The organism is Rubripirellula obstinata (assembly GCF_001642955.1).
GTDB lineage: Bacteria > Planctomycetota > Planctomycetia > Pirellulales > Pirellulaceae > Rubripirellula > Rubripirellula obstinata.
Genome location: NZ_LWSK01000037.1, coordinates 1 through 50,742 on the forward strand (window position 1 = coordinate 1; position 50,742 = coordinate 50,742).

The 50,742-nt window shown below is 54.4% G+C and carries 25 protein-coding genes and 1 tRNA gene; 13 read left to right on the forward strand and 13 right to left on the reverse strand.

Annotated features, from left to right (window positions below; genetic code table 11):
* Nucleotides 1–477: 477 nt before the first annotated feature.
* Both RC85_RS11255 and RC85_RS11260 read right to left on the reverse strand, forming a co-directional pair.
* Complete coding sequence (locus tag RC85_RS11255) at nt 478–1,884, reverse strand: DUF1552 domain-containing protein (RefSeq protein ID WP_084422571.1); 1,407 nt, start codon at nt 1,882–1,884, stop codon at nt 478–480.
* Entirely contained in the window at nt 1,881–4,448 is a 2,568-nt protein-coding gene (locus RC85_RS11260) for a DUF1592 domain-containing protein (protein ID WP_068262538.1), read from the reverse strand. The genes RC85_RS11255 and RC85_RS11260 overlap by 4 nt, the downstream gene beginning before the upstream one ends.
* Before the next feature lie 337 nt (nt 4,449–4,785).
* Here RC85_RS11260 and RC85_RS11265 point away from each other — a divergent pair, with 337 nt between their 5' ends.
* Nucleotides 4,786–10,575 (forward strand): DUF1559 family PulG-like putative transporter, encoded by a 5,790-nt coding sequence (locus RC85_RS11265; protein ID WP_162273197.1) that lies wholly within the window; start codon nt 4,786–4,788, stop codon nt 10,573–10,575.
* Between the two features lie 428 nt (nt 10,576–11,003).
* On the forward strand, nt 11,004–11,993 hold the full coding sequence (locus RC85_RS11270; RefSeq protein ID WP_149752676.1) for a transposase: 990 nt from the start codon (nt 11,004–11,006) through the stop codon (nt 11,991–11,993).
* Between the two features lie 306 nt (nt 11,994–12,299).
* Here RC85_RS11270 and RC85_RS11275 read toward each other — a convergent pair whose 3' ends face one another.
* The 3 genes from RC85_RS11275 to lpdA all read right to left on the reverse strand — a co-directional run bounded on the left by RC85_RS11275 (nt 12,300) and on the right by lpdA (nt 17,772).
* Nucleotides 12,300–12,743 carry a hypothetical protein gene (locus tag RC85_RS11275; RefSeq protein ID WP_238383120.1) on the reverse strand — a complete coding sequence of 148 codons (444 nt, stop codon included), beginning with the start codon at nt 12,741–12,743 and terminating at the stop codon, nt 12,300–12,302.
* 626 nt (nt 12,744–13,369) lie between these two features.
* Nucleotides 13,370–15,769 (reverse strand): TolC family protein, encoded by a 2,400-nt coding sequence (locus RC85_RS11285; protein ID WP_068262553.1) that lies wholly within the window; start codon nt 15,767–15,769, stop codon nt 13,370–13,372.
* 611 nt (nt 15,770–16,380) lie between these two features.
* Nucleotides 16,381–17,772 carry a dihydrolipoyl dehydrogenase gene (gene lpdA / locus RC85_RS11290; protein ID WP_068262557.1) on the reverse strand — a complete coding sequence of 464 codons (1,392 nt, stop codon included), beginning with the start codon at nt 17,770–17,772 and terminating at the stop codon, nt 16,381–16,383.
* Between the two features lie 432 nt (nt 17,773–18,204).
* On the opposite strand from lpdA, the gene RC85_RS11300 reads away from it, so the two are divergent.
* The 3 genes from RC85_RS11300 (at nt 18,205) to RC85_RS11310 (ending at nt 20,646) form a co-directional block, all read left to right on the forward strand.
* Nucleotides 18,205–19,155, forward strand: coding sequence for a putative bifunctional lysylphosphatidylglycerol flippase/synthetase (locus tag RC85_RS11300; RefSeq protein ID WP_235033223.1), 951 nt, complete (start codon nt 18,205–18,207; stop codon nt 19,153–19,155).
* A gap of 223 nt (nt 19,156–19,378) precedes the next feature.
* Nucleotides 19,379–19,972 carry a peroxiredoxin gene (locus tag RC85_RS11305; RefSeq protein ID WP_068262610.1) on the forward strand — a complete coding sequence of 198 codons (594 nt, stop codon included), beginning with the start codon at nt 19,379–19,381 and terminating at the stop codon, nt 19,970–19,972.
* Nucleotides 19,973–19,974: 2 nt separating this feature from the next.
* Entirely contained in the window at nt 19,975–20,646 is a 672-nt protein-coding gene (locus tag RC85_RS11310) for a hypothetical protein (protein ID WP_068262566.1), read from the forward strand.
* A 386-nt stretch (nt 20,647–21,032) separates the two neighbouring features.
* On the opposite strand, the gene RC85_RS11315 is transcribed toward RC85_RS11310, so the two are convergent.
* The 3 genes from RC85_RS11315 to RC85_RS11325 form a co-directional block, all read right to left on the reverse strand.
* A complete protein-coding gene (locus RC85_RS11315) occupies nt 21,033–22,214 on the reverse strand; it encodes a polyprenyl synthetase family protein (RefSeq protein ID WP_338060579.1) in 1,182 nt (393 codons plus the stop codon).
* Between the two features lie 128 nt (nt 22,215–22,342).
* Nucleotides 22,343–22,831, reverse strand: coding sequence for a cyclic pyranopterin monophosphate synthase MoaC (gene moaC / locus RC85_RS11320; RefSeq protein ID WP_084422574.1), 489 nt, complete (start codon nt 22,829–22,831; stop codon nt 22,343–22,345).
* A gap of 286 nt (nt 22,832–23,117) precedes the next feature.
* A complete protein-coding gene (locus tag RC85_RS11325; protein ID WP_068262572.1) occupies nt 23,118–23,690 on the reverse strand; it encodes a helix-turn-helix domain-containing protein in 573 nt (190 codons plus the stop codon).
* 1,393 nt (nt 23,691–25,083) lie between these two features.
* Between RC85_RS11325 and floA the strand changes: the two genes are divergently transcribed.
* The 3 genes from floA to RC85_RS11345 all read left to right on the forward strand — a co-directional run bounded on the left by floA (nt 25,084) and on the right by RC85_RS11345 (nt 28,034).
* Entirely contained in the window at nt 25,084–26,112 is a 1,029-nt protein-coding gene (gene floA, locus RC85_RS11335; RefSeq protein WP_420821391.1) for a flotillin-like protein FloA, read from the forward strand.
* Nucleotides 26,113–26,324: 212 nt separating this feature from the next.
* Nucleotides 26,325–26,786, forward strand: coding sequence for a hypothetical protein (locus tag RC85_RS11340; RefSeq protein WP_068262578.1), 462 nt, complete (start codon nt 26,325–26,327; stop codon nt 26,784–26,786).
* Entirely contained in the window at nt 26,787–28,034 is a 1,248-nt protein-coding gene (locus RC85_RS11345) for a sensor histidine kinase (protein ID WP_068262581.1), read from the forward strand.
* Nucleotides 28,035–28,135: 101 nt separating this feature from the next.
* Here the strand turns inward: RC85_RS11345 and RC85_RS11350 are convergent, their stop codons facing one another.
* Complete coding sequence (locus tag RC85_RS11350) at nt 28,136–29,413, reverse strand: glutamate-5-semialdehyde dehydrogenase (protein WP_068262584.1); 1,278 nt, start codon at nt 29,411–29,413, stop codon at nt 28,136–28,138.
* A gap of 154 nt (nt 29,414–29,567) precedes the next feature.
* Here RC85_RS11350 and RC85_RS11355 point away from each other — a divergent pair.
* Together RC85_RS11355 and RC85_RS11365 are read left to right on the forward strand one after the other, a co-directional pair.
* A tRNA-Leu gene (locus tag RC85_RS11355) sits at nt 29,568–29,653 on the forward strand.
* Between the two features lie 260 nt (nt 29,654–29,913).
* Complete coding sequence (locus RC85_RS11365) at nt 29,914–34,758, forward strand: Ig-like domain-containing protein (RefSeq protein ID WP_068262590.1); 4,845 nt, start codon at nt 29,914–29,916, stop codon at nt 34,756–34,758.
* Here the strand turns inward: RC85_RS11365 and RC85_RS11370 are convergent.
* The 4 genes from RC85_RS11370 to arfB form a co-directional block, all read right to left on the reverse strand.
* Entirely contained in the window at nt 34,755–35,390 is a 636-nt protein-coding gene (locus RC85_RS11370) for a response regulator transcription factor (protein WP_068262593.1), read from the reverse strand. The genes RC85_RS11365 and RC85_RS11370 overlap by 4 nt on opposite strands.
* A 74-nt stretch (nt 35,391–35,464) precedes the next feature.
* Nucleotides 35,465–36,871 carry a sensor histidine kinase gene (locus tag RC85_RS11375; protein ID WP_235033224.1) on the reverse strand — a complete coding sequence of 469 codons (1,407 nt, stop codon included), beginning with the start codon at nt 36,869–36,871 and terminating at the stop codon, nt 35,465–35,467.
* Nucleotides 36,872–36,882: 11 nt separating this feature from the next.
* Nucleotides 36,883–37,617 (reverse strand): UvrB/UvrC motif-containing protein, encoded by a 735-nt coding sequence (locus tag RC85_RS11380; protein WP_068262596.1) that lies wholly within the window; start codon nt 37,615–37,617, stop codon nt 36,883–36,885.
* A 122-nt stretch (nt 37,618–37,739) separates the two neighbouring features.
* Nucleotides 37,740–38,168 carry an alternative ribosome rescue aminoacyl-tRNA hydrolase ArfB gene (arfB, locus tag RC85_RS11385; RefSeq protein ID WP_068262597.1) on the reverse strand — a complete coding sequence of 143 codons (429 nt, stop codon included), beginning with the start codon at nt 38,166–38,168 and terminating at the stop codon, nt 37,740–37,742.
* An 872-nt stretch (nt 38,169–39,040) separates the two neighbouring features.
* On the opposite strand from arfB, the gene pilM reads away from it, so the two are divergent.
* From pilM to RC85_RS11400, 3 genes are all read left to right on the forward strand, one after another.
* The gene (gene pilM, locus RC85_RS11390; RefSeq protein WP_149752762.1) at nt 39,041–41,272 is read left to right on the forward strand and encodes a pilus assembly protein PilM; all 2,232 of its coding nucleotides are present in this window, start codon (nt 39,041–39,043) and stop codon (nt 41,270–41,272) included.
* Nucleotides 41,273–41,438: 166 nt separating this feature from the next.
* The gene (locus RC85_RS11395; protein ID WP_084422575.1) at nt 41,439–48,350 is read left to right on the forward strand and encodes a hypothetical protein; all 6,912 of its coding nucleotides are present in this window, start codon (nt 41,439–41,441) and stop codon (nt 48,348–48,350) included.
* A 27-nt stretch (nt 48,351–48,377) separates the two neighbouring features.
* Nucleotides 48,378–50,405: a serine/threonine-protein kinase gene (locus tag RC85_RS11400; RefSeq protein ID WP_068262604.1), complete on the forward strand. Its 2,028-nt coding sequence runs from the start codon at nt 48,378–48,380 to the stop codon at nt 50,403–50,405.
* Nucleotides 50,406–50,742: the final 337 nt, after the last annotated feature.

A 50,742-nucleotide genomic window follows, 5' to 3' on the forward strand; every position in this document is an offset into this window, starting at 1 on the left:
CGCTCTTCCGATCTGCTCGCTACGGCCTACTTTCTGGTTCCCAGACGCACCCAGGCCTGATGAAAATCATTGCAACGCAGCAAATTGGGCAAGCTGCACCATGGCAGGCAACACAAACTGGAATGCTGTGAAGCATCGCGGCAACGGCACATATCCCTGATCGCAAGTATGTAGGCCGTAGCGAGCCATAGCGAGTTACGGCAATGTGCGCAACGCCGTAACTCGCTTTGGCTCGCTACGGCCTACTTTCAAGGGTCGTGACAAGTTGACAACGACACATTTTCATCAGCCCAGGCGATGCCCACGCGGTTAAACAATTTAGAAAACCTTCACGGCGTGGGGCTACTCGTCTGCGCGTGAAAAAAAGTAACTTCAAAAGTTATGCGTTGGGTTTGCATGACAGCAAGCGATTGGCTCGCGTCGCAACTGCCGCTATCTTAAAAAGGACTTGCCCCGGCAGGATCGTGCCTTTGAAAACTACCCCAGTTCCGACAACCGTCCGGTACTGTCGCCGATCGACTCTGCTGGCGTTCCCATGGCATCAAGCATGGATAGGAACAAGTTCGCCATCGGGCGTTCGGACTTGGGTGTGATCAGGCGTCCGGTTTCAATCTGGCCACCCGCACCGCCTGCTAAAACAATCGGCAAGTCGCCGTGGTCATGCCGATTTCCGTCACTAATACCGCTGCCATACATGACCATGGATTGATCCAGCAAACTGCTGCCGCTGGAATCTTCGGTCGCATCAAGCCTTTCCAGGAAATAGGCAAACTGCTCGACCAAATACTGATCAATTTTTTGGATTCGAGCCATCGTTTCCTTGCGGTTTTGGTGATGGCTCATTTCGTGGTGGCCATCCTTGATGCCGATTTCGGTGTAACGACGCTGACCGCCACCTGTGTCCAGCATCAGTGTCGCGACACGAGTCGTGTCCGTTTGAAATCCGACCAGCATCAAGTCGTACATTAACCGAACGTGTTCCCGAAACGCTTCGACGCGTCCGAAGGGCACATCCAAATCAGGCAACGCCTGACTGTCTTGTTGTTCGGCGTATTGAATTCGCATTTCGATCTCACGCACGCTGGTAAAGTACTCGTCGAGTTTGCGTTTATCGACCTGTCCAACCTTCTTCATAATCCGCGAAGCGTCCGCTGCGACCACGTCCAGAATGCTCTGCCTGATCAGATCGCGATCGCGACGCTTGGCATCGTCGCCGGTACCGAACATTCGCTCAAACGCCATACGAGGCGTCACTTCCTTGGGCATCGGTTGCGATTCGTTTCGCCAAGAAATGTTTGACGAATAAGCACAACTGTAGCCTGAATCGCAGCTACCAGCATTGCGACTTTGCTCCAGCCCCAATTCGATCGAAGGCAATTTGGTTTTACCAATAAGTTGCATAGCCGCTATCTGGTCTACCGAAACGCCAAGCCGAATGTTGCCACTTGTTTTTACTGGGCGAGCCGCGGTCAAGAACGAAGAAGCACCTCGTGCATGGTCACCGCCACCGTCTTCGCCTCGACGCCCGTTTTCGTGCGCTAGTTTTCCGATCACATTGATCTTGGACTTCACCGATGAAAGCGGCGACAAGGTCTTGGACAATTCCCAATCTTTGGTCGATGCCTGGTCGCCAGCGGTTGTTGGTTTCCAATCCGGCATGATCGCGCCGTTCGGAAAGAAGATCATTGCCATCCGCTGAGGCGACTTAACGTCATCAGCCGACGCGAATGCAGACTTTGCTAAAGGAGTCATCGATTCCAACAGCGGCAAGCCCATCGCCAGACCTGCTCCGCGAAGCAAAGTTCCACGCAACATGTTTCGGCGGCTGATCGCGTTTGGCTTGGTCGACGAAAAGTTGATCAAAGCACTTGGATCGGTCTTCATAGTCCACTCGCTTTCGCTGTTGGGATTTTTCGGTCGATAGATTCTGGTCCAACCCATTCATAAGTCTGAAACGGCTGGCTTTTGACCACCTCAATCATCATATCCTGCATACGGTATCCGCGTTTGCGAGTATTCGCGGCGATTTCGTCAATCACACATCGGTCGCCAGGCAACAGGCCGCGACCGAGTGCAAAGGTCAGCAATCGCGATATCACTGTTTGGGCAAAGGCATCCTGCTCGGTTTCGCCCAGCACTTCGACCAATTCGCGTCCACCGTCAAAACTCCGCCCACCGGGTAATTCTCCACTGGAATCAACCTCGCGTGTTCCATCGAACTCTCGGAAGCGTCCGACAGCGTCAAATTGTTCGAGCCCAAAACCAAGTTGGTCCATCACTCGATGACACGCCGCACACGCCGGATCGGCACGGTGTGCTTCCAACTGTTCACGAAGCGAAGCATGCTCGCTGGCCGATTCTGAATCTTCCAATTCAGGGATCCCTGGCGGCGGCTCTGGCGGCGGCGTTCCAAACACATTTTCCAGGATCCACTTTCCGCGTTTTACCGGCGAAGTACGGCCTGGGTTACTGGTCAGTGTCAGCACGCTGGCATGGGAGAGCACACCCCGTCGAGGCGAATCGGCTAGAGAAACTCTAGCAAATCGTTGATCTGTTTTCTTGCCAGCGTCGCCCTTTAAGTCGATGCCGTAATGACTTGCAAGCAGCGGATTGATAAACGAATAATCGGCGGTTAGCAATTCAACGACAGGTCTGTTTTTAGAGACGATGTTTGAAAACACTAGCTGCGTTTCCCGCGACATCGCGTCGGCCAATTCCCGATTGAAACCTGGGAACTTATCAGTGTCGGCTTCATGCACCTCCAAGTTTTTTAGCCCCAACCATTGTGCGGCAAATTGGCTGGCCAGCGAATCGCTTTTGGGATCCTGAAGCATTCGCTTGACTTCCCGTTCCAAACGATCGCCGGCTAATTGCCCTTGGTCCGCCGCCGTGAACAGTGGTGGATCCGGCATACTGCTGTACAGAAAATAGGACAGCCGAGACGCCAACTGATGCTGAGTCAGTTCGATTGTCCCAGGGGAATCGTCACCGTTGATCTTTTGTGCGTCAAGCGTTTCAATCGTGCTGGGCAGAGGCGTTTCGATGCGAAACAAGAAGTTTGGCGAAACCAAAATTGCGGTCACAGCAATCTGAATCCCGCGATGATACGACTCGCCTCGTTCGGTTGCATCGACAACCAAAGCGACGTACGGATCGACTTCGCCGTTTTCGATCGGGCGGCGAAAGGCTTTTACTAAGAGAGGCTTTAAGCTCTTTCGGGCTGATTCTGCGACGTTCTTCCATTGCCCGTCTTTTTCATCGGCTTCGTATCGAATGATTTCAGATTGGGTCGGCGGAAACACGTCCGGCAAATACTCAACCGGTCCGCTGAGGATCAGTTTTCGGATCATCAATGGAAATTTATTCGGGTCGATTGATTGCTGAGGCTTTCTGGGCGACCGAGTTTGTTTAATGGCCTTGGACTTCATCGACTTCGTGACCCTGACACGGTCCGGATGAACGTGTTGCCCAACTTCGATCAGGTTGTCGTGTTCACCAACAAGCCGTGCGAAGACAACATGGTCTCCTGGATCAAGATGGATTTTCGTTTTGAACGACTTGCCCTTCGCACGTCCACCGAAGTGTCCGATTTTTTCTCTTGCCAGTATTTTCCCGTCGCCGTCGTAAAGCTCAACAAGCTGGTCGGAAGTTTTTGAATTGGATCCCCCGACGAACGCCAATTCATACTCCCCGGCAATCGGGACATGAAACGTGGTCCACACTTTGGTCTCCGGTGTAACGCAGTGACCTCGGAATAGGCCAGCAGCGACGTCACCATGAATCAACAATTGGTCAGCGGTGCGTTGATGGTCAACACTGGGAAGTTGTTCAGCATCAACAATCACAGCGGCCGCGATTGTTTCAGCGGCGGAGAGATACTTTTCCATCAACATCGGCGACATCGAAAGAACGTCGCTGTTGTTATCGAATCCTTCCCCGACTTCGTCCGATGGAAAGCGGTCGGCCGGTCGAATCACTTCGTCGAATCGGTCCAAGCCGAACAGGTCGCGAACCGTTCGGTTGTACTCGGCGCGGTTGAGTCGCCGTGCGGTGACCTTGCCGGGCCTGACCCGCAGATCGCATGAAACGGAGTACAGCGATTGATCCAGCGCCGCGACCAACCGTTTGCGTTCATCTTCGGTTGGCAAATCAGAATCTTCGGGTGGCATCGCGCCAAAACGTACCATTTCCAAAACACGCTGCATTGATCCTGATTCGTCCGAGAACGCCGCGAACGAGTGAAACGATGACAGGTCGAGTTCGGCTTCGCTGTAGTCTTCGTTGTGACAGTCGATGCAATACTTTTGCAGCAGCGGCCAACCATCACGTTGCCACCGTGTTTCGGTAAGTCGTTGCGAGTCTGCGGCAGTACTTGGTGATTCACCAATCGCAGCATTCTGTGCAATTGCGATCAGCAACAAGACCGGTGCGATTCGGGGACCGAACACAGGCGATGGGCCAAGGGAAGGGAGAGGGCAGGACTTTGGTCGCCAAGCGGGTACTTCACCGCTGCTTTGTTTAAGGCGACCAAAATGGAGGTAGGAACCATATTGTAGCCCCATTTGGACCGACGGTGAATGCGAGAAACCCCGTTTCGCCCAATTGTTGAATCCCCTCGGATGCCCCAGCAGAGCCATTTAGATGCGGCTTAGCGTTTGCGGCAGTGGTGGGCTGTGAAATCGGGCAGTTGTTTCGGGACAATTCTCAGTCAACGCTGTCTGTCCATCTGGCCATCATTTACAATATCAGGTGATAAATTCGCGATTTGGCTAGGCGGGGTAGATGATGAACATCAGAAGCGACAAAAAAGAGGGCAGCAAAACAACCCGTGGCGCGACCACCAAGGCAGTCACGGGAAAGAACCTGCGTCGCCGATCGCCTCGTGTGGAGCATCTGGAACAACGACAACTGCTTGCAGCGACGACGCCCGATTGGTTCTCGCTAGACGGATCTGTCGAAGCCTATGATGTCGGTGCCGTGTTCACTCATGGTTCGATCGCGTCGGCACCCGAAAGTCAGATTTCGACGGACGTGCTCGGCCAGCCACGTTTGGACCTGTTGCCGAAAATTGTGTTGACGGATCTTGAATCAGGGCCCTCGACGTTTCGTATCGGAGACCAAGTCGATGAGCCCAATGCGTACGTCCACGATGGCACGCTACGCCGGAGTCTGGTTCCAGCACAGATCGAGATCGACCCGAATCTTTCCTATGAACTACGCGCAGAAACTCTTGACATTCCCTCGGTTCGTGCGCTTCGTATTCAAGCCGTAGTCAGCGATGCCGACGGCTTACCGATCCAGCCAATCCATGTTCGCCGTTTTTCGGGCGCGACCGACACGACTCTGTTGATGGACGTGTCACCCGGCGACACATCCATCGTGGTCGCGGACGCCAGCGGTTGGAGTCAAGCAGACGGATCCTCGGTCACCACTCGCGCGCTTGCATGGTTCGGTTATCAAGACGCTGCAGGTACGACGCATGCCGATTACACCTACACGCGATACACGCTCGGCGACGCCGAAAACGCGGCCTGGCCAATCGGCGGAATTTCGCCCGACACATCCAGCGGCGGCTATCGAATTACGCTGAACCAGCCTTGGTCTGGGGAAAGCGTTCCCGCCGGCACGGCGATTCGAAACGCGGTTAGCGAACAACGTGACTTCACGCTAGTTCATCAAACAGTTCGCGAAGATAAATCGTATGTGCGACGGCCCTTGTTGCAAGAATCCCAAATCGTTCAAACTCGCGCACTCGTTGGTGGACAAGCTTGGGATGCTGAATCTGAAATGCAATCGGCGATGCCGCCTGGGACGCATTCGATCGTCTTGGCGGCGTCGAACCCGCTGGTCAACATTACGTTTGGTTTCCTGAATCGTTCAACATCGCCGATCACGATTGACGGTCAACGACGCGTCGTTGCAACGAATTCACTGCAGTCGATCTCGTCGGATGCCGCGCGAGTGATTGACCCAAACGACACCAACTACTTTGGCGTCACAGCATCGGTTCGGACGACGGACGATCAACCATCGCCGGCAGAAACTCATTCGATCGGCTATCAAGCGGTTGATCGCGACGGGCATCTGATTGAAAGCACGCACGTCACGCGATACGCGACCGCCGTCGATACGACGCTGGCGCAATCCTTGACCGCGGGCGACACGCAAATTGTCTTGACCGACGGCAGCGGATGGAGCAATCAAGCCAGTCCAGCAACGCGAACGCTAGCCTGGTACGGGTATGAAAACGCGTTAGGCGAAACCTATCCCGATTACAGCTACACGCGAAACATTGCCGGCGATCCGATCAACGGACTTTGGCCGGTCGGCGGTGTGACGGGAAACGTCATTACGCTAAGTCAACCTTGGTCGGGACAAACCCTTCCCGCTGGCACCGCGGTGCGAAACACAGAAACTGGCGATTCGTTGCAGCGAGTCGTGTTGTCCGGTGCCGCGCTTACCGCGACACCGACTCGGTATGTCTCGTCAGCGGTCAGCGGTTTCTGGCAAAACGGCATCGCCGATGCTGCATCCTTTCCGCCTGGTACCGGTGCCGTTCGTATTGCCGCGATCGCTAACGAGAGAAATTTTACTCAGGATGACATCGTCGTTCTGGAAGGGTTCAGTATCGCCAATTCACCGAGCGATCTGCAAATTGTCCAACCGGTAAATCGGCAGCACACGTTGATGCTGGACGTGCTGGCTAACGATTCGTCGCACGTTACCCTGACTGGCTTAGACGATCCGCAATTCGGTACCGCGGTGATCGAATCGGGCAAAATTCGATACACCTCCGCTGCCAACTTCATCGGTGTCGATCGCTTCAGCTACACGGTCGCTGACACCGAAACCGGTGAGACATCGACCGAGATAGTTTCCGTTGCGATCACGGGTGGCAACCATGACCAAGATGCTGTTCTTGCTCAAGGATTGATTGACAACGAATCGGTCACCGCGATTCGTCGCGATCCAGTTGCCCATGACGAAAACTTTTTACCGATTCCTTACAGGGTCGCGCAAAACAGCGTACTGACCGTCGATGGATTGTCACATACCGGCTTGCTAAACAACGACAGTGTCACTGGCTTGCCAGTCGAAGATGGTTCGGTCGTTGGCTTGGCGACGCCACCCAACCACGGTTCACTTCAGCTCAACCCCGACGGCACCTTCACCTACATTCCCGATTTCGGTTACGTCGGCAGTGATCAATTTCGTTACACCATTTTTGACGGATTGCGAACAGACACGGCGGTCGCGATAGTGGAAACATTGGCGGACGCGCGTGCGGTCGTCAGTGCCAATTTAGAAACTCTGATGTTGCAGTTTCGCAACTTTCACTCTGCTTTCACCGAATTGCCAGCCGACCGTGTCGCCGCAGCCGATCCGACTCAAGCAGGCGTTCCTCGATTGAGTTGGCGAGTCCACTTGTTGCCGTTCCTTGGCTATCACGAACTGTACAGTCAGTTTCATTTGGATGAACCCTGGGATTCAGCGCACAATCTACCGTTGGCATCGGCGATGCCGGAAATCTTTGGTGATGGATTGAGTGTTGGCGAAACGACGACGCGAATTCAAGCGTTGACTTCGTCGCCATTTCGTACAATTGACAATCCGATTGGCCCCGTGGGTTTGCGCAACGACGGAATTGCGACTAAGTTCCGTGACGTATTGGACGGGCTCAGCAACTCTATTTTGCTGGTGCAAACTTCCGCCGACCGAGCCGTTCCTTGGACCGCTCCGCAGGACGCCGTGTTTGACTATTCCGATCCGCTTTCGACGCTCGGAACATTAGATCCCCAAGGAATCTTGGTCGGAATGTTTGACGGCACGGTCGCCGATTTGCCGGCGGATCTGTCGGAGGAAGCGTTTGTTGCGTTATCAACACGTGCCGACAAAGACAACGAGTCGATCAACTTTGATGCCATCTTGCGGGTACAAGATGCCGATGCATGGGATCAAAACGGTGCGCGGCAAGATGAAAATCTGACTCAGATCGGCCTTGGGCTTCAAAACTGGCATTCAGCGTACAACAGCCTTCCTCCCAATCCCGGAACTCCGCGACAAGCCGACGGACAATTCCGCTTTAGTTGGCGTGTTTATCTGCTGCCGTTCATTGAGCATCAATCGCTGCACGAGCAGTTTGACTTTTACCAACCCTGGGATAGCCCGCACAACCTTTCGTTGCTGGACAAGATGCCGGACATTTTCCGCAGCACTGGTGACTCGCCAGACTCGTTCATTACTCGCGTTCAAATGGTCATGGGCCCGGGCGCTGCTTATGACGTTGACGACACGGGCCTTGTCGTTGCATCAAGATTCAGCGACTTTGCCGACGGTCTTGAGAACACGCTAATGGTCGTTGAAACGGGGCCTGAACGAGCGGCTTTGTGGACCCGTCCCGATGAATTCGATTTTGACCCGGCGGACCCGGTTGCAAGTTTAGGCAGTCTGCCCGATGGATTCTTTCGTGCGATCAAGGCCGATGGGCAAGTGGTCAGATTGCCGGCCGACATCGAACCCGAACAATTCGCTGCCATGCTGACTCGCGATGCGACCGAGCACTACGCGACCGACGCGGTTCCACTTCAGGAATATGTGCCGCTGGACAGTCTTACTCGAAAACATCGCGACCTGAACGGGGCTGAGTTCAGTTCGGAACAAGCAAACAAATTTAAGGTCGTAGGGTTGGGCTTTCACAATTATCGAAGTGCCTTTCGACAATTGCCGATCATGGACGACCCCGCGTTTTATGATGCCGACGGAAAACCTTTCCTCAGTTGGCGTGTTCACCTGCTGCCGTTTATCGGGTTCCCACTTTTGTATCAGCAGTTCGATCTCCAGGAACCTTGGGACAGCCCAAACAACCTGCCGTTGATGCAGTCCATGCCTGATGTGTTCCGCGATTCGGATTCTGCGTGGGACAGCACAACGACTCGAATTCAATTGTTCGTCGATGGTGGAACACCCGAAAACGGATTTCGCGATGGCGCGTTGTTCAGATCGACTCGCACACGCATCGACTTTCGCGATGTTCTTGATGGGCTCTCGAACACAGTGCTCGCTGTCCAGGCCGGGAAAGATGTTGCCGTCCCTTGGACGAAACCTGCTGACATCACCTTCGATCCGCAAGATCCGTATTCGGGTCTCGGCGATATCGGCGACAGATTGCCTGTCCTGTTCGCAGACGGTGGTACTAGCTGGTTACCGATCATTCCTGATCAGCAACTCGCGAACCTGATTCGTCCAAATGATAGGAATGGATTGGCCGCCGAACAACTTGTTCTGAAAGCAAACGAAACGGTCCTGCTCGAATCGAGTGGCGCGATCACGTTCAGCGCCGAGTTTTACGATCGAGAACGAAGTTGGTCAACGTTCCCTACTTTTGAAACTCGCACGGTGGACGTTGTTGCCGCCGACCCATCGTTGGTCGAAGTCTTCCCAAAGCAACTCACCTTCACAGTCAACGATTTAGAAATCCCGCGTCACATCACGGTCCGAGCGATCGATGACGGATCCGTTGATGGCCCGCGCAACACGACCATCACAATCGATGGACAAGTAATTGAGGTCACCATCGTTGACGATGAAAACGGAACCGCAGGCCAAGAGTACGGTGACGCGCCGCTTCCCTACCCAGGATCAGCAAACCACTTGCCGACCGGGCCAAGATTGGGGCTTGTCCGTGACGTCGAATCCGGTACCCAACGCAGTGAAGACGCGGATGGTGACGGAGCGGACGAGGATGGAGTGTTGTTTGGTATCGTCAGCCCGGCAAACAGTGTCGCGGCCGTCAATATCAACGTGCAAAATTCTGCGGATGCTTTTATCGATGCCTGGGTCGATTTCAATGCAGACGGTGACTGGGACGATTTGGGCGAGCAGATCATGGCCAGCACACCGGTGACACGCGGATTGCAAACGCTGAACTACGACGTCCCCTCCGATGCAGGTGTTGGTCAGACGTTCGCACGAATTCGCATCAGCAGCAGCGGTGGACTAAGTCCGTCGGATTCAGCCCAAGACGGCGAAGTGGAAGATTACGCGATCGCGATCGGATCTGACCCTGCGGGCATCGGCAGTACCAACATCAACGCGGGTCAGCCATCGCGTTCGGAATTGTCTTCCGTTGAAGTCCAATTCGATTCACTGGTTCCGGTTTCAGCAGACGATTTCATATTGCGAAACACCGACACCGACGAAATCGTGACTGGCATCTTAGTCGCCGTCGATGGATCGAGCGGTCGGACAGTGGCAACGCTAACCTTCACCGGCGGTAATTCCGTGATCTCCGGTCCCGAACCGTCGATGCCGCCAACACTTGCCGATGGGCATTACACGCTCCGCTATTTGCCAAGCGAAACACCAGGCAACACGCAACCCATTGACAGCTTTTACCGCAAGTTTGGTGACACCGACGCTGACGGATCCGTTGGCTTATCCGATTTCGCCAGCTTCCGAACCGCATTTGGCTCGTCCATCGACGAAGACGAATTCGACGCCAGCCTGGACAGCAACCGCGACGGCCAAGTTTCGCTAAGCGACTTCGCCGCCTTCAGAAGCTCGTTCGGTCAATAGCGATCGCAGTGATCGCTTGGTTACGAAGTTGCCCTCTGGACCAGAAAAGGTGTCAGGTACCAAAAAGTGAGAATAGGTAATTCGGGGATCTCCCAAACAGCCAAAACGGTACCTGACACCTTTGTCTTGTCTGGAACTAAGTAGCATGGCCCCCGGGCCGTGTTTTCCATCCGCACGGCCCAGGGGGCCATGCTACATACAGATGCGAACGTTATTGCTTTTCCGTCGTCAGCGTTCTGGAAGGCCACGTGAAAAAAGTAGCATGGGCCCCCGGCCCGTGATGCGATCCCTTGATGATCAACTGGGACGCTTCACGCGGGGTCGACGCTTCACGCGGGGTCAGACTCGGGTTTCGGGGTTGACGGCAACAACGGAGATGGAAATACTGCGGTTGCTTGGGTTCCACATCCCTTTTCCTGGCTTTGCTGATGCCTCGTTTTCCACGATTGCAGTACGAGAATGCGATTTACCACATCGTTGCCCGAGGTGATGGACGACGAAAGTTGTTTCACGACCAGGGACACTATGATCGATTCACCAAGGGGCTTGTCGATGAAGTGGATCGAAGCGGTTGGGTCGTTGTCGCCTTTTGTTGGATGCCAAACCATATTCATGCATTGATCAAGACTCCCCAACCGAATCTCTGTCGGGGCATGCAGCACTGGCTCTCCGGCTACGCCAATTGGTACGCCAAGCGGAACCGCCGAACGGGCCACTTGTTCCAAGGTCGGTACAAGGCTTTTCCCGTGGAGGACGAGGGGTACTACTGGAACCTGAGTCGATACATTCACCTGAATCCCTGCAACGGTGGCAAACCGCTGGCGGAATCGCCCGAGGAGTATCGCAACAGCAGTTATCGGGGTTACGCGAGAAAAAGTTGTCAAGTCGATTGGATTGCCTACGACGACCACCATCGCTATTGGAGCGGACTCAATGGAGGCAAAGATCCCTCGACCGCGTATCGCAAGTACGTGAAAGAGGGGCTGCTGAATCCGCCCGATCCAAGCGTCGATCGGTTGAAGAATTGGGTTTATGGCGGCGAAGACTTTCTCAAGCGGATGCTGCATTTGGCTTCGAGCGAAGAGGACTCGAAGCACAGTCGCCGAGTGCGACGGTCATCCGTGGTCACGCCCGATGCAGTCTTGAACGCGACGGCGCAGGAGTATGGAGTCTCACCGGAGGAATACTGCGGTTTCCGCAGCGGAGCGGGCGGACGCGACGTGGCGGCCTACCTTTGTCGACGATACACCTCGGCCACGCTGGCGGAGCTATCGGTCCGATTCGGACTGGGCCACCCAGACAGTTCATCTGACATGGTTAAGCGAGCCAAGAAGCTGATCGAATCAAATTCAGCGATCAAGAATCGGGTGAAGCGAATTGAAAAGCGATTGTCCTTGAAACCCGAAACCCGAGTCTGACCCCGTGCGAAGCACCCTCCCATTTGATGGCGCTAGAAATAACCACGGATGGCTTTCGCGGGACCACGGATGAGGCGCGTAGGGGCATGCCCATCCGTGGTCCCGCGAAAGCCATCCGTGGTTAAACAGTGCCTAATCCGCGTCGGCCATGGCCGCCAACTGCACCGTCGTCCTGCCATGCTCTTTTTCTAGGTACGAGACAAAACAAATGGGTCAAACCTCTTTGTTTTATAGAGCGGTCCGCGACTACTGCCACGAGCAAACGATCATGTGCATCATCGAACTAAACAGTTACGAAGTCGCCGGTTACCGAGGAATGAATGTTGGAGCCACCGAGGTTGCGAATTGACGGACTGGCGGTAACGCGACGCCTCTCTTGCCGGCTTCGAATCGTAAGGCTCGTTCAAAGTACAAAAATGGCAGCGATGGGTTTCGCCGGATGGCGTATCGCTCGATCCCGACAACCAGCTTGATGTCCAATTTGCCTTCGCGGACTTGTTTGACCACAAACTTCAAATACGCACGCTGATCCAACGCCGTCGCTCGCAGCCGATTGACCAACTGTTCTTCCAGGGTCGCAAGCGGATCGCGGCTGGCCGAGAGTGTTCGCCCTGGAGTGATCTGTGCAGATGCGGATTGCGTGGACACTAGGACCGCAAGCACCCCAGCAAAAGCGATTGCAGACGATCGAATGCAGAGGTTGACGATCGCCCTTCCGGCCATGGTTTCATGTTTGGGTAAATAGCTCATTCCAAAGAAGTAACAATTCACGTAGCGCCTTGGCAAGATGATTTTTCGCAATATCCAAAAATCCAGGGTGCAGGCACGCGAGTCGGCAAACATTTATTTAGGCCGTAGTGAGTGGAGCGAGTGACGGCGTTTTGCAGCCCTGCCGTAACTCGCTCCACTCGCTACGGCCTACGAACCTTGACAGGAAAAGCCCGGTGACCGAGCACACCTTTTTTTGTCGTTAATTTTTTTGTCTAAATTGATCCCCGATTCCGCGAAACGAGGAGTTGCTGCGTGTGGGGTTTTTAACCTGAAAATCTATCCCGATCCGGATGGAGATTTAGACAAAAAAATTGAAGACAAAAAAATTTGTAGAGTTTGATTTGATCGCGCGGTTTGGTGGTGGTGGTGGTTGTGGGAGCCAAGGGGCATTGAGAGAAATTTCGAATCATTTCTCTTTCGTTTTGGTTGACGAGGATTCGAAACGGCAAAAAGCTCGAGCCGTCTTTGACGATGGCTCGAGCTGTTCGCGGGGCAAGGGTGTTTTTCCGACGCGCGTGTGTCGGACTACCGCTTGCCAAGCCTCCGCCCAGGAGAATTGGTGTGCTGGGGGCAGTGAGCCTGTCCCAGCATTGGTTTTGAAAAGCCTAGTTCGCTTGGATCGCTCTCCGGCGAACAGGAGCGGGAGCACCGCTGACCGTTGGCTCGTTTTCGTAGATAATCGGCATCACTTCACCTGTGTTGCCAAAGTCATCCATCGAATCGGGAAGACTGTCCAGTGATGGTATCGCTGGCGATTGCATCGGAGCGGTTGGTGGCACCGATTCGATGTCTCGCATTTGCGGTGCCGGTGATTGAAGTTCCATCGTCGAATCACCCATTTCGCTAAGCGGCATGTCGGCAGGAATATCAACCGGACCGCGGAACGTTTGAATTCCTGATCCCATTGGATCCATCGCTGGTGTTGGCAATGCAATGTCGGACGGTGGCATCATTTGGCCGGCGGATAGCGACGTGTCGCTGATGTAGTTTGCGGCCGAGTTTGCGTCGGCGACGGGACCGCGACGAACCACGCCGGGACGAGTCACGCCGTATTGCTTTTTCTTTCCAGCACTACGTTCGCGGGCTCGTTCCAGTGCGTCCCAGTATGCCTTCTTGTTCCAGGTGCCTTCGCGGAGCGTGATGTTGCTGTTCGCCAACATCGTGCCCTTCAAGTAATCAACGTAGTTAAGCGACTTGTTGTATTCCGATAGTGCCCGGTAGTAGTTGATTTGTGCATCGGCACGACGTTGTTGGCTTTGCAGCACGACGTTGACTGGACTGCGACCGCCCTTGAATTCGGCAAGACGTGCTTCGACTTCGACTTCGGAAGCCTGCCAAGCCTGTGCGTTGGTTTGAACGGATTGGTAGTGAATTTCCACTTTGTTGTACGCATCGGAGAGTTGGCTGACCAACAGTCGTTCGGTTTCTTGCAGGAAGCCTTCGATTTGGCGAAGACGTAGTTGCGATCCACGGATGCGAGCACGTTCGCGGCGGCTGCCGATTGCGTTGGGTGTGATTTCCAATCGGATTTCGCCTTCTTGGTAATCGCCACCGGTCAGTTCACCCAATGCACTGCTGCCGATACCGGGTGCAGGCACATCGCTGCCACCGGGAGGGCCCAAGGTGTCGCCGACGCCGACCCAACGGTACAGCAGCGACAGGTTTACGTCGGGCAGGATTTGGTTCTTGGCCGAGATCAGTTCCAGTTCGCGTTGCTTGACCGTTGTTTTGATACGGCGAAGTTCGGGGCTGAGGTACAACATTTGCGAAACAATTTCGTCCCAATCGAATTGCAAACGGGCGAGCGTGGGTTCTTCGATCGGTCGAATCAGTCGTCCGTCGGTGGCAGAAAGGCCCATCATTTCGCGAAGGTCACGTTCGTGGCCGTAAACGCCGCGTGTGTCACCACCTAAGTTTGATCCAGCGAGTGCTCGCTCTAGCTGACCACGAAAAGTGTAGTATTGTCCGTCGGCTTGAGCGACTTCTTGCGTTGTGCCGGTACCGTTGTCCAGGTTCAATCGAGCGAAGTTGGCGGTTGCGATCGCACTGTTACGACCGATGATCGTGGTCGAAACATTGCGGTAAGCGACATACAGATCCCAGTATTTGTTTTCAACATCACGGACCAGGTTTCGTACTTGAATTTCAAAGTCGGTGATCGCCAAGTCTTCGTTCAGGCTGGCGAGAACGACGGGAATACGATTGACCAGCGTTCCGCGATTTCGCATCAGCGGGTGTTGAACCTGTGCTTCGATGACTGCGGTGTAATCGCTGGCGTTGACTCGCAATCCGCCGACGTCAGTGGTTGGCGAGTTGTTACGCCCGTAGATGATTTGTTCTCGCAATGTCACAACGCCGCCGGTTGCAATTCGTTTGCTAAGGGCCGCTTGTTGAGTGACGTTGTCGGCTTCGTTGATCGATCGGGTGACGGCACTGTTGGGTGCGTTGGCGGGACGATCGGTGTTGGTGTAGTTCAGGAACGTGCTGGCTTGTGCATCGAATTCGGAAAGCGCGTCTTCGACGCCGCCGATTTGGTTGGCACGTAAAACGCCACGCGGTAGCACTCGGTTTCCGTTTCCATCGACGGTCAGCGGAACTGATTGGGTCGTCGATTGGTTGATTGCGATGTCGTAGATGCTGCCGACTTGTTCCACCGAAGCACTGGTGAATTGAGCGGCGACGTTTTGACGTGTTTCAGCGTTGCCGCTGGTGGTGACAAAAAACTTCGCGTTTTGCAATGCGATCGAAACGCATTCTTCGACCGACAAATCCCAGAATTGATACTCGTGATTACCGATTGTCAGCGGTTCGTATGCCTCGGTGGTTTCGGGCAACGATTCGACATCGACGTCAGGATATTCGATTTGAGTCGCGGTATTCAGATAGTACTGAAGATCGGGCGATTCGTTCAAAAAGAACGGCTGCGTCGGCGTGCAACCGGTCGCCATAAAGACGGCCAGTGCAAGCTGAAGGATAGCAATTTTTTTAGTAAACGAGCGATTCATGCTCTAGGCTTCCGGGGTCGTGCCGCCGTGAAACACATCCATCAATGAACGCACCATGCGATCATGATCGGTGTGAAACCGTACGGGTCGAGTGTGGAAGCCCCCCAACGAATTTTCCCGTTTGTTTTGTCAGAGCCCACCGCTCGTGTCGGAGCCTGTGAGCTCAAACGCGACAAATCAAACGAGGAAACCTCGCCCACAGGACTTATCGGACACTCACATGTCAAACTTTGACGATTCGGCAAGAAATTCCGAAAAGATGAATCGTAGCACGGTGGTCTCTATCGTGAATTGCTGAGCGCATCCTACGGTTTGTAACCCGCATAGGCTGTGAATAAATGAGTAATCCCAAAACCTGTACTTCAACTTTTCTTAAACCTCAACTCTCACGGCGAAAGTTTAGGTTGAAGTTCAAGTTTACGTTTGAGAATGAAAAAACTTCACGGCCTAGCACCGTTGGAGTCCAGGCTTCAGCCGCTTGAGCACTTAATAGACCGCCGAGATCATAAGCTTCCAAAGCCTTGACTCCAGCAAACACCGCCATGCTTCCGCAAACCGTAAGGTGCGCTCGAATTGCTCGGACAACGGCAGGGACCGCCGTGCCACTGTCACTAGGCCGTGTGAATCGCTCGATTGTCTACGTCCATCGCAGCTTCGTGGATCGCTTCGGAAAGAGTCGGGTGGGCGTGGCAGGTGCGAGCGATGTCTTCGCTGCTGGCACCAAATTCCATCGCGGCGGCGGCTTCGGCGATTAGATCACCCGCTCGGACGCCGATGATGTGAACGCCTAGAACTCGATCGTTTGACGCATCGGCCAAAATCTTGACCTTGCCTTCGGTTTCACCCAACGTGCGAGCTCGACCGTTCGCACCAAACGGGCAGACACCCTTCACGTATTCGATCCCCACTTCTTTCAGCTCTTCTTCGGTTTTGCCCACCGACGCGATTTCGGGGTGAGTGTAAACGACCGCCGGAATGACGTCGTAGTTGATGTGGCTATGGATTCCAGACATTCGTTCCACGCAAACGATCGCTTCTTCCATTGCCTTGTGAGCCAACATCGCTCCGCCGATGCAATCGCCGATCGCGTAAACGCTTTCGACCGACGTTTCAAATTCTTCACCGACCGAGATGAACCCTCGTGCGTCGGTTTCCAGTCCGATCGATTCCAGGCCAAGGTCCGATGTTGCCGGTGTTCGGCCTGTCGCCAGCAGCACACGATCGCACTCGATCGGGTCGCCGTCCTTAATCGCGACGATGCATTGATCACCTTTTCGCTTTGCCGATTCAACAAAGGTGCTGGTGCGAAAATCGATGCCCTGTTTTTTGAAGGTCCGGTGAGCCATGTTCGCAAGTTCACCGTCGATTCCGGGAAGAATCCGATCCATCGCTTCCAGGGTGATGACTTCGCTACCCAGCCGATTCCAAACGCTGCCCAATTCCAAACCGATGTAACCGCCGCCGATGACGACCAAACGTTTTGGAATATCGGGGAAACCCAATGCGGTGGTTGAATTGCCGATTCGCTCGCCGTCTTCTTCGACGCTGCGTAATTTTGCGGGGACGCTGCCCGAACAGATCAAAACCTGATCGGCTTCGATTTGAACATTATCTTTCCCTTCCACTGAAACGGTTCCGACGTCGCGAAATTTGCCGCGGCCTCGATATCCGGTGACGCCTTTCTTTTTGAACAGCATGTCGATGCCGCCGGTCAGCGTGTCAACGATCTGCGATTTCCGCTTCATCATCGCCTGCAGGTCTAATTTGACGTCGCTAACGTTGATCCCGTGCGATGACATCCCATGTTTGGCTTCGTGATACAGATGGCTTGATTCCAAAAGTGCCTTGCTGGGAATGCAACCGACTCGCAAGCAGGTTCCGCCGAATTGGTCGTTTTCGTCGATGCAGGCGACATCGATGCCAAGCTGGGCTGCTCGGATCGCAGCAACGTAACCGGCGGGACCGCCGCCCAGGACAACGAGTTCGTGACGCTTAGTGTTCATTCGGATGGATTGCGGTTTTGAGGCGTAAATGGTCAATCGGTGTAGTGTGGCTTATGATCTGACCAACGAAAAGGCATCTGGGCATCGAAAAGGTCCGGCCGTTTGGATTGAACCCCTTGGATTGAATCTTGTTGACGAAGATACTCGTTCCAATGCCAGACGATGGTGTTGGAAAGCTTTTCCTTTGACTTGCGGGCGGCTTTGCAAACGTGCGGGGGGATGCCCAACGCCGTGAAGAGTTTTGGTCCCGGAAAACACGTATTCGTTCGTTTAACCGCGTGGGCATCGCTCTGCGAGTTTGGCTCTGCGAGTTTGGTTCCGCGAGTTTGGTTCCGCGTGAACGCGCGGGGCGATGCCCACGCGGTTAAACAGTTTAGAAACTCTTCACAGCGTGGGGCGATGCCCAACGCGGTTTACTGCCGAGAAACTTTTTTGATTCATTCCCTTCGCAAATTTGCTGGCCCTGTCTTTGCCGCCATATTGTTCTGTTTTGCAGTTCATTTGTTGCTTCAGGAAGCTCGCAGTATTTCCTGGGATGAATTCAAGACAGCTCTGTTGGGTGTTCCGCCGGTTTATCTGGCTTTTGCAGCGTTCTTGATCGCACTGAATTACGGATTGCTGATCAGTTACGACTTGTTGGCCCTGCGTTATATCTGCCGTTCGTTGCCGCTGCGGCGGGTGGCGCTGGTTTCTTTTTTGGGTTACAGCCTTGGAAACAACTTGGGCACACTGATCGCCGCCACGCCGATTCGATTTCGGTTCTACACGCGGTGGGGGCTGTCGGCGAGCCAGATTGTGGTGCTGATTGCGGTGCTGGGTCTGACGTTCTGGAGCGGGCTTTGGTTTTTGGGGGGGCTGGTCTTGGTGGCGGTGCCGATTGAATTGCCTGAACAGGTTTCGTTGCCGTTTGGCACGCGGACGCTGGGGTTCATTCTGCTGTCGCTGGCGGTGGGGTATTTGATCGTTTGCTTTGCTTGGCGGAAGCCCTGGCCGATCGGCAAACTGCATCTGCGTCCTCCCGAACCCGGATTGATGGCGGTTCAGGCTTCGGTGGCCGCGGTCGATCTGCTGATTTCGGCAACGGCGTTGTACTTGGTGTTGCCGGCCGGTGCCGAAGTGCCCTTTGCGATGGTTTTGTCAGCTTATTTGGTCGGAATCGCAATCTCGTTGATCACGCAAGTTCCCGGCGGACTGGGCGTGCTGGAGGTGATTCTGCTGAAACTGTTGAAGGATTCCGTTGGCGATGGCGTGTTGGCTTCGCTGCTGATTTTCCGAACGCTGTATTACCTGCTGCCGTTGCTGTTCGGCATGGCGACGCTGTTGGCCCACGAAATTTACAGCGGGACGGTCCAGGCCCGGGAAGCTTCAGAAGAATCGCTTTAGCGCGGCGGTCGCGGTGATGGATCCCGGCGATGGATCCCGCGGTGGATCCCGCGATGGATGTTGACTGGTCGCGGCCCGCGGATGACTCGATGGGAGACCACGGAGCAACATTGTCCCCGGCTTGCCCGAATGTTGCCAGCATTCGATAGTGTTACAAATCTTGATGCGAAAAATGCGTCAATTTCTCCTGCCCGATTCCAACCCACGAAGTACGAAGATTGCCATGAGTGTTCTGGTCACCCAGCAAGCCCCCGATTTTACAGCTCAAGCCGTCATGCCCGATGGCCAATTCAAAGAGGTCTCGCTCAGCGATTACCGCGACCAATACGTGTTGCTGTTTTTCTGGCCCTTGGACTTCACGTTCGTTTGCCCGACTGAAATCATCGCGTTCAGCGACCGCACCGAAGAGTTTGCAAAGCTAGGCGTTCAAGTCCTTGGCGTTTCAGTCGACAGCCATTTCAGTCACTTGGCCTGGACGCAAACCGATCGCAACAAAGGCGGCATCGGTAAGACGGCTTATCCGTTGGTTTCCGATCTGAATAAACAAATTTCGCGTGACTACGACGTCTTGCTTGACGGTGGCGTTGCCCTGCGTGGATTGTTTTTGATCGACAAGACCGGCATGGTTCGCCATCAAGTCGTCAACGATCTGCCGCTGGGCCGAAGTGTCGATGAAGCACTTCGCATGGTCCAAGCTCTGCAGCACTTTGAACAACACGGCGAAGTTTGCCCGGCGAATTGGCAAGAAGGCAGCCGCACGATCAATCCCGATGTTGATAAGAGCAAAGAGTTCTTCGACGCCGAATATGCGGGCTAGTTATGTGGAACGTAAGCAAAGCCGAAACCGGTCTGGCGACTTGGACCGTCGGCTCGCAATCCATTGAAGTGGATGCGCGAGGTGGCGGTCACGGGATTAAGTTGACCGTGCAACAAGCGGCTATCGTTTCGTTTTGCCCGATCGATGAAGACAAGTTGCCCGAAGCTTGCGAGCAGTACGTGCGTGGTAGCGGATGGCACGTCAACTATTCGCAAGGCGATTCGTCCTACGCGTTGCGATTGTCGTTTGAACCGATCGAAACCACTGACGAGCGATCGGTGATGGAAGTATGCGTTTCGATACAAACCGATTTGCTGGACCTGCATCCTAAATTGGATATCGAAGTCGATTGCGATGACATCGATTCAGTCGTTCCGCATTGTGATTTTGGCGACGATGCCGTGCGCGGCAGCGGCGTGGCACCGATCTCGATCGCAAAACGTTCATCCAGTTCGGCGAGCATTTTGCTGGGGCCACACGATCACCCGTTTACAACCAATCATTCCACTGACATGACATTACGTCTGCGGTTGTTCGGCGACTTTTTGGAAAAAGGCGTGATCCGCAAGGCTCGACCGTGGATCGTTTTCGATTGCGGCAAAACAGCGGACGAAGAGACGGTGCAGCGGACCTGGAAAGAGTTAAGCGATAGTCCGCTGCCGCTGACGCCGTAAGGACATTTGGTCCGGGAAAACACGTGTTAGTTCGTTTAGCCGCGCGGGCATTGCCTGGCCTGACGAAAATCATTGCAACGCAGCAAATTGGGCAAGCTGAACCATGGCAGACAACACAAACTGCAACGCTGGGAAGCATTGTGGCAACGGCACATTTCCCTGATCGCCAGTATGTAGGCCGTAGCGAGCCAAAGCGAGTTACGGCAATGTGCGCAACGCCGTAACTCGCTTTGGCTCGCTACGGCCTACTTTCAAGGGCGTGACAAGTTGACAGCGACACATTTTCATCAGGCAAGGCGTTGCCCGGGCGGTTAAACAGGTTAGAAACCCTCTACGGCGTTGGGTTGAGGTTCCCTGGGAATCCTGCGAGTACTGCTGGCCGTCTTTCAGAACCGGCGATCGACTGCGAAGTCGGCAAGCGTTAGCAGCGACTCTTTTGCTTGGGTTGGTTCCAATTCGTCCAAAGCCGAAATCGCTTCGCGGCGGAATTGTTGAGCCATCGATTCGGTGTAATCTTTTGCGTCGCTGGCTTCTAGCAGCGGACGAATTGCAGGTAACCGTTCTTCGGACGGACCTCGCAAGATCGCGACGATTCGCTCTCGGTTTCTCAACGAAGATGTTTCCAGCAACCGGATCAATGGCAGGGTCATTTTCCCCTGTTCGATATCGGTGCCCAAAGTCTTGCCGACTGTGTCATCATCGCCCCAAAGATCCAGATAGTCGTCCGCGATTTGGAAAGCGATCCCGATCGCATTGCCGAATCGCCCCAAGGCGTCCACTTGCGATTCAGTTCCGCCGGAATGCAACGCACCCAGTTCGCAAGAAACACGGCACAGTTCGGCTGTTTTGCCTCGCAGAATATCGAAGTAGGTTGCTTCGTCGATGTCCAGCGTGTCACGCTGTAACACCTGACGCATTTCGCCTTCGCAGACCAAACGAGCCGCTTCGCCAATCCATTGGCATGCTTCGTTCGATGCCATCGATGCCGCCAAACGAAAACTCTGGGCGAACAAATAATCACCCAGCAAGATGCTGGTGTGGTTGCTCCACTTTGCATTGACGGTCGGTACGTGGCGACGGGTTTCTGCTTCGTCCAACACGTCGTCGTGGATCAACGTCGCAGTGTGAACCATCTCGATGATGGTACCAAGGATCGTGTGCTGTTCGTTGGTTTCGCCGATGCATTGTCCCGACAACAAAATCAACGCCGGCCGCATGCGTTTGCCACCCAACTGGGTTCCATGTCGCAGCAAGTGGCCGATGGCCTCGTAAGGACTTTGAAGCTCGGCGGCGATTCGTTTTTCGATCTCCGCCATCGGTGCTTCGATTGGCCCGTACATCCGGCGAAGCAGTTCGCTTGCACCGCGGATGTCGGAATTCCCAATCTCGGACGAGTTACGACTATCAGAGTTGGAAAAACTACCCATCTGGCGGTGCCCCCGTTTACCGTTGCTGGCACCAGTGCCGTTACTGGCACAGTTTCCGTTGGAGGGACCGTTGGACGATGATCGCCGCTGGATTGGCGAAGATTCGGTAGGATCGTGTCGAGTGATGGAAGTCAAATCCACTTTGAACTCAGTTGGCGTCGTAAGTTTCTGAAATGGGCCAAACTACTTGCTTGCGGCTGGGCAGCCTTCGCAGTGGAATACCCGAATTTCGGTCGCTAGCGTAACAGAATGATCCCGCTTCGTAATCGCTAGGATGTTTGGCGAACAAAATGGCCTGATTTGCCGCCCGATTTCTCCTCCAACCGGACTGGCCCAATCTCAATCGCCCGGTCGATTGACTTTACCATGTCGTAAACGGTCAAAGCGGCCACGGAAACGGCCGTCATCGCCTCCATTTCGACGCCCGTCTTGGCACTGGTCGTCACCGTGGCTCGACAGACCAGAGTTTGAAAATCCGAATCCGCATCGCCAGATTTCCAATCGAATTCGATCGAAACGGCTTCGATGGGGATCGCATGACACAGCGGAATCAGGTGGCTGGTCCATTTGGCACCGGCGATCGCTGCTAGCCGGGCAACGGTTAGCACGTCCCCTTTTTTCGCGCTGCCTTGACGAATCGAGTCGGCTGTTTGGGCCAACATCGTGACTTCGCCGCTAGCGACAGCAACACGGACCGTTGGCGTCTTGGCTGAAACGTCCACCATGTGAGCGTTGCCGGAGGAATCGAAGTGCGACAAGTGAGCGGTTCGTAGAAGTAGGCTGGAACAAGCGGAGCGCAGTTCCGGCAATCCAACACTGGGGCAATGCAATTGCCGGAACTGCGCTCCGCTTGTTCCGGCCTACGCTGCTTCGTCGTCTTAGTATAAACCAAAAAAAAGGCGTCTTCCATCTGCGGGGATGGAAGACGCCAATCGACGAGGCATTTCGGTTGGCTGCGGCCGGGTTGTCGTCCCGAATCCTTTCAGTCTGACAAACTTAAATCGCAGTAACCTATTGAGGTATGTCTGAAGATCTTCTCAGATCTTAGACGAGCTCTTTCTTGGCACCGACAAGAGTTCGCAAGCGTTCGGCCAACAGGTGGGCGTCGAATGGCTTTTTGAACGTTTCGTTGATGCTGCTTCGATCAAAACTCATTGGCTGCCCGTCATCAGGTAGAAGAGCAATCAAGATAATGTCGGTGAAGTCGATGTTTTTGCGCAAGTTTTGGCAAATTTGAACGGCTTCAATCTTCCCAATCGAGAAGTCGACGATAATGCAATCAGGATTGAAGGACTCGGCTTGAATGCCGGCTTCAAAACCACTTGCTGCGACCGCAACCTTGAAAGCTTTCTCAGGCGGCAATTCCCGCTTGAGGTTTTCGATCAAGACTTGGTCTTGGGCGACGATCAGGCACTTTGCCATCGCTTCGTCTTCCAAATCGCCCAAGGGCATACCGTGCTCTTTGAGAAACTTAATCAAGTATTCTCGTGGAATGCGACGATCTTGCGATCCTGGAATTCGGTAACCTTTTAAACGCCCCGAATCGAACCATTTTGACACGGTTCGTGGAGCCACTTTACAGATCTTGGCGACCTGTCCAGTTGTGAAGACCTTCATACTAGGTTCTCCATAACGCCTCGTTTAATTTCCCCTCAGACAATGGTGCGTCGGTAACCATTGCCCTGTCGGCTCGTCATTCACCTCTGCTGGTCGCCAAAGCAATCGGTCCTGATCGATCACTTTCAATTGCCGACGGTGGGTCGCTGGCAATCAATCCATGGCTCATAGTTTTGGTGCTGGGTCAGAGCCAGCCGGTTCGCATCTTGCGACACTTGCCTAGCGGGAATCCTCGCGGTTTTGATGTTAAATATCGAACTCAAACAAGGTAGTTTGAGCGTCGGGGCAGAAGCGGCGATGACTTCGGCGTCCCATGCCCAGCGTTCCAATGCTCAAAACGATCATCAAAAATGACGCTCGCTCGATCGTGGACCGCTCGGCTATGTTCGCCGACGATTCTCGCGGCCGATTTCCTTGCACAGGTCGGTAATGCCGAAAGACACTCCCATCCCGACTCGCAAATCAGCTTGCATTCCCAGAATCCCCCCTGGGTGAACAACAAATCACGACCGCCACCCGTCTGTCACATTATCCTCCCGAAGGAGTTTCAGCGACAAACGCGGCCGAACAGTTCGCTGTCCGAGAGTTATTGTCGAGCAAATCCGGTCCAACTCTTGAGTGTGTTTGATTCGGAATAGTCACTATCAGCGGTTTTCCTAGACGATGCCGGACCACCGCTGCATGCATCGCCGCGTGCTGTAGACCACGCAGCGATGCAAAAAACAATGCTTTCCGCGTTTTTTGGACTCATCCAAAGGCTTCAAATGCGCGCCAAAGTGGAACAGAATCCTGAGAATTTTTTTTCTGCGACATGCGAGATCAGCCACTCGTGGCGTTGCGACCTGCTGAAACCAGAAACTCGAGGGTTGCCGGCGACCTGCCCGTCGCCGCGAAGGGTTTCTAAATTGTTTAACCGCGTGGGCATCGCCCCGCGCGTCCGCGCGGAACCAAACGCGCGGGGCGAAATGTAGCATGGCGGCCCCCCGCCGTGGACTCACCCCGCGCACTGTGGGGCCGCACGACGCGCGGGGCGATGCCCACGCGGCTAAACGAACGAAAACCTGTTTTCCGCGACCAAATCTCTCCACGGCCGGCGACCTGCCCGTAGCTGATCCCGCCAGGGTTCAGTCGAACGTACACTGAAACGCAACACTGAACCACGACGCTGAAACGCAACACTGAACCCTGGCGGGATCAGCTACAATTCGACAATCGCCTCTTACGCGGTGGGTTGTCGCCAAATGGTCTGCTTGACACTGGTTCCGCCGACCATGAAATTAGAGACGCTCCCGGAACGCTGGCACAATTTTATGCCGCACCTTCTAAAACCAATGCGAACGCATCCATGTTGCTGTTAAACTTTGTCGCGCAGGCCAAGCTTCAAAACTCCCAAATGCTCGGCCTCGTTCTAGCGGCCCTGTTCTTTGGTGTCCTGCTAATTTTCTTCTTCGTGTTCGCTCGCTACTTCGGCTTGTGGATCCAGTGCAAGTTGACTCGTGCTGACATCGGGTTGTGGAGTCTGCTTGGAATGACCTTTCGAAAGGTCAACACGCGAACGATCGTACGAAGCAAGATCATGGCGACCCAAGCCGGGTTGATTGACCCTGACATGACCAGCGAAGCACTCGAAGCTCACTACCTGGCTGGCGGCAACGTCCCGCAGGTCATCCGAGCACTGATTGCGGCAAAGAAAGCCAAAACAATTTCGCTGACCTTCCGCGAAGCTTCCGCAATCGACCTGGCCGGGCGCGACGTGTTGGAAGCGGTCAAAACCAGTGTCTATCCAAAGGTGATTGATTGCCCACCACGCGGGGCCGCGAAGCCGTCGCTTGATTCGGTCGCGAAAGACGGAATTCAATTGAAGGTCAAGGCTCGCGTGACCGTTCGCGCCAACCTTCAACAATTGATCGGTGGTGCGACCGAAGAAACCATCATCGCTCGCGTCGGCGAAGGCATCGTCAGTGCGATCGGTTCGGCGGCAAACCACAAGGCGGTACTCGAAAATCCCGACTTGATCAGTAAAGCAGTGCTCGCCAAGCGGCTCGATTCGCAAACCGCGTTCGAGATTGTTTCGATTGACATCGCCGACATTGACGTCGGTGCAAACATCGGTGCCCGGCTGCAAGCAGACCAAGCCGAAGCGGACACGCAAGTCGCTCGGGCCCGAGCCGAAGGAAAGCGTGCCGCCGCGGTCGCCGAAGAACAAGAAAACTTGGCGAAGATTCAAGAAAGCAAAGCCTCGGTTGTCTTGGCTCAAGCCGACGTGCCACGCGCGATGGCGGAAGCGTTCCGCAGCGGCAAACTGCACATCTTGGATTACTACAAACTACAAAACGTCAGCGCGGATACCGAAATGCGAAAATCGCTAGCCGTGACAACGTCCGAGTACAAGGAACCTAGCGATTCAGACAACGCACGGTAAAGAATTGCCCCGAAACAACTTCCCAACTTCCCAACCCGAACGCGTAAGCGAGGGATTTCCAGGTCAAACAAGATCCCTCGCTCACGCGTTCGGGTTGGGATTTTTTGGAATCCAGTCTCCTGCAAATTGGTTTGGGATAATTCCTAATTACGTTCAGATTCCCAGTAGCTGATCTCACCGACACCTTCACTCAACGCTCTGAAAGCCTCCAAATGCCTAACGATCTCGAAGACTTTCTGCGTCGTGCGGCTCAGCGTCGTCAAGCAAAAGCGGCCGATCAAAAACAGGCTCAGCAACCCGTCCGTCCTGTCCGGCCGCAGTATTCCAACAGCCGTACCGAACGTCTTGCTAGACCAGTTGAGGAACCCGATCCTGTCCTGATGGCCGAGATTGTCGATGAGGATGCCGAATCGCATTCGCGTCAAATCCAACGCTTGGAAGACCAGCGCCGAAGCATCGAAGAAGCTAAAAAGGTCGCCCGCAGGCTGGAAGAGGAAACGGCGAAGAAGCAAAAGAAATCCGCTCAGAAAGATTCCAGCGAGTCGTCGATTCCTCAATCGACCGGACACCCGATCGCAGATCTGCTGGCCAACTTTCGCCGTCCCGGTGGGATTCAACAGGCCATCTTAATGCGAGAAATTCTCGATCGCCCCGAACATCGCTGGCCTGACTGAGTGACTGGCTGGATTTGCTCTGTCGTTGTCTTGGTCGCGGCTTTGATCGTGTTGCGATCCCAAAAGAAACGGGCTGAACAGCTCGCCGTCGATACGCGTCGCCAGATCAACGACGCTGTTTCCGCAGCAGCAAAGTGGCGGGAAAAAGCATCGCAGATCGACGCAGCCGTCGAACAATTGCGACATGGTGTGGTCTTGCTTTCGAACAAGAACAAAATCGTGGTCTTAAACTCGGCAGCCAGCTATCTGTTGAACCTGGGCGACAAGGTCGACTTGAAAGATCAATCCTTTGTCGACCTGATCCGTTTCCCTGAAATGAATCAAGCCATTGCCGCTGCCAAGAATGGCCAAGGCGTTCAGAAGGTTAGCGTGGAAGTGCCAATCGACGGCGGAGTACGGTCGGTGAAAGCACGGGTGACCAAAATCGAAACGCCCGATTCCGATCGCTTGCTGGTGTCGTTGCAGGACGAAACCGAATCGATGCTGTTGGATCAAATGCGGCGAGAATTTGTCGCCAACACCTCGCACGAATTAAAAACACCGCTGGCCGCAATCAAAGGCTACGCCGAGACCGTCGAATTGGCGATCAATGACGATCCCGACGCGGCTCAACACTTCATGCGGCAAATCAACGTCGAATGCCTGCGACTGGAACACCTGATCGAAGACATGATGCAACTCGCTCGTGCTCAATCAGACAATCCATCGCTAACGATTTCAGAGATTCGCTTGTCGGACGTGATCGAACAATCGCTTGCATCAAATCGTCCGGTCGCCATCACAAAATCAATCGACCTGAGTTTTAGTTGTGAAGCTCAGCAGGGTGAAGTCGGGCATAAGTCCGCCATTGTCCGGGCCGATGCCGAGGCGACATTAACGATCATCAACAACCTGATCAGCAACGCCATTCGCTACACACCCAACGGCGGCAAGGTCACCGTCGGCATTCGTGACGCCGATCAGTTTTACTCAGTCTACGTTGACGATACCGGTGTCGGAATTTCACCGTCGGATCAGAAGCGTGTCTTTGAACGTTTCTATCGAGTCAAAGGGATCCGGGTGTACGAGGAATCGCCTGATGGAAATGAACCCAACACTGAATTGAATTCCGAATTAGAAACTCAACGCGGAACCGGCATCGGTTTGTCCATTGTCAAACAATTAACAAAGTCGCTCGGAGGCAAAGTTCATCTCAGCAGCGCACCAGGCGTCGGATCCCGATTCGAAGTCCTGTTACCCAAAGCCTAAAAACGTAGGCCGTAGCGAGCCTAAGCGAGTTACGGCAATGGCCAAGGAGGCGCGAGGATGCCGTAACTCGCTTAGGCTCGCTACGGCCTACGTCTTTAACATCAATGTCGGATTTGACCGTTACCTCGGACGATGTACTTGTACGTTGTCAATTCTCGCATGCCGCATGGGCCGCGAGCGTGAAACTTGTCGGTGGAGATTCCGATCTCGGCACCCAATCCAAAAACGCCGCCATCATTGAAACGCGTACTGGCATTGATCATCACCGCGCTACTATCCACCATCGAAGTAAACGTCTCCGCCGCCTGCATGTTGCCGGTCACGATCGCATCGGTGTGATGCGAACCATATCGGTTGATATGCTCGGCCGCTTTTTGAACCGAATCTACGATCGCAACGCTGATTTTAGGGCCCAAGTATTCGCTGCCCCAATCGGCTTCGGTTGCTTTGGCGGCACCGGTTAAATGTTTCATGGCCGCATCGTCCGCGACGATTTCAATGCTGTGGCTTGCTAGTTTTTCAGCGATGGCGGGCAACGCCGACGCCGCAATGTCTTTGTGAATCAACAGCGATTCACAAGCGTTGCAAACGCCCATACGCTGGCATTTTGCGTTCTCGATAATCGTCGCCGCCATTTCGACATCGGCGTCTGCATCAACATAGACATGACAATTGCCGTCGTAATGCTTAATGACGGGCATGGTCGCGTCTTTGGCAACGCGGCGAATCAGGCCTTCGCCACCGCGAGGAATCGTGACGTCGATCAACTCGTTTAGCTTCAGGAATTCCCCCACAGCTTCGCGATCAGTCGTGGCAACCAACTGAACTGCCCCCTCAGGAATGCCAACTTCTTGGCCACATTGATTCAGGATATCCACGATCGCTTTACTGCTATGGATCGCCTCTTTTCCACCACGCAGGATCACAGCATTGCCGCTTTTGACACAGATTGCCGCAGCATCGGCGGTAACGTTGGGGCGGCTTTCGTAGATAAAGAAGACGACGCCCAGCGGAACACGCTTTTTTAGAATTTGCAGACCACCGGGACGAGTGAACCCGTCCAGGACTTCGCCCACGGGATCGGGCAAGGCGGCGATTTCTGTTAGCCCCGACGCGATCGCGTCCACTCGATCGGCATCCAAACGCAGGCGATCGATCATCGCGTCGGTCAGACCGTAATCGGGTGCGGCTGCAAGGTCTTTTTTATTCGCTTCGATAATCGCCGGAACCGATTGGCGAAGTCGCTCGGCCGACATCACCAGCCATTTGTTTTTGACCTCGGTGTCCAATGTCGCTAGTTGATACGACGCGGCCCGCGCGGCTTCAGCCGTGTTTAAACAGTATGCGGGCAGATCATCGGTTAAGTTCGTGGAAGTCATAGTTCTGCTAGGGTTTTCATTCGGTTGGGCAAACTTCAGCCAAGATTCTCAGGCGGCGATGGTGATACGTCAACGCTGCACATTCACCAGGGGCGTTGACGCCGGGCTTGGATCTGCGAAACTTCGTGCTCTTAGGGACATTGTTCCAAGACATGCGGCCGTGGCGGAATTGGCAGACGCGCCAGACTAAGGATCTGGTGCCCGTTTTAGGGCGTGGAGGTTCAAGTCCTCTCGGCCGCATCTGGACCCTCTCTACAGGGCACCTTTTTGCCCTCTCGCGCTCTTCGCGGGGAACAAAATGCCTCTTTGGAACGTCGAACTGATGACGTTTTGCCAGAATAATTGCCACAAAAGTGGGTTTTGGTAAACAATATCGGTTGTGCGGAATTTATTCGTCTTACCGCTTTTAGCGCGTCGATAAGTCACCTGATGAGTCTCGTTCTGGTCTCCAGAACCAAGTTTCGCCGATTGTTTCACCGACACGTTTTCAAAGATTCACGATGCCTGCACGACCCGGTCGTTCACTCGATAACCGTCAATCTCCGAATCACCAATCACTTCGCGGACGGATTAGTCGCCTGCTTGGCGGCGGTACGAAATCCGGTTTGAAAGCTCCAGCGGATGCCAAACGTGGCCGCTTGCTGCTGGAATCTTTGGAACAACGGCAATTGATGGCCGGTGATATGGACTTGCTCTTCACCGATGCAAATCCCGCAGCAAATCCCGCGACGTTGTCCAACGATTCGAGCAACACGTTGCAGGTTGCCAGTGCCGCCGAAGGCGAAGCAGCGCCGGATTTGGTGCAGTTTGCCAGAGACTTGGCTGCTGCGGGCGTTGATTTCTACGGTGCCGATTGGTGTCCCGCATGCACTCAACAGAAAGAATTGTTCAGCGACGGACGCGACGATCTGCCTTTCATCGAGGTCACCAATCCTGACCAAACGTTTAATTCGATCGCGACTTCACAAGGGATTACTCAGATTCCGACCTGGGATTTCCCATCGGGCCAAAGGCTGACCGGCGTTCAAACGCTGGAGGCGCTCAGTACCGCGTCAGGCGTTCCGATTCCCGTTTCGGATCAGCCATCCATTGATCCGATCGGCGATTTGACCGTCCGTACCGGCAGCCCGCTGCATGTGCCGATCGACGCATACGATCCAGGCGACGGGCCACTGACGACGACAGTCACCGTGGCCGATCCATCGTTGTTGACGGCGACCGTTCTGACCGGCAATCGATCGCTACGGCTGGATTTGGCTGGGTATGGCGACATGGTCTTTGAACTGTTTGAACAGCGTGCGCCCCGCGCGGCAGGACGCGTTGCTGACCTTGCCGATGAAGGATTTTACGACGGGATCATTTTCCACCGAGTCGTTGATGACTTTGTGATCCAGGCTGGCGACCCGACGGGAACCGGAACAGGTGGTTCCACCCGAGGCGATTTTGATGACGACTTCCATCCAGACTTGCAACACAACACCGAAGGCGTGCTGTCGTTTGCCAAGTCGTCGGACGACACCAACGACTCGCAGTTCTTTATTACCGAAGTCCCCACACGGTTCCTGGACTTCAATCACTCTGTGTTTGGGCAATTGGTCGAAGGCTTTGATGTTCGCGAAGCGATCAGCGAAACCGAAGTTGACAATTCATCCAGCAATCGCCCCACCAACACGGTGACCATTGATTCAGCAAGCATTTTCAACGACACAGAAAACTCTGTCGTCATGCTTAGGCCGGTTGGCAACGCGACTGGAACGACAACCGTCACCTTCACGGTGACCGATGCCGACGGCAATACCTTTTCAGAAACCGTGACGGTAACCGTTGAAGCTGACAATGCGAACAGCCAACCGTTCTTGAACGAAATCACCAATCCTGCCGCCGTCGCTGCCGGACAGACCGCTCAGTTGCAGTTGTCCAGCATCGATGTCGAAGGCGATGCGGTGACCTACTTTGCATCCACCAGCAGCACCAATGTATCGGCGTCCGTCGACGCGACGACTGGCTTAGTCACCGTCACGCCGGTTGATGGTTTCACCGGAACAGCCAATGTCAATGTTGGCGTCCGTCCCGGTCCTGGGGTAACAGGAAACGGGTCCGGTGATTCTGACAATCAATCGGTTCCGTTCGTTTTCGAAACTCAAACGACCACGACCGCACCAACCAGCGTCGATTTGTTGGCGACCAGCGATACCGGTTCTAGCAACACGGATAATATCACCAACGCCGGATCGCTCAGTTTTCTTGTTTCCGGCGTCGTCGATGGCCAAACGGTAGAACTTGTTGACACCAACACCGGCAGCGTCATCGGAACGGGTAACGCCACCGGTCAAACAATCACCATCACGACCAACAACATCGCAACGCTAGGCGATGGCACCTATCCGATCGCGGCAAGATCAGCCGTCGGCAATGACGTCAGCAATTTGTCGCCTTCGATCGCGGTGACCTACGACGACACTCAGCCCGCGTCGGTCATTAGCAGTGCCGCCCGAACGGGTAATGTCGGACGAGCGTTCGTCACCGACTTGATCAGCGTGGAAGAAGGCAGCGGTTTAGTCTATTCGTTCACCGCCGCACCGACCGGTGCAACCATCGACGCGACTTCCGGCGTCATTCAATGGACCCCCACGGCGGCTCAACTGGGCAGCAATTCGTTTACGCTTTCGTTGACCGATGCTGCAGGAAATACTCGAACTGAAACGTTCGATGTTGCCGTTGCCGGTACGCCGCTGGCGGAAATTCGTTTGGAATTGACCGACCTGCAAGGCAACTCGATCAGCTCAGTCGGCGTGGGCGACGAATTCCTGCTCAACTTCATCGGCGTCGATGCACGTCGGTTTACTCAACCCGGTGTTTTCGCGGCCTACGCAGACATCTTGTTCGACAGCAATTTGATCCAACCGGTCCCCGGTTCCTCCATTGAATTTGACCCTGATTTTTCGGTCGTTCCCAAGGGAACATTTTCACCCGGTTTGATTGACGAACTTGGCGCTGTCATCAACCGAAGCGTTGCCACCAACGAAAGCGTGAACCCAATCGCAACCGTGCGGATGCAAGCACTCGCGGAGGGCACCGTTAACATCATCAGTGAACCGGCGGACGAAAGTAACAGTGAAACCTTGCTGTTCGGAGTCGATGAACGAATTTCAGCAGATTCGGTCGCCTACGGCGTCGCCACGCTTGCGATCGGCCAGAGCTTTACCGTTGGAAATGACACGTTCACCGTTGCCGAAGACTCTGGTTCAACCGCAATCGATGTGCTTGCCAACGATTCGATTGTTACCGGCGGCGGATCTTTGTCAGTCGTGTCGGTCACCCAGCCTAGCAGCGGCGGAACCGTTTCGTTGGCCGGTGGCGCGGTCAACTTTACGCCCGATGCTGACTTCTTTGGTGCCGCCGCATTCACCTACCAAGCACGCAGCACCAGTGGTGCCGTTCAAACCGCCAGCGTCACCGTGACTGTCACGCCGGTGAACGATCCGCCGACTGGCGTGGCCGACACCGTGACCGTCGATGAAAACTCCAGTGCAAACATTCTGGACGTGCTCGCCAACGATAGTATCAGCCCCGACACTGGCGAAACTTTGACCATCACCGCTGTGGGATCATCAACCGCAGGTGGAACGGTCACGATTCAAAGCGGCGGCGAACGAGTCATCTACACCCCGGCCGCCGGCTTCGTCGGCAACGACACTTTCACGTACACGGTTTCGGATGGCACATTGACCAGCGAAGTGACGGCAACCGTGACCGTGATCACCGCGGACAATCCGCCGACGGCCGTTGACGATGCGTTTTCGATCACCGAAGACGCCGCCGAAGCAGCATTCGATGTGCTGGGCAACGATACGCGTGACACCGACAACGAAGCATTCACGTTGACCGCAATCGGCAGCACTTCCGCAGGTGGAAATGCGAGAATCAGCAGCGACGGAACTCAGTTCTTCTACACGCCGGCTGCAAACTTTAGCGGCACGGAAGAAGTCACCTACACGATCCAAGACACCGGCGGTGGTGCATCCATCGGAACCGTGACCTTTACGGTAACAGCCGTCAACGATCCGCCACCCGCGTCGGACATTTCGTTCCAGTCCAACCGAGGTGCCGGGGAACAAGTTGTGGTCACGCTCGCCAACCAAGTCAACGTGGACCTCGGCGAAACGCTGACCTTCTCGGCCTTTGACAGTGCCACCACTGCGGGCGGTACGGTTCGTCAAGACACGGCCAGCGGAACTCTGTTTTACAGTCCACCGTCGGCCGACTTTACCGGCAGCGATTCGTTCACCTACACTGTCGCTGATGGCAGCGGATTGACCACGACAGGAACCGTGACGATCGACGTCACGGACTTCATCGCTCGAACGATTTCTTACAACTTGTCGGTCAACCCAAGTTCGTTGAGTGCCAGCTCATTTCGCTTGGTCGGTACCGATGCGTTGGGCGCAGCGGTAGACGTCGCTGCAACAGCGAACGGAAGCTCGCTTGATTTCGCAGATGTGCTGCCCGGAAATTACTCGATCGAAGTGCCAGCGATTCCGTTTTTGCAAAACGGTAGCGAGCCGAGATCAATCGCGGTCAACAGTTTGCCCGACGATGGTGATGCTTCGATCCAAAGCGATCTGGGCCGCCTGCGTCCCGAATTCATTTCGATTCGCGACTTCCTGCGATCGACGCCTCGCCAATCAATCTTGGTCGCTGTCGCGGATGGGCAAAGCGGAATCATGACCACGCCGACCAGTGCGGTTTCCACCATCGAAAGCCCCGTGGTCGAACTGGATTCCACCGGAGCCAACTTGACGATCCGCGGAACTCGCACCATTGCCGCCGATGGAACGACGCCTGCCAGCACCGAAGACGTTCAAGCATCGATTGCAACGTCGGGAAATTCAGCGGTTCAGCAGCGTGGCGAAGTCGATGGGTTAAAGCTGTTTAGGATCAATGTGGAACCGGCCGCAGTGACGTTTTCAAACCAATCAGTGACGACGTCAACCAGCAACACGTCATCGAGCCCAACCGTTGCTGCGGTTTCAACCCAAAGCTCGATCAGCACGGGAAGTACCGCAGCCGAAGGTGAATCGTTTGCCGCCAGCTCAGCGGTTCAAGCCGATGTTTTCAGCCCCGCACCAAGCCAAGCAACGGCCGCTGAAATTCAGCGAACTCTGGATCCTGAAAGCACGATCGATTCGGAACCTGCCGCAAACTTAACATCGGCTGAATCGCCTAATGATGTTGCGATGCAGTCGGTCGCCGATGAGTTGACCATTCAATCGTCAACCGAAGATACCATCGCCCAACCACGCTCGCTAAGCGAAGACAACGTGGACGGGCTGTTGAGTCTCTAATCGTCGCTGCCATCATCGTCAATCAATTCCGGCATTGCCGGATCTTCGGGGGCTCGCTTGCGGAGTTTTCGTTGGAGTGATCGGCGGTGAATCCCAAGCCTGCGTGCGGCTTCAGAGATATTGCCGCCACAATCAGAAAGCACTCGATGAATGTGTTCCCATTCATTGCGTGCAAGCGATGGAGCAGGGAATGCGAGGGCGCCTTCGGGGACCGACGGATCTTCACCGCGCACAAACGCACCAAGAATGTCGTCCGTGTCGGCGGGCTTACTTAAAAAGTTCACCGCCCCGGCGCGAATCGCGTCAATCGATGCGGGAATGCTTCCGAAACCCGACAACATGATGATTCGGGTCGTGGGTTGCATCTGCAGCAACTTGCGCAGCAGTTCCAATCCGCTGCGACCGGGCATTCGCAAATCCAAGACCGCCAAGTCGGTCGGTGACCTTTGGAAGACGGCGACCGCTTCGTCGTAACTGCCCGCGGTTTCAACACGAAACCCTCGCTGCTGCATCGCCATCGAAAGGCGTTCGCGAAGCACGTAGGTATCGTCCACCAAGAAAATGCTTTCGGCACCAACCATTGCCGCATCGTAAACGGTTTCCGATTCGGTTTCCTGATTATTCAAAACCATCCCTTTTGCCGACGGTTGTGGTGAAGAATTCCCGCAGTCGTATCGTACCAGCTAAGCATCGAAATTTGATTCCCTCAATTGACCGGGCCAGCAGAAATTGCATCGAGTTCGTTCGGATTTTGAAGCGGAATCGTCACGACCGCCTCAGTCCCAACATTAGGCTCTGTGTTAAACTGCAACCGTCCACCGAGTTCAGAAATAACATTTCGCGTCAGCGATAAGCCCAGACCAATACCGCGTCCAGGTTCCTTGGTCGTGAAAAACGGGTCTAAAGCACGCTTCAAAATGTCATCGTTCATTCCTGATCCCTGATCGATTACACGCAATTCAAGAGATCCGCTCGCTAAACGGGGAACCAACCGAACGCGTCCATCGGGTGGGCTGGCATCCAGACCATTGTGAACAAGATTTCGGACCGCCTGCGCAACGGCCTCCTGCGGAACCCACAATCGCGTCGATTCAACGGATTCAAGGTTGTCTGGCACATCGACGCGATGCGGGTCTCGAATGCCTTCCAAGGTCGTGTCGATCAGATCGCCAACGGTCGTTTGCGCCCACCGCGACGCCATCGAATCCCCAGCCGCGTTGCGCATACGCTGCAGAACTTGCCGGCAAATTTCAAGCTGACCATCAATCAATCTTAAATCAGTGGTAACCGAGTCCGGTTTTTCACATCCGTCCAAATGCCGCGACAATTCCCGAACGATGACATCGATGGTGGAAAGCGGTGTCGCTAATTCGTGTGCTGCACCTGCCGCCAAAGTCGTTAAACTCTCCAATCGATGGGTGGCATCACGGGCGGCTTGTGATGCGAGTAGTTTCTGTTGACTGCGTCTTAATTCACCGGCGGTCCGAGTCACAAAATAAGTCACAACAATCGCACAGCCAGAAAAAGCCAGCATCAACCCAAGGCTTTGCAGCCGAGTTCCGGTCGCGATCGGCGAACTGATTCCAGGAATGGAGGGTGCGACGAGCAAAAGCGTCGCGTAGCCCATGATCGCACCGATGGCCAGAACCCAGGTCGCTTGTCGCCGAATCATCACGCCGCCGACAGCCAGATTCACGAAGTAAAAAAAACTGAACGGGTTACTCGCACCGCCACTTAGGCCAAGCATCGCCGTCAGCGTCGCCAAGTCAACCATCATCAAAGCCAACGCGACCCATTGATGCACATCGGACTCTTCATCCAAACTTAGCTGTCGATCGACTGGAATGTTCTTTGATTGCTCGGGTGCATCGAACTCACCAAAGTCGTGCCTGGCTTCGCGTCTCAACCACCACGCGTAGACCATATTGCTGACTGCTGTTAGCCCGACCAAGCACAACAACGGTGTAAATCGCATTTCAAGCGACGTGAAAAAGATCGTTGCAAGGATCGTCAACAATTGCCCGACGACCGCGAACGATCTCAGGTACAACAACCAAGTAGATGAACCAAGTCGGGCTGGCGAGATCAGCGAAAAGGTTCCTAAATCAGGCAAGTTGCTTGGCCCTAGTTTTGGTTTCGCTTGCTCAATTCATCACGAAGCTGCGCCGCAAGTTCGTACTTTTCTTGTTCAACAGCCGCCGTCAATTTTTCTTTCAAAGTCTGACCGACCTGGTATTCCGATCGTAAAGATTCACGAAGCTCAACCAACCGAACAACCAACTCGTCGGTTTCAAAATGCTCCTCCGCTTCGTGCTTGATGAAAAACTCTCGCATCGTTTCCAGACCACTGGTAATCGCTTGGACAGCATTCTCCGCAGTGTCTTCTTCCAATTCGCCCAACGCCGCCGCCTGGGTTCGGTGGAACAGCACGAACGGACGATACTGTTCGTGCGACTGTGACCAATCTTCTTCGGGACTAACTTTGCGTGAAACATCCATCAGCCGCAGCGTATGGTCAGCGTCCATCACGGCGCGGTGATAGTACTGAAGCCGCAACCAACAAATGCGACGATGATAGAACTGCATGAATTCGCGGTCGACTTCACCGCATTGGTCTTCGTCTAATTTAAACTCCGCGTCCTCCAGTCGCCGTTGCTGCAAAAGTTCCAGCATTGATTCGTGTCCGTTGATCAATTCACCGTCGGGCCGGCCTGTGGTTTCCAACTGCAAGACGCCCATGTCAACGCGCATCTGCAAAACGTCTCGACCGTCTTTGCCTTTCACCATTCGCACGTTCAGCGTGTCAGGGTCGAACTTCCATTTCAACAGCAAGTCGTCTAGGTGAGGTGGCTTTTTCATCAGTCCATTCAGCAGGCTAGTTCTTAATTTTGTCAGTGTCGAAAGGCGAGTCTGTTGCCTTCCGTGCGAGTATAGCAGGGGCGTCGATAGAGAGAAGGATTGCCATTTTTTAGCTGGCAAACTCAATCACCGGACCAGTTTGATTTTCGCGATTGTTTTTTCTGCGACTGGCGGTTTTTCTGGTCCAAACGTCGCCGCTGGCTGGATCGTGATGGACGCGTGGCTTTGCGTTTTTTTGGGGCTTCCTGGCAATCCAGCAGCATGTCGATCAGCTTTTTGCGAGCATCAGCAAGATTTCGTCCCTGATCGCGGTACTTTTCGCTATGCAGCACCAATTCGCCTTCGCGATTGATTCGGTTGGCGTAACGAGACAGAAAACGGCGTTTCCATGCAGGATCCATCTTTTCACAGGTCGATGGCGTCCACCGAAGCGTCACCTTCGAGTTTACTTTATTGACGTTTTGCCCACCCGGTCCACTGCTGCGCGCAGCCGACATCGTCAACTGACTCGACGGGATCGTAAATCGGGCGCTAACAAATAAATCTTCCATGAACCCTAGAATACCCTCGAATCAATCCGCTGCCAGATCCTCAAAACTTTCAATAAGTGTCCACGTTGTGAGCCGCGACGCGTAAGCGGCCGGGCCTACCCCACACGCCCACTGCCTTAGGAACGTAAGACTTTTTATAGTCGCCTTTCGCTCGGGACGTCGCATCAGTTACTGCGTGCTAGGCCCGGAGGGCCGGCAGCTCCCTGCCGGGTGCGAGAGCACCCGGATGGCTGCCACACATCAATTCTCTGTCTCGGTTTCGCGGCTACGCCGCGAAACCGAGCCAGAGAATTGGTTACAGAGAAAAAGTGAGAGATAACGCTGCCATCCGGGGATTTACATCCCCGGCAGAGAGCTTCCGTCCCGCCGGGACTATTCACGACGGCAGTAATTAATACGTAGTCCCCTGCGAAAGGCGACACTTATTCCCCGCTCTTTCCTAATCAATGCACGACCGCGATAACCGGTGTGGTTGCACGCATCGCAGCCAGCGGGAACGCGGCACGAATCAATCGGCAGACCGTAGAAATCTTGTCCATCACAAGATTCCGAAGCGCAATCACACAACACCCGCAGCAAACGCCGTGAAGAGTTTCTAAATTGTTTAACCGCGTGGGCATCGCCCCGCGCGCTGTGGGGCCAGCACGACGCGCGGCGCGATGCCCACGCGGCTTAACGAACTAATCCGTGTTTTCCGGGATCGTTCCTTAGGTTTGTAAGTTCCAAATTCCGAAGCCGCAAAAGATAGCTTTTGTGGTTCGGTGAGCCTACGCAAAGACGGTAAGGATGCGATGAAGAGTTCGTGAATACCCTTAGTGTTAATCTTTGATGAAGCAGATGCATTGACGAAGTTGCTCGTTAGAATTTCGGGCATGAGCACTAAAGACATGGCAGCCGTCGGCGTCGTTTGCGCCGCTTGTGATCAACCGAATTCAGCCGAGGCCAAATTCTGTCGCGGGTGTGGGCACACTCTCTATGAACCCTGCGAGAAGTGTGTCCAGCCTGTTTTGCTGGGACAAAAGTTCTGTGGCGGTTGCGGCGCGGATCTTGATCAGATTGTTGCGAAGAAACAGAAGCAGTACGACGAAGATCTCGCCAGTGCGGTCGCGGCTGCGAAGGAGTTTGAATTCGAGACATCGCTCGGGCTGCTGCAGCGTGTTGCCGAGATTCAGGATTTTCGATTTCGAGCGTCCGCAGAGGCTGCACAGAAAGCAGTCAGTCGTGTCGTTGAATTGCAAGAGAAGACCACCTCCGCAACCACTGCCAAGGTCGCACAAGCGCTGGCCCACCATCAAGCCGGCGAACTTTCGGATGTCGTACGGTTGCTCAAAGATGTACCCAGTAAGTTGCTGGATGAGGAAACGCGAAAGATCTATGTCCAATCGGCCGGCGTGATCGAGCAACTGAAATCGCTCGAACAAGAGTTTTCAGCAGCGAGCCGAGATAAGAACTGGGTGCTTGCCGGTGAATTGGTTCACCAACTGCAAGAGGCGTTGCCCGAGGATCGCATGTACCAAAAGGCATCCACCAAAATTGCCGCCAAACTGTATGCAAAAGCGGAGGCTTTGTTTGCGGCACAGAAGTACGATGCTGCTGGCACGCGTCTGGCATCCATTCCGCAGCGAAGCATGACGCCGGAATCAGAAAAACTGATTGAGTCGATCGAAGCAATTCAGTGGTTGAAGTCCACGATCGAGTCTGAACCATTTGCGACACCTACACTCGGTCGGTTGGCGGTTCGATTGTCAAAGTTGGTTCCCGACGCCCCTGACGCCCCTGGTTTAGTCAAGGAAATTGCAAAAACTCTCAAAGAGTCTCGCCGCCATCCTCGCAATCATCTGCCGCCTTGGCGTGGTAGCAATTCTGCGTGGACCGGCGGCGATTTGCAGTTCTTTACGCGGCCTACCAAGATCGAATTCGACGAAGGAAATGAGTTGCTACGCACCAAACTCGGTCGTTTTAGCGTGGCGATCGGGTTGGCGATTCAAGGATTGGGAAAAGCGAGGATCACTGATGAATACTCGATGCAAAAGAAGAAGAGAAATTTGTTTGGACGAAATCAGGATCAACCTTGCTGGGGAATTGACGTTGGCTCGCACAGCGTCAAAGCCGCACGTTTAGAAATGATCGGTGACACACTCGTCTTGGCTGATCTCTTCTATCAAGAACTCGACACCGGCAACATCAATGTTGGCGGCGCACAAAATTCGTATGACCAACTTCAGCCCGCGATGGATGAGTTCAAGAAAGCTCATGACTTGGAATCCTGCTTGGTCTGGGCAAACTTGCCAGGGTCCGAGGTGACAACGCGGTTTGTGCGGCTGCCACCGGTCGATGATAAAAAAGCATCCGAGCTGATCGATCAAGAAATTCGCGATCGAATTCCGGTGCCGATGGACGAGCTGGTCATTTCTCGATCTATCGCAGCGTATGACAAGGAAGACTCCCACGGCCGCCCGTTGGTGTTTTCTGCGGCCCGGAAGATTGCAGTTGAAAAACGCTTGGAACTGTTTGAGCAAACGGGCATTAAGCTCGATGGCATGCAAGCCGACCCCAACGCGATCGTCAACTTAGTCGCTTGGGAATTCGCCGATCAGTTGTCGCCCGCCACATTGGAAGACGTTCCCGCCAATGATTCAGAGGCAGTGAAAAGCAAAGCCGCATCGACGCCAAAGAAAAAGCTTTGGGGAAAGAAACAGGTCAAAGCAGCCGCTCGTTTTGATGATAAGACGCCTGCGATTGCGTGGGTCGATGCTGGTGCGGCATCGACAACCTTGCTTTACGTTTCAGATGAAACGCACTGGTTTTGGACGGTAGAAACCGGCGGGGACAATTTGACCAGCGCGCTAGCGAGAACGTCGAAGAAAACACACGTCGAAGCAGAGTCGCTGAAGGTTCAACCGGAACGACTGGAACGTTCTGCGAATGACTTCAGTTCGATCGAGTTGAAAATGGACGAAATGCAATCTCGGTTTCAAAAGATTGCCGAAGATGCCTTGAAACAGAACGATCGCTTTGACGTTTTGGAGACCTATGTTTCCGGCGGCGCGGCATTGACGATGGGTTGGATGCGTCGATGGGCTGGCAAGATGATCGTCCGGTAAATCCGGCGCGAAGAATCGGTTAAGAGACGGTAAGAATTGTCGGAATCGGTATGCGGAACTTGGTGCGACTTTTATCATGCAGCCGTTCCAAGATAGGGTGGATTCAGCCGCGTTAGTTGAGTTCGCTAATTAGAAATCCCAATGCTTCTCTTAATGGCGATTGTCCATGAACCGTTCGCGGTGTTTCTGTGCAGTTCTTGCAATCCTAATGATCAGCGGGTGCGGTGGCTCCAGTACCGCTGATCGTTTTCAGCAGATGGCCGAAGCCAGGGCCGCAAGGAATCGAGCGGACAAGGCCGAGGAAGCGGAAGCGAAGAAGGCGGCTGCGAAGAAAAAGCCTGAGCCAAAGATTGAGGCAAAGGCCGAGCCGCCGCAGAAACAATCGCCGGTCGTGACGCCCGTTAAAGCCACTGCAAAGTCTACCGCCGAAACCAATGCTGCATCCGCTGCGTCGCCACTGGAATCACCTGACGACTTGATTGGGAAACTGCCGATCCGCAAGGAGGTGTTGCAGATTAGCAAGGGTGCCAAGACGGTGGCCTACGCGGGCGAAAGCAAAACGGTTGGCCTTTACGACATTAAAACCAAGTCGCTCATTCGGAAAATTTATAACCCGCATTTGGATCCTTTTTCGATCGCGATTGGTGATCAAGGTAATCGGATGGTGGTCGGTGGCACCGACGGCAGCTTCAAAGTGTTCTCGCTCGAATCCGTTGATGGGCTCGATCGTTTCCAACAAAACCGATTGCGTCGTAAGGATTCGTCGCTGCCTCGCAAGGCTCACGACAGCGTTGTGACATCCGTTGCGATCAGCGAATCGGCGCAAGTGGTCGCCACCGGCGGGGCCGATGGAACGTTGAAAATCTGGGCCGACCATCAAGACGAACAGACCTTGGAATTGAGTTTGCCGCCCGGCGAAGAGCAGACGGTTTCGCTAATGAGTTACCAGGACGATCAAGTCTTGTTCGCCGCCTCAACGACCGGGGTCACGTTTTGGTCAATCGCTCAGCAGCAAACAAAAGGCTCTGATTTCAGCGAACGTGATTTCGAGAATCCGCCCACATTGATGGTGCCCGGCGCAGGCGGCAAAGGTTTGGTCGTCGGTGACGCCGGTGGAGCAATCACGCAGTGGGTTCCCGAGGAAGGGCAACTGAGCCGTAGCGATTTTCGCGCGCACAGCGATGCCATCAAGGCAGTCGGGTTTACCGAAAAGGGACGCGCGATGGTCACCGTGTCGGGATCCGGCGAAGTCGGTCAATGGTCATTGCCGATTCAGTCGCAGCAAGACATTGCTTTGGTCGAACCAGCGAAGTTTGTCATTCCGTCGGCAACCGCATCGTTGGTCGGTGTGCCCAGCCGATCTCGCAATCTTGATTTGTACTCACTTGCCGACGGATCAGCCGTCCGCCGTCACGTCTTGCCAGGCAAAGCCAGCTCCGGCGACACGCTGGTCAGCGGTGCGATTGCCGAAGACGGTGAAACAGTCATCTTGGCGTCCGACAAAGGCGTTGCTTTTTTTCAAAACAGCGATCGCAAAACCATCGCTTCGATACGGACCAGCGACGCGATCGAGTCGATCCAAAATTTGCCCTCGACCGATTCAGGCGAGCAACGCCGGTTTGTCTATCGAACTGCCCGGGGCAGCATCGGTGTTGGCAACTACCCGTCCCCCACACCGCGGGCGCTCGCGACGCAAGTGGCATCGGTCCAGGCAATCGACCCCACTGGCACTGTGATGGTCAACAGTCGCGGTGCCGATTTAATTGCTGTTCGATTAGACAAGGGATCAACTCTGGCCGAAACCCGCGTCGTCGAATCTGAAGTTGGCAAGGTCACCGCGATCGCGATCACCGGCGAACAAGCGATCCTGGGCACCGATCGTGGTCACGTGCTGCGGTGGGATATTGACGGACGCGACGGCGAACCCAAAGTCGTGGGAAGAGACATCCACCAACACCCTGTTCAATCGATCGGTATCAACGGCTTTGGTCATGTGGTGTCGTGCGATACGTCGGGAACGACCGTTCAAACTGTTTTGAGTGACAACCGTTCGCAGCAAGTCACGGTGTCCGACGACAAAAAAACGATCTCGGTGACTTCGAACGAAAACCAGCAGTCGCTCATCAAAATCAAGTTGACCGAAGCTTCAAAATGGACGACGTTTCAGAAAGGGGAGCGTGGCTTAACAATGATGGGCGGGACCGATGATCCGCTGATGGTCACTTTCCCCGATTTCGATCTCCAATCCCGGCAATCGCAACTGCGGACTGGCATGATTGTTCACGCTGAAACGTCCAGTGATGGTCGATGGATGGTGGTTGCCAATGATCAGGGCAAGCTTTGGCAGGTCGATCGCGATCAAACGATCAACGAGTTGGCGGTCGGCAAAAAAGCGACACCGCTATGTGTGTCCAACGACGGCAAGCTGATCGCGGCGTTCACTCACGATGGTCAACGCAGCATTCAAATTTTGTCATTGTCGAAAAAGAATGACGGAAAACCCGTCGTCTTGCCGACCGAGTTATCCGCTGCGGTCGCTGGTGTTTGGTCGGCTGATGGAAAGTCCGTCTTGTTGGCTCTGCCCAGCGTTCTGCGCAGCGTTCTGGCCGGCGGCGAGATCGCTGAAGTGGAAATACTAGATTCGCAGAAGCCGACTGTTGGCAAGACTCGCATCTTTGCAGCGGACGAAGGCATCACGGTGGATGACAACACACAGTTGATCGCGACGAAGAATCGTTTGCTGGTCATCGGAGATGCAGGCAAGGCACGGTTGATCGATACTCTTAGCGGTCAGACCATTGGATCGATTGAAAACAGAATCGCGACTGCGGCATCCTTTGACGGTCGGGCGATCATCGCTGGCACCGAACAGGGTGAGCTGTTGGGCATTGATGCGGAAAACGGCAGTCTGAAAACCATCGTGGAGGGTCTGGGGAAAATCAAGTCGATCGCGACTGGCGACGCAGTCGTGGTGGCGTCCGATCAAGGGGACTGGTACACGATCGACCCGCGACGTGGGATCACGATCAGCAGCGATCGTCGGCTACCGACCCGATGGTTAAATCTATCGATCGGCAACGATGGAAAATTGGTTTTGCTGGATGCCGATGGAAGGATCGAGCGTCACCGCGTTGGCGGGATCACCAAAGCACCATCCTCGTTCCCCTTGCCCGAATCAAACACGGGCGTCGCGGTGGCTGGCGAAACCGTCTGGACTTCGCAGGGTTCGGTCGTTCGCGTTCATCGCGGTGACGGCAAGTTGAAAAAATCGTGGAAAGTGACGGATGCCAAAGTCGCCGCGATCACGCCTCATCCGATCGATGCCGCCGCGGCAGTCATCGATTCCGAAGGACAGTTGGCGATTGTGGACGCGCCCTATCGAGTTCGCCGCGTCTCGCTTCCCAGGTTAAACACACCTGCAACTTCCCCTGGTGCTGATGCTGGCGAATCCCCGGGGCCATCGTTGGTGTGGTCCGGTGACGGTGAACTGATCGCGGTTTCGACTGCCAAACGCATCGTCATCGTCGATGCCAAAACCGCCAAGATTCAATCACAATACGGGCTGCCTGGTTTGGGATGGTCGGTGATCGCATGGACCGACCAGGGATTGCTGTTGAAAGACCCCAAATCCAGGTTGATCAGCATCGATGTGTCTAGGCTACATTGGCAATTCGATAGTCCTTCGCCGATCACCGCAATCACACTTGGCGAAGCCGTCGATCAAGTCATCGCGGTGACACAGTCGGGTGAAATGATCCGTCTTGACGCGGCCACGGGAAAACCGATTAGCCGTGTGTCCGTCGTTTCATCAGCGATCAAGTCCGTTTCGACGCTGCGAAGCACGGGTTCAACGATTCTGTTGGACAATGAAAGTCGGATTCATTTGGTCGACGACGACAATCAAACCGTCCAACTGCCAATCGAAACGCCGCTGGGATTGCGATCGATTTGTGGTGGCGAAGACGGACGGCGGATCTTTGCAGCGACAACCGACGGGCAAGTCTTGAGCTGGTTGATTGGCGATTTGGAAAAGCCAGCCAACGTGGTTTCCTGTGACATCGCCGCCGACCGTATGGTTGCCATTGGGAACGATCATTTACTGGTCAGCGGCAACAATGCGAAATCGATGGCGATCGTATCCGCGTCATCAACGATGAACATCGTGCGTCCCAAAGGGGGCTCGATTGTCGATGCATCGGTGTCACCCGATGGAACTTTGGTCGCGATGGTCGATGGTTCCAGCACGATCGACTGGGTTCCCGTCGCCGCATCGACCGATGGCAAAATCGATGGCAAAATCGACGAAAAAACCGACGACGGTCGCGACCGACAAACCGTCTTGGATGAGTTCTTTGTCCAACGCGTCGGCTTTAATCCCAACGCTACCGCACTGATTGCGATCGCTGAATCGCGAGGCGTCGGCGGCAAACATCATCTGTTGGTTTTGAGTCCTCGTTCGGGTAAACCAAAGGTCGACGTGGAATTGCCCGGCGAGGCCGTTGGGATGAGGTTTTCCGCTGACGGTAGCGCGGTGTTGTTACGATTCTCGGATCAACGAGTGGGCGTTTACGAGTCGTCCACTGGCGAGAACTTGGAAATGGTTGGCCCGATCGAAGGGCTTCAAACGGCTAGTTTTTCCGAAGATGCCGCCAAGTTGTTGTTGGCCAAACGAGACGAGGGCGACGCCAGTGTGCTGGTACAGCCGCTTTCGGCGCTCGGAAAAGTGAAGTCGGGTGACACCGCGATCGTGTCGCTTAGTTTTCACAGCGAAGGCAAGTATTTGTTGTCCAGCGACATGGCCGGCAGCTTGTCATTGTGGAGCCGAGCTTCCATGGCCAAACCGCAAGCGGTCTTCCGGGGTGCTGAATCACCGATTGCCCAATCAAGTGCTTCGAACGACGGACGTTTCGTTTCGGCCGTGTATGAGGACGCGGAAAATTCTGTCTACGTTTGGGATATCGAAGCCGCCGGCAACAGCGGTGGTGAGATCGACCCGTCGCTGATCATTCGCAGCGATGTGCGAAGCACGTCGGCCGCATTCACATCGGATTCTGATTTCTTGCTGATCGGTGGCAGCGATGGAGCGATCCGGGCCTGGGATTTATCAGAAGATCGCGAGGTCGCCACGTTCAAAGGACATAGCGGGCCAGTGGTCGACATTGCAGCGCTGGCCGAACCTGGTCAGTTTGTCAGCGGAGGGAGCGACAAGTCGATTCGGTCATGGCGTTTCCCATCGTCGTTGCCGGCCAAAGGTGCCGCGATCCCGCAAGGAGCACTGGCCGACAGCACCAAGGTCGACAATGTGCCCGTGCCTGAGGCGATCAGCGGTTTGGCAAAGGACGATCCTTTTGATGCCGCGCGACAGGCGTTAATTTCCGGAGCGAAGACGGCCGACGTTTTGGAATTGATGAATGTTTCGGACGATGTAAAAAATAAGATCAAATCCACGATCGCGTCAGTCATGCAGGGCGAAAAAGGCAGGCGAATCAGCGCCAAAGAGTTATCGAGTCGCCGTCGCCAATTGACGAAATCTCAGGAACGTTTGACGCCGGCAAAACAATCTGAAAACCTTTCAATCTTTGCCGATGGTTTCAGCAACTTGGCGTTCGTTGGTTCAACCAATTTTAAGTTTGGGTTGGACAAAAAGTTTCGACCTGTCGAACTGTTGATGTCCGATCGATTCCTCTACGCGGCCAGGCCATCGGATTCCAGATCTAAGCGAAGAAAGAAGAAGAACGAAGACGACGTCGAAATCGATTACGGCGACAACGGTGCGCTGCTGAGTTGGGACTTCAAGTATTCTCGCCTGCAGGCACATGCTTGGTCGATCGAAGACTTGCAGGTTCGCGATCTGGTGTCGCTGCCCGATTCCGCGGGCGTGCTGACGGTCCCACAGATGATGCTGTTTTCACAGAATGGTTCGTCCAGGTTGATCGGCAATGTTGCGTCTTGGTCGGTGAGCGAGCACCCCAATTCGTCGGATCAATTTCTAGCGGTCGGTTCAGCCGGGGCGATCCGCGAAGAGAGCGATATTTTGACCATCTATGACATTGGTGATTTGTCAAAGGATCAAATCGTGCCCTATTCCCAGTATCGCAGTTACGAGGGCGTGGTGACGGCAATGGCATTCGCCAACAATTCGCCCTACATCGCGTTTTGTGTTCGCGAGCGAGCGGTTCATCGATTGTTCGTCGCGGATATTCAGACGTTGCAACTTCAAAAGCTGGAAGAGGTCAACCACAGCAAGCCTTGGCTTGATGGAGGCGACGATGAGCAAGCTGCTACAAGGAATACCGACGCAGCAGTCGGGATCAATGCATTAGCGTTTTCGCCCGATGACAAAATGTTAGTCGCCCACGGTCAGTACTCTGATGAACTCTATAAATTCAGCAGATGGGATATGGCTTGGGATGGAACCGAGTTGATCGATTTCAGAAAGTCACGCAAAGAACTTAGCAGTGAGGAAGGTCCGTTCTTTGATGATTCCGGGAATGAACCCATCAAGTTTATTTCGCGAGCACTTCGCGAAGATGAACGTGATCCGAACGATCCAAACTGGCAATCCAAACGTACCGCGGGACCATCACCAAAGATCATCGTTCGCAATCGTAAGGGCTTTCACGTCGTCAACCTTAATTCAGCGCGCGCCGAACGTGTCATTCCTTACTTAAGTACTCAGCAAGGCATGCCGGAGCATACGATCAGTGATGACGGTCGATGGCTTGCGATGGGTGACGACAACGGGAAAGCGTTCATCTACGACCTTGATCAAGGCGACCGTTACAGCGTTACGATCGATTCTGAATTGGAATCAATGATTGCCGACCGCACGCACGCACGCCCGGAAATTCCCGAACGGCCCGCCCACTCTGGCCCAGTCGTGGGCCTTGCGTTTTCTAAAGCGGACCCGGGCCAAGACTATCCCGCCTTTATTTCAACCTTTGGGGAAGAGAACAAAGTCAAGGTTTGGGAATTGTATCCCATTTTGGATCCCAAACTCGGGCTGCGGTCGCGACATTGGGTCGATCAGATTAAGCCAACTCCTCGGCCCCATTCGAATCGCCGTCGCAACAAATAGAAATCAACTTCATGGATCAATCCAAGCATGTCTTCCACCAGCAACGTCTATGCTGAATTGCTCGGACTACCCGAGTCGACGATACGGCCCTGCTATTTCGAGTTGCTAGGCCTCGATCGCGGCGAGGGCGATCCGCGAGTTATCAAAGCAGCCTACTACCGACGCGTCGCGAAAATGAGTGCGAGGCAAGATAAGGGATTATCGGAGTCTTATGAATTGCTGTTGGTCGAACTCGCCGAGGCGCGAGATTGTCTGATGGACGAATCAAGCCGGAAGGAATACGGTCAGAATCTAGCGAAACGCGCCGGCGCAACACCCACGCCCAAGCGTAGCAGCGAAGAAAAACGACAGGCACGAGCCGAGCGAGAACGGATCCGAGAAGCTTTGCGTCATCGTCGAACAAATGCTTCGGAACCAGCGACTCCATTCTCGATCGCCAAGGTTGCTGCAGTGGACGACGAATTGAAATTGAAAGAACCTGCGTCCAATGTCCGCAAAAGAGCTGACGCGATCAACCAAGGGAAAAGAAGCCAATGGACTGGCTTTGAGGATCCTGGCTTTGAGGATCTAGGGACAGAAACAACGGGCGTTTCCGCTAGTCCCAAGAAAAGCCTAGCATCCAGCCCAAAATCATCGTCAGGATGGGATTCAGATTCAAAGGAGTCGTTTGATACCGCCTCGATCGCTGTTGCGCCGATTCGACCGCGATTGATTGATCGCTTCAACCCAATTCTGTCGCCGGCTGAAATGGTTTCGGCGATGCTCGGCAATCAAACGCCCACTGACTTTCAATCGAAGGTTTTGGATTCGGCAAACCCGTGCTCGTTGGTATTGGGATCCTACTTGATCGAAACTCAACTGCATTCCACGTCTGCGGTTTGCGTCGACGACGGCTACCAAGTTGACGGTGGTCTGGATCAGCGGAGCGCCGGTTGGGGGCCAGTGTATCTAGCTTCTCGAATGAGCGATGGCCACCGAGTAACGATTCGAATCTTGCCGCCAAATTTTCGGCAGGAACTGACGCCGCTACGGCACTGGGTCAACAAATCAAAACAAATCGACTCGCCCGTCGTGTGTCATGCGATCGAGTCTGGTCGCGATGAAAAACGGATCTTCTTGGTCAATGAATTTATGCCGGGCGAGGATCTGTACCGTCTGATCAATCGCATCGGGCCGATGTCGTTGGGGCAGGCAATGCATGTGGTCATCAGCATCATCGACTCATTGATTGCTGCGAAGAACAAGAACCTGACTCATCCAGAGCTTCGGCCTGGTAAGGTCATCGTTGATTCCAAGGGGCGAGTCTCCGTGCGAGACTTTGCCCTGGGGAACTTGATAGCCGCGAGAAAGCAAAATCAGCCTGATCCGATGCAATTGGTTCACGTGCTGCCGGCGGATCACGTACAGTTTTCTGCGCCCGAACGATTCCGAAAAGTAGGCAAGGTTGACGATCGAGCCGAGATGTATTCGCTTGGTTGCATCTTGAGGTATCTGTTGACCGGGCGTCCGACATTTGAGTTGACTCAGTCAAACGCAATCGTTGCGGCGCACCAATCCGAACCGATGCAACCGGTCAGCAAGCTTCGCCGCGAGATGCCGCCCGAGTTGGATCTGCTGATTCGACGCTTAACGGCCAAGGCTCCTGAACAACGATTCTCGGATTTTGATCAGGTCAAGAAGTCGTTCATGGATGTCTGTCGGCGTTGGCAATTAACACGACCAACGTCCGCCGATTGGTTGGCCGTTTCGTCCGTCGCACCCGCTGCGGCTAGTCAACCCATGAAAGTCGGTCGTTGGCACAAAGGTCGGTTGATACGATCTGTGTTGCTCAGCAGCGCCGGAGTTGCTGCCTTGCTAGTCGGCGGAACCATGGCTTTCCAGCATTTAGAATTACCATCGAGCGGAACTTTTTTGGGTTCCACCGATGACGATGCAGCGATAAAACCCAAGCCAGTGACCAGCGAAGCAAAACCAGTCGGTCCGCGGGTGATACGAACTCAAGAATCAGCCGTTGTTCCAGTGGTCGAATCCGTGGATGCATTTTTATTAGACTAAGGAAGGTACGACTTTTTATAGTCGCCTTTCGCTCGGGACGTCGCGTCAGTCACTGCATGTTAGGCCCGGAGCGACGGCAGCATCCTGCCGGGTGCGCGAGCACCCGGATGGCTGCCCCACATCAATTCTCTGTAACCGAGCCAGAGAAAAAGTGAGAGATAACGCTGCCATCCGGGGATTTACATCCCCGGCAGAGAGCTGCCGGCCGGGCTGATGAAAATGCGTCGCTGTCAACTTGTCACGACCCATGAAAGTAGGCCGTAGCGAGCCATAGCGAGTTACGGCGGTGCGCGCATTGCCGTAACTCGCTATGGCTCGCTACGGCCTACGTGCTGCC

Bases quoted from the DNA above. Each gene is read 5' to 3' on its own strand.
- RC85_RS11255 (WP_084422571.1), bottom strand. From the start codon at position 1,884: ATGAAGACCGATCCAAGTGCTTTGATCAACTTTTCGTCGACCAAGCCA.
- RC85_RS11265 (WP_162273197.1), top strand. From the start codon at position 4,786: ATGAACATCAGAAGCGACAAAAAAGAGGGCAGCAAAACAACCCGTGGC.
- RC85_RS11270 (WP_149752676.1), top strand. From the start codon at position 11,004: ATGCCTCGTTTTCCACGATTGCAGTACGAGAATGCGATTTACCACATC.
- RC85_RS11275 (WP_238383120.1), bottom strand. From the start codon at position 12,743: ATGAGCTATTTACCCAAACATGAAACCATGGCCGGAAGGGCGATCGTC.
- RC85_RS11285 (WP_068262553.1), bottom strand. From the start codon at position 15,769: ATGAATCGCTCGTTTACTAAAAAAATTGCTATCCTTCAGCTTGCACTG.
- lpdA (WP_068262557.1), bottom strand. From the start codon at position 17,772: ATGAACACTAAGCGTCACGAACTCGTTGTCCTGGGCGGCGGTCCCGCC.
- RC85_RS11305 (WP_068262610.1), top strand. From the start codon at position 19,379: ATGAGTGTTCTGGTCACCCAGCAAGCCCCCGATTTTACAGCTCAAGCC.
- RC85_RS11310 (WP_068262566.1), top strand. From the start codon at position 19,975: ATGTGGAACGTAAGCAAAGCCGAAACCGGTCTGGCGACTTGGACCGTC.
- RC85_RS11325 (WP_068262572.1), bottom strand. From the start codon at position 23,690: ATGAAGGTCTTCACAACTGGACAGGTCGCCAAGATCTGTAAAGTGGCT.
- floA (WP_420821391.1), top strand. From the start codon at position 25,084: ATGCTCGGCCTCGTTCTAGCGGCCCTGTTCTTTGGTGTCCTGCTAATT.
- RC85_RS11340 (WP_068262578.1), top strand. From the start codon at position 26,325: ATGCCTAACGATCTCGAAGACTTTCTGCGTCGTGCGGCTCAGCGTCGT.
- RC85_RS11350 (WP_068262584.1), bottom strand. From the start codon at position 29,413: ATGACTTCCACGAACTTAACCGATGATCTGCCCGCATACTGTTTAAAC.
- RC85_RS11365 (WP_068262590.1), top strand. From the start codon at position 29,914: ATGCCTGCACGACCCGGTCGTTCACTCGATAACCGTCAATCTCCGAAT.
- RC85_RS11370 (WP_068262593.1), bottom strand. From the start codon at position 35,390: ATGGTTTTGAATAATCAGGAAACCGAATCGGAAACCGTTTACGATGCG.
- RC85_RS11380 (WP_068262596.1), bottom strand. From the start codon at position 37,617: ATGAAAAAGCCACCTCACCTAGACGACTTGCTGTTGAAATGGAAGTTC.
- arfB (WP_068262597.1), bottom strand. From the start codon at position 38,168: ATGGAAGATTTATTTGTTAGCGCCCGATTTACGATCCCGTCGAGTCAG.
- pilM (WP_149752762.1), top strand. From the start codon at position 39,041: ATGAGCACTAAAGACATGGCAGCCGTCGGCGTCGTTTGCGCCGCTTGT.
- RC85_RS11395 (WP_084422575.1), top strand. From the start codon at position 41,439: ATGAACCGTTCGCGGTGTTTCTGTGCAGTTCTTGCAATCCTAATGATC.
- RC85_RS11400 (WP_068262604.1), top strand. From the start codon at position 48,378: ATGTCTTCCACCAGCAACGTCTATGCTGAATTGCTCGGACTACCCGAG.